Origin of the sequence: Anoxybacillus sp. CHMUD, assembly GCF_013096965.1 — a bacterium.
In the GTDB taxonomy this organism is placed as follows: domain Bacteria; phylum Bacillota; class Bacilli; order Bacillales; family Anoxybacillaceae; genus Anoxybacillus; species Anoxybacillus kestanbolensis_A.
The window spans coordinates 1-40,865 of record NZ_SDLG01000024.1 but is presented as its reverse complement, the minus strand read 5'-3'; the positions used below and the strand labels follow the sequence as shown (position 1 = coordinate 40,865).

Genomic DNA, 40,865 nt, shown 5'->3' with positions numbered 1-40,865 from the left:
AGAAAAGTATCAAAAAGAAAATTACATTTCAAGTTTTGCAGGTGCGGTTTATGAACTGATCCGTAAAGGCTTGAAAAAGCAATGAAATACATCCATACATTGAAACACAAGGCGGCTAGGGCTTACACCCCCTAGCCTAAAGGCATAGGGGTTTTACGCGCAATCATATAAAAAAAGAACCGGGGCGTCCGGTTCTTATTGTTGGAACGTTTCTTTCACGAAACGAACGACTTCTTCTGCAGTCGCAAGCGATAAAATGTGATCTTTCACTCGCTCCGCTTCTTGTTTAGAAAGCTTTTTTAATTGCGAGCGGACGCGTAAAATCGATGTCGCACTCATACTAAATTCGTCTAAGCCGAACGCTAATAAAATCGGCACAGCAAGTTCTTCGCCCGCCATTTCACCGCACATGCCAACCCACTTTCCTTCTTTATGCGCCGCTTCAATGACGTTATAAATGAGGCGCAAAATGGCAGGGTTGTACGGTTGATATAAATACGATACGCGCTCGTTCATGCGGTCAGCCGCCATCGTATATTGGATTAAGTCGTTCGTTCCGATGCTAAAGAAGTCTACTTCTTTTGCAAATTGATCCGCCAATACAGCGGCTGCTGGAATTTCGACCATCATGCCGACTTCGATATGATCGGATACCGCAACACCTTCAGCGACAAGCTTTTCTTTTTCTTCTAAAAGAACAGCTTTCGCTTGACGGAACTCGTCTAACGTCGCGATCATCGGGAACATCACTTTTAAATTACCGTAAACACTTGCGCGCAACAATGCACGAAGTTGCGTACGGAACATGTCTTGCATATTTAAGCAAAGACGAACCGCACGGAAACCTAAAAACGGGTTCATTTCTTTTGGAAGGTCTAAATACGGCAATTCTTTGTCGCCGCCAATGTCTAGCGTGCGAACGACGACCGGTTTTCCTTCCATTTTTTCTAGCACCGTTTTGTATGCTTCAAACTGTTCTTCTTCTGTCGGCAATTCGTTGCGTCCCATGTATAAAAATTCGGTACGGTATAAGCCGATGCCTTCTGCCCCGTTTGCTAGTACACCTTCGACATCGTTTGGCGTTCCGATGTTTGCCGCAAGCTCGACGTGATGACCGTCGCTTGTTGTCGTTTGTTCATGAACGAGTTTTGCCCATTCTGCTTTTTGGGCAGCAAAAGCAGCACGTTTTTGTTCGTACTCCGCGATCGTTTCTTCGGTTGGGTTAACGATCACTTCCCCGTCAATCCCGTCAATAATGACGATATCGCCGTTTTGAATTACCGCTGTCGCTTCTTTCGTTCCGACGACAGCTGGAATTTCCATCGAGCGCGCCATAATAGCAGAGTGCGATGTGCGACCGCCAATGTCTGTTGTAAAACCTTTCACATATTTTCGATTTAATTGCGCTGTGTCAGACGGCGTTAAATCTTCAGCTACAATGACGACTTCTTCCGTAATCATGCTTGGGTTTGAAATCGTAACGCCTAATAAATGAGCAAGCACGCGTTTTGTGACGTCGCGAATGTCAGCGGCACGCTCTTTCATATATTCGTTATCCATCGCTTCAAACATCGCAATAAACATTGATGCGACTTCATGAAGTGCAAATTCTGCATTCACACGTTCTTGTTCAATTTTTTGTTCGACCGCTTGCACGAGCTCTGGGTCGCTTAGTACGAGCAAATGGGCGGAGAAAATGGCCGCTTTATCTTCGCCGAGCTCTTTTAATGCATGCGCTCGAATCGCTTCAAGTTCTTCTTTCGATTTAGCGAGCGCTTGTTGAAAGCGGCGAACGTGTTCAGCTGGGTTTTCAATCGTTTGTTTTTCAACCATTAAATCGGGATGTTCTAAACGGTACGCCTTCGCAATGGCAATGCCATTCGATGCAGCAATCCCTTGTAATCGTTTCATTACTCCGCTAATCCTTCTTTTGCTAGCGTTTCTGTTAATGCGTTAATCGCGTCTGCTGCATCGCTACCTTCAGCTGAAATTGTAATTTGCGCACCTTGTGGAATACCTAAAGACATGACACCCATGATCGATTTTAAGTTGACTTTTTTGCCGTTGTACTCTAATTGAATGTCGCTATCGAATTTGCTCGCTGTTTGCACTAACATCGTTGCTGGACGGGCATGAATACCAGATTCTGCAGTTACTTTAAACGTTTTTTCCATTTTGCTCATCTCCTCACTTTATATTTTGAAAACATAGAGGGCGAAAACCCTCTATGTTTTTTTACCGAAAAATGACGCATTTTGCAAGTAAATTATTTTTGAACGACGACGACGTCTTCGCCTTTTGTTACTGTTCCTTGTTTCGTGATATTTACCGTTTCTCCTGCTTGCAAGTTTGTGAAAATAATTGGCGTCACAACAGATGGTGCATGTTGTTTCACATATGCAAGGTCGACTTTTAAAATCGGTTGTCCTTTTTTCACTTCTGTTCCTTCTGATACGAGCGCTTCAAATCCTTGACCGTTTAATTTTACTGTATCAATGCCGAAGTGGATAAGCACTTCACGACCTGTTTTTGATTGAATGCCGATCGCATGTTTTGTCGGGAAGACGTTAACGATCGTTCCATCGACTGGCGATACGACTGTCCCTTCTGTTGGCTCAACCGCAAATCCGTCACCCATCATTTTCGTTGAAAATACTTGATCTGGCACTTCGGAAAGCGGCACAACTTTTCCTGTTAATGGAGATGCGACTTGTTCTGTTTCTCCTGTCGCTTGTACAGATGGTTTCGCTTTTTCTACCGCTTTTGTCGGCACGCGACCTTCCATAATATCTTTAATTTGTGTTTTCAATATATCTGATTTTGGTCCGAAAATGGCTTGAATGTTGTTTCCAACTTCTAATACGCCAGCTGCTCCGAGCGCTTTTAGACGATCTTTATCGACTTGTTGAATATCGTTTACTGAAACGCGTAAACGTGTGATGCACGCATCTAAATGAGCGACATTTTCTTTTCCGCCAAGCGCAGCTAAAATTTCGTGCGGGAGTTCGCCTGCATCCGCTGTCGCTGTTGTGTCTGTCGTTTCTTTTTCACGACCTGGCGTCGCTAAATTCCATTTGCGAATCGCAAAGCGGAAGCCGAAGTAGTAAATGACCGCAAACACTAAACCGACCGGAATGACGAGCCACCATGCTGTACGTCCTGGCAACACACCGAATAATAAGAAGTCGATGACCCCGCCAGAGAACGTCATACCGATTTTGACGTCTAACATGTGCATGAGCATGAACGATAATCCAGCGAAAATTGTATGGATCGCAAATAATACTGGCGCAACGAATAAGAATGAAAATTCAATCGGTTCTGTAATTCCTGTTAAAAATGATGTTAATGCTGCAGATGCCATAATACCGGCAACGACTTTTTTGTTTTCTGGACGCGCTTCATGGTAAATGGCAAGCGCAGCTGCTGGTAAACCGAACATCATGAACGGGAATTTTCCTGTCATAAATGTCCCAGCTGTTAATTCAGCACCGTCTTTAATTTGTTCGAAGAAAATACGTTGGTCACCGCGCACAAGCTCGCCTGCTTTGTTGACGTATTGACCGAACTCAAACCAGAACGGCGAGTAGAAAATGTGGTGTAAACCGAACGGAATTAATGCGCGCTCGATGACACCGAAAATGAATGCCGCTAACGTACGGTTTGCATCGATCATGTTGTGCGAGAATGCGTTTAAGCCATGTTGGACAGGCGGCCATAACCATGTCATCACAATACCGAGAATTAATGCCGATGCGGCTGTCACAATTGGAACGAAACGTTTTCCTGCAAAGAAACCTAAGTAAGATGGCAATTCAATGTTAAAGTATTTGTTGTACATGTACGCTGCTAAAATACCGACGATAATCCCGCCGAATACCCCTGTTTGCAACGTCGGAATACCTAATACGTTTGCAAACGATGGATCTGTTCCGATTTGGTCTGATGTGACGCCTAAAATGACGCTCATCGTGACGTTCATCACTAAGTAGCCGATGATCGCTGCTAAACCAGCAACCCCTTCACCGCCAGCTAATCCGACGGCTACCCCTACCGCGAATAAAAGCGGTAAGTTCGCGAATACGATACCACCCGATTGCTCCATCACTTTCGCAACCATTTCGACCCAGCCTGTTTCTAACGCTGGAATTTTTTCAATTAACGCTGGGTTTTGCAATGCGTTACCGAACGCAAGCAAAATACCTGCTGCCGGCAAAATCGCAACCGGAAGCATAAGCGCTTTACCGACTTTTTGTAACGTACCGAACGCTTTTTTCATTATAGAACCCTCCTTCATTTTGTTAATGTTTGCAACAAACGGCACATTCATGTATGGAATGTAGATGAAGCGATAAGTTAGACGTCTAACGAATGTAAGCATTTGCAAAAGATGGAAAACAAAAAAGCATAAGCAAAGAACGACAGAAAAAGGGTACTATGCAACGACTTTTATCGTTGCACCACTTTTTTTGCCTTCTTTACTCATGCCTGATCGAATCAGTAACACGTAAAGATAAGTGCCCATTTATTCACTTTTACCAGTTAACCGTTGCAAGTGCAACGTTAAATATACCGCTTCTGCTTCATCTACCGAAAGCTGCAACGTTTGCTGCATAATTTTTATGAGCTTCCACGACAAATTATAACATAGTGGGTACGTCTCTTTCAATATATTCGACAATTTTTTTGGCTCTTCAATTTTTTCGCCTTTTTTCACCCGTTCAATCGCATAGCGCAAATGGCGAACAAATCGTAAATAATGAATGCTTTCACGGTCGATGCGAATGTTGAGCTGCTCTTCGACGACCGAAACTAACCGAGAAATAAGCTGCGAATGTTGATTTACTTCCGATAGTTGATGATTCGTTAGCGCACTATGAATGTGTAAAGCAATAAAGCCGATTTCCCCTTCCGGAAGCTCGATGTGTAACCGTTCATTCAACATGTTAACGACTTCTGTTGCTACGCCGTATTCAAGCGGATATAAACTTTTCGTTTCAACTAAAAATGGATTTTTAATGTCCATCCCTTGTTCTAATCGCTTGATTGCGAACAAAATATGATCTGTTAACGCAACGTGAATATGTTCGTTTAACGAGCTGTTCGTCCGCTTTTGAATGTGGCGAATGATATCGTTCATTAAGCCGATAAATTCTTCATCAACGTGTGGCAACAATTTTTTATATTGTTCTTGTTCACGCTCATTTTTTAAAATGAACCATTTTTCTACACCTTTTTGTTCAATGACGTCCCCTTTTTTCTTGCCAAATCCAATTCCTTTTCCGATTAATACGACTTCATCATACGTCGGATGGGAGGCAATGAGCACGTTGTTGTTTAACACTTTTTCAATGCGAAACGATTGTTCCACGTCTAGTTCGCCCCTTTAAAAACGTTTACATTACTTTCAATGTTACGAAACGAACAAAGCTACGTCAATGGAAATGCGATGTTTTTTGTCAAGACAGCTATGAATGTTTTTTGACAAAAAGGTGTTTCAGTTGCACAAATGCATGTATTCGATTAAACTTTTGTTCATCATAAAAATGGAAGGAGCTTGCCAAGCATGATTCGACTCATTGTTACTGATTTAGACGGTACGCTGCTCGGTTATGACCGTCGTGTAAAAGAAGAAGATCGTGAAGCAGTCGTGCGCGCGATTACAAACGGTATCGACTTTGCTGTCGCTTCTGGACGAATGGACAATGAAATTTTAGAAGTGTTGAAAGAAATCGGTCATGACGCTCATCGCATTAGCCAAAACGGCGCCTTTGTATACACGAACGACCATCGTCTCCTTCATCGTAGCGCGTTTGATCCAGCCGTTGCGCGCGCCATTTATGAACAAGCGCGCACACTTGAAGCGATTGTGCTCGTCTGCGATGAACATACAAGCTTTGTCGAAACAAAAACGGAACAAATGGAGCATATGCGATCGCGACTATTTTTCGATATTGTTGAAAAGAAACAGATGCTCGATGCGATCGGCCATGATCTTTCTCCATCAAAAATTACCGTTATTGCTGAAGAAGACGTCATCAATCGTTTTCAGTCGTTCGTTCATAAACAATGGGATCGATATGTCGATACGTTTATTTCTGAACCGCGCTGTTTAGATATTATGCCAAAACAAATTAGTAAAGGCGAGGCGCTTCGGTTGTTAATGAATCATCTCAACATTCAACCGGAAGACGTCGCTTGTTTTGGCGATTCATTTAACGACATTCCGATGTTTCGCCTGACCCCACATAGCTTTGTCATGTCACATGCGCCCGAACAAGTAAAAAGAGAAGCTCGTTACATCGTTTCTTCCGTCCATGAAGCGATTGAAACGGTGCTAACGATAAACGAAAAGATGCCTCAAACGTAAGAGGCATCTTTTTGCTTGCTGTTCCGTTAAAAAAGACGAACAGCTTTGACCGCACGCGGCGCCCAATAAGGTCTCATATTCGCGAAAGCAACACCTGTGCTTGTGGCAGCGTGCAATAACGTCTCGCTATCTACAACGATGGAAACATGGTTAATGACGCCATCGCCATCCGTATCAAAAAAGATTAAATCACCTTTGCGTACGCTCGCAAGCGGCACTTCTGTTCCAACCATCGCTTGTTCGCGCGATGTGCGCGGCAATGTTATACCGTTTTCGCTATATACGCGATACGTAAACGACGAGCAATCAAAAACGTCTGTGCGCGTCGTTGGTGCACCGAACAAATACGCCGCTCCGAGATATTTTTTTCCTGTTTCAATGATTGCATCTGCTCGTTCTTGCCATGAAAGCGGCACGTTAATCGTTTGTCCAACGCGAATAAAGTTCACGAACACTTGCGCAAGGAAGCCCCTGCCTTAAGGCACGGGGAGGAATTGCGCCTTACGCAATGTTCATTCCCTCCCTTCGATATGTGTATCCGTCGAATCGCTGAATGACTTGGACATATCTATAATTTATTCCTTGTGCGATACGCTTTCCGTCCTTGCCTTTAATGTCGAAACTTCCAGTCTTTCTACATGCGACTTCGCCAAACCAACCGCCTTGATATTTCCCTCTTGGGATAACAGCCTTAACCATGTCCCCTGTTTGAAAACCAAAGAAGAACTTTTGTCTTGCCAAAAATCCTCTTGGAAAGCCATACTTATCAAGATTTGTACGAGAGCGACTTCCGCGTCCTTTTGCCTTGATAAATAATGCTTCTTTTGTTTTGAAATGCAATTGGAGTGGCGTGCTTTCGCCTACACAACAAGCATCAAAATAGTGAATTTTCGGTAGTCCTAATCGTATTCGATTCATTTTCGTTCGTGCGCCTGTTCCACACTCTACTTCGCATCCGCTTTGTTTTAACACTTCATACACTTTCCATCGAGTGGCATTCACTACACTTGCGTCTTTTAGCGTTTTTTTGACCATTTCTTGAATATGTGGATACCCGAATTCTTCTGCTGTCTTACTTCCTTTGCGCTGATTACAGTCATGACAGGCAAGACATAGGTTATCCACTCGGTCTGTTCCACCTCTCGATTTTGGAATGATATGCTCGATTTCAAGCGGAACGCCTTCTTTTCCACAATAACAGCATTTTCGTCCAAACTTTTCGAGCAAATACTCCCGTACTTCATATCCTTGTAGCGTACCTTGTTGATACTCTACACCATTGATTTCAGGATTTCGCATGAGTTGCGTGTCAAACTTTGCGTTCTCGTACGATATATGCTCAATCGGACATATCTTCCTTAAACGCTCCACCCATGTTTGAATATTTTGCACACGACTCTCTAACGATGGTGGCAACCACCCGTCTTTTCTCCTACGATTAAGAAAACGTGGTTTTCTGTATCGAGTTTTTCGCTTTCTTCTTGCACGACGAAACGCCCGTCTTTTGTCTAATCGCTCTTTGATGTCTGTGCGATGGTCAAGTTGTGCAAGCCACAACACTTCTTCTCCTCGCACAATCGCAAGTCCTGTGTGTTTACTTCCGTAATCGATTTTGAGCCGATACGGTGTTTTCGGTCGAAAATTATCGACAATTTCTTTTAAAATAATCGTAAATGGATAGCGTTTGTAGATCGCTGCTTTTCCTTGCTTTAATAACTTTCTTGCGACCGCCTCATGACAAGGGGCGAGTGGACGCTTATTTGTATCTAATACAAAAACCATAGGGTTCTCCCCTTTCCTCTGCATAAAGCAGGTCATATTCTCCTCGACCATGTTATAGATGCTTGTTATGTGCAAGACACTAGCGCCACCCACCACGCTTGTTTAATCTTGCACGACAGAGGAACGGGCTGGAGAAGCACCCGAACGTGTCATGACATCTATAACGTAGGCTCTGTTTCAAGCCTTGGTCTGGTCAACATGGGGCTTACAAGCCCATGACTTTAGTCATTGGGTTGTTGACATTAAATTTTCTAGCAATCGTCGACAATGTGTCGCCTGGTTGGACGATATACGATTTACTTGCGCTATTTGTCGGCCCTGTTGATGCCGGTCTCGGCGATATAAGTTGGCTTGTTGCATTTGTTGTATTTGTTGTATTCGTTGTATTTGTTGTATTTGTTGTCGGTACTGTTAACGTTTGGCCAACGTAAATGCGGTTTACGTCTGTAATCGTCGGGTTTAGTTCAAGAAGGCGTGTAATGGCCGTATTATACTGGCGCGCGATCGTCGATAACGTATCGCCTCGCTGAATCGTATATGTTGTTGTTTGTGTCGTTGGCGCTGTTGGTTGTGTCACAGGTGCCGTTGGTTGCACGTTCGCATGAGGTAATTGCAATACTTGTCCAACATAAATGATGTCCGTCGTTAATTGATTTAACGTTTTTAATTCATTAACCGATGTGCGGAACGTTTGAGCAATTTTCCATAACGAATCGCCCGACTTAACTGTATATTGTGCCGCATCAACCGCTTTTTCCCCTAAAAATAACGTCGATAATACCGCTCCAGCTACAATCGTCTTTTTCATCGTGTGAAACCCCTTTTTTCTTTTTCTAAAGCATTTCCTTGCTCATATCATAACATGAAACTATTAATCTATTAACCGTATATTGTGAACCTCCCACGACTAAAGTCGCGGGCTTCTCACTTCGCAGTGAGAATTTCCTGCTTCATCGTCCTCGCAACCTACTAACTCCACAGGCGTATGATTCCGACAGTTCCTGCCGTACGATATTTATGCAAATAAACCTAATTCTTTTAAGCCTTGTTGTAGGATATTTTTTGCAGCGTTCTCGTCTCTTTGATGAATCGTACCACAATGATCGCAAACCCATTCTCTTATGGATAATAACTTTACTTTTTTGTTTACACACCCACACGCTGAACAAGTTTGCGATGATGCAAACCATCTGCTTATTTTATGATACGTTCTACCATACCACATCGACTTATATTCTATCTGTCTGCAAAATTCACCCCATGCTACATCCGATATTCTTTTAGCGAGACGTGAATGTTTGATCATGTTTTTCACAGCTAAATCTTCGCTAATGATTACTTGGTTTTCGTAAACAATTTTCGAAGATAGCTTATGTTGAAAATCTTTTCTAGTATTACTTATTTTTTCGTGTACTTTTGCCACCTTAACTCTTTGCTTGTTCCAATTTTTACTTCCTTTTTTCTTTTTTGCAAGTTGTCTTTGCAGCTTTGCCAATTTCTTTTCATACTTTGATATGGCTTTAGGGTCTTTTATGTGGTTGTTGTGATTGTCTATTAGAAATTCTTTTAGACCCAAATCAAAAGCATACACATGATTGTTTTTTGGTAATTGTTCTATTTCAGCATCAACTAATATGGATACAAAATACTTTCCACTCGGCACTTGAGAAATAGTGGCAGACTTTATTTGTCCATCAAACTTTCTATGCAACTTACATCTTACCCATTTAAGTTTTGGAAGTTTGATTTTGTTGTTATCAAAATCAACCTCTATATTGTTATTAGTGAAATTAGTCGTATAGCTGTATTTGTGTGATTTTTTTGTTTTAAAATTAGGAAAACCAGACTGTTTTTTTAAAAAATTATGAAAAGCACTGTCTAGATTGTAGATTGCATTAGTTAAGGCAAATTTATCTACTTCTTTAAGCCATACAAATTCGCTTTTTAACTCCCTATTACAATGATTATTACAATCCGTTTTAGACATTTGTTTCTTTTTTGTTTCATACAACTCTATCTTTTTAGCGAGATAATAATTATATACAAATCTTACACAACCAAATGTTTTAGCTAATTGTATTTTTTGTTCTTCATTAGGATATAAGCGATATTTGTATGCCCTTAACATAGATAAACTCACCTACCTTTCCTTTTGGGAGTGAATATAATTTCTTATTTGTTCTTCTATATTTTCGCTAACTGTTGCGACAAAATAAGATGGATTCCAAAGATGTCCTCCCCAAAGTTGTTTCTTTAACTCTGGGTATTGTTTAAATAACAACCTCGCACTTACACCTTTTAATGCCTTAATCATATCTGGTATATAATGCTGCGGACTACATTCTATGAGTAAGTGTATGTGGTCTAAATCTCCGTTGATTTCTTGTATCACAAACTCATTTTCTGCGGCAATCTTTTGCAATATTTCCACCAAACGCTGTTCTATTTTGTCAGTTAATATTTTGCGTCTATATTTCACACACCATACGATATGATATTGAATAGAATAGACATAACCTCGTCCGTAGTGTATTTGTGCCATATATTATCACCTAATTGTAGGGTAACATGTGCATGAGTGAAAATCAATTTTTTATCTGGTTTTATAGCCACATGATAAATAACATATGTTAGTGTCCTTACTCATGACTAAAGTCACGAGAATGCGGACGCAAACGCTTCAAACAACATGCCCGCGATGTTCGTATCGTGTACGTGGACGGGGCAAGACATCAAATTCCGACGAAACACGATGCAGAGCTCAACACGATCATCCGCTCATATTTTGCATAAGAAAAAGCTGACGGTTATTTTCCGCCAGCTTTTTCTTTTAAATCATCACGAACCGTTCCTTCCCAGCGCGACACGTTTGTGTAATACGCAGCGCGGCTAATGAGATGGGCCGCAACAGGAGATGTCATAAAAATAAACACGATGCCAAGTAAAAGCCGTGAGTTAAATTCACTGTTTTCAAGCAAAAAGTGAAAAAATGCACCGAGTAAAATGCACATCATGCCAAGCGTCGTGCTTTTGCTGATGGCATGGCTGCGCGTATATACATCCGGCAAACGAATCGCACCAACTGCCGACAAGAGCACGAGCACCGCTCCGAACAAAACAAGTGCTGCGACGAGCACATTACCGATCGCGATCACCACGTTCGATGACAACCCCTTTCTCTAAAAACTTCGCAAACGCGACCGTACCGACAAACGCTAAAATACCGATGAGCAAAATGACGTCTAAAAACGCGCTCGTATTTAACAGTATAGAAACGATCGCAACGATCCCAGCGAGCGTAATGCCCATCGCATCTAGAGCAATCACTCGATCAGCAGCGCTTGGACCTTTGACAACGCGGTATAAAAAACCAACCATCGCTAAAGAAAGGATGACGAGGGCGATGTTTAACATCATTTGCTCACCTCCATAATCGTTTTTTCAAACGATTGTTTAATGCTTTCAATCGCTTCGTGCACATCTGGGCTATTTAACGCGTGAATATATAGCGTACTTCCATCATCTGATACATCTAAAACGAGCGTGCCGGGTGTTAATGTAATGAGCATCGCTAACACCGTAATTTCCCACTCTTTTTTTAATTCCGTCGGCAAAGCAAAAATGGCAGGTTGAATCGTTAACGAACGTTGCATAACGACTTTCGCTACGGCGATGTTTGATAAAATGAGCTCTTTGAAAAAAATGAACAGCAATTTGATGATGACAAACACCGGAACGAGATAAAAGCGCGAATGGAAAAAGCGACGCAAGATGAAAATGATAAACAGCCCGATCATGTACCCGACAAGAAATGACGCTCCGTCAAACGAAACTGTTAAAAACATCCATACGAACGCTAAAATGACGTTTAATAAAATTTGAAATGCCATGTTCTCTACTCCTTTAACACCGCTTCAATGTACATACTCGGATCGACTAACACGTTTACTGCGTCGAGAACAAATGGACGAACAAATTCGATGCCGATGCCGTATGCAACAGATAAAACAAGTAAAAACAACACCGGAAACAATCGTCCGTCTACTTGCTTTTGTTCAAATCCTTTTTTCTCGCCCCAAAAACCGTTCATAAATATTTTCATAACCGAATATAGCACAAGCAAACTCGACAGTAAGATAACGATCGCTTCAAAGATGAGTTGCGCATCGAAGCTTGCTTTTACAATGAGCAACTTCCCGATAAATCCGCTAAGCGGCGGAATGCCCGCAAGCGACAATGCAGCGATGAAAAATGACCAACCAAGCAGCGGATAAGACGACATTAACCCCGAAAATGAACGAATGTTATTTGAACTAGTGATGGAAAAAACAATACCGACTAGTAAAAATAATGTTGCTTTCATGACCATATCTTGCAACATGTAAAAAATCGTTCCTTCTAAACTTTCTGGCGTCATCATCGCTACCCCAAAAATCATAACGCCGACTGCAGCGATAATATTGTAAATGACGATATAGCGCATATCGTTATACGCAACTGCTCCAATGACACCGATGACGATCGTGCCGAGCGCAAGCCAAGCGAGCAACGTATGCGTGTAGCCGACATCACTCGTAAATAAAAGCGTAAACGTGCGCAAAATCGAGTACACACCAACCTTTGTCAACAAACCTCCAAACAAGGCTAATATCGGGGTAGGCGGGGCGTAATAGGCTGCTGGAAGCCAAAAATATAGCGGAAAAATCGCTCCCTTTAAACCAAATACGATAATAAACAATACCGCAATAACCGTTAAAATAGGCGACATTCCTATTTCGCTTATACGCTCCGCTAAATGCGCCATATTTAACGTACCTGTTACTGCATATAAATACGCGACTCCAACGACAAATAGCGCCGAAGAAATAACGTTCACAAGCGTATATTTAATCGTTTCACGCAGCTGTATTTTCGTGCCTCCGAGCACAAACAGCACGTAAGACGACATAAGCATCACTTCAAAAAAGACGAACAAGTTGAACAAATCACCTGTCGTAAACGCCCCATTCACACCGACGATTAAAAATTGAAAAAATGAATAGTAATAAAACGTCTCTCTCTTATGCCCAATCGCATAAAACGAATACACTAAACAAGCAAGCGCGATGATGCTTGTTGTCAACACAAGCAAAGCGGACAGCGAATCGGACACGAGCGTAATACCAAATGGAGCTGGCCAATTGCCAAGATTCAACGTTTGAATACCGTCTATATGCACACGGTACAACAACGCGCCGCTTGCAACAATTAAACTACATGTCGATATGAAAGAAATCATCCGTTGCCAAAGCACGTGCTTCGGAAAGAAAATAAGAGTAATGGCTGTGACAAGCGGAATAACAATCGGCAAAAGCAGGAGGTTATTCATCTCCCTTCATCCCTTCTATATGATCTGTTCCAATTTCTTGGTACGAACGGTACGCCAACACTAAGAAAAACGCTGTTACTCCAAAACTGATGACGATTGCCGTTAAAATGAGTGCTTGCGGCAACGGATCGACGTATCGTGCCGCCTTCTCCCCTAAAAGCGGAGGCGCTCCAACTTTTAAACCCCCCATCGTTAACAATAAAAGATGGGCACCATGACTGAGCAAACCCGTCCCGATAATAATGCGGAGCAAACTTTTGCTGAGCAACAAGTATGTCGCAGCGGTAAATAAACAACCGATGACGACAATCATAATCAGTTCCATTAGTCACTCTCCCCTATCGTTTCGATAATAATCATCGTCACGCCAATAACGACAAAGTAAACTCCTAAATCAAACAGCACAGCTGTATGAAGAGAAGTATAATCAAGCAACGGCAAATGAACGTATTCGTACGCATGCGTTAAAAATGGGCGACCGAGAAACATGCTCATGACTCCTGTTCCAACTGCAAACAATAGTCCGATTGCGACTAGCCATTTATAATTGATCGGAATCATTTTACGAACCGTTTCAATATCGAAAGCAAGAAGTAATAACACGATCGCACCAGCAGTCATCAATCCCCCAATAAATCCACCGCCCGGATAATAGTGCCCAGCAAAAAACAGTCGGACGGAAAATAAAACGATGATTGGTACGACGACAGCTGTGATTGTTCGCAAAATGACATCATTTTGCCTCATTTTTCATCCTCCTTCGCTAGCCGCAATTTCACCATTGCGTAAATACCTAGAGCAGCAATCGCTAACACACATATTTCAAACAACGTATCAAAACCACGGAAATCAACTAAAATGACGTTAACCATATTTTTCCCGGCCGCTTTTTCATACGTATTGTCCACATAATATTGTGAAATCGAATCGAAATGCTTTCCTGCGTAAGCTAAAAAGGCAATGACGCTGACCGTCACCCCGACCGCAATGGAAATGAGTGCATGCCCTAAATGAAAGCGCACGCTCTCACGCTTTTTGCTAAACTTCGGCAAGTGATAAAAACAAAGTAAAAAGAGCGCAACGGAAATCGTTTCGATCACAAGCTGTGTCAACGCTAAATCAGGCGCGCGAAACAGAACGAAAAACAGCGCGACCCCGTAACCGACTGCCCCTAGTGAAACGATCGCTGTTAAACGCGATTTAGCAACAACTGTTGTCACTGTTGCAACGACCATGGCAACTGCCAATACGATTTCATACACTCGCACAGACGCCAAATGACTTAAATCGATATGCCATTGTTTTTTCAAACCGACCGTAAACAGAAGCAAAGCAACACTCGCCGTAAAAATGTACACTAAATACGTGCGCATCGAGCCGGTCATGATGCGCGACATGAGCGACTGTGATCCCCTTTCCATCCAGACGAACGATTGATCGTAAAAAAAGTTAAGCGACATCCGTTCGGATAAACGATAATATATTTTTTTCCATTTTGGAAACGTACGATATAGCACTAAACCAAACAATAATACGCCGATCGTCATAAACAACTCTGGCGTAAAGCCATGCCAATGAGAAATATACACATCAAGCGCTTCATTTGGTGCAAACAATCCATATAACACCGCATATACGGCCGGAGCTAATACGGAGTCGGACAATACGTTTGGCACAATGCCAATGACTACAACGAGCGACGCTAACACGATCGGTGCAACGAGCATGCCAAGCGGCGCTTCATGCGCTTCTTTTTCTAATAAATGTGGCTTGTACGTTCCAAAAAATGTTCGACTCACTAACAATACGCTGTATAAAAACGTAAAAATGCTCGCTACCCAAGCAACAACGGGTAAAATAACGGCCCATGCTTGTACGTCTTTTGCACGCAACATGGCGGTAAAAAACATTTCTTTACTTAAAAAACCGTTAAATGGTGGCAAGCCTGCCATCGAAAGCGAGCCGATCAATGCGATTGTAAACGTGATCGGCATGATCGTCATTAATCCGCCAAGCCGTCGAATGTCACGCGTCCCCGTTTCATGATCGACGATGCCGACAACCATAAATAAACTCCCTTTAAATGTCGCGTGGTTGAACAGATGGAAAATCGCTGCTAAAACTGCGACCATAAATAAATTTTCTTCCATCCAATCGTAATGAAACGCAAGCCCACCGACGCCTAAAAGCGATGTAATGAGCCCGAGCTGGCTGACAGTTGAGTAAGCTAAAATTGCTTTTAAATCGGTTTGTTTCGATGCTAAAAACGATGCCCAAAATAACGTTACAAGACCGACGAGCGCAACTGTCCAAACCCAAAGAGAAGATACGGCAAAAATAGGTGTCAAGCGCGCAATTAAATAAATGCCTGCTTTCACCATTGTCGCTGAATGCAAATATGCACTAACAGGCGTTGGTGCTTCCATCGCGTCAGGTAACCAAATATAAAATGGAAATTGGGCTGACTTCGTAAAAGCACCAAACAAAATAAGGAAAAGTGCAGGAATAAAGAGGGCATGTTCTGTTAACGAGACTTGCATGAGCTCACGAACGCTATACGTCCCACCTGCGATGGCAAGGGCAACAAATCCCCCGAGCATAAGCAATCCACCAAACATTGTAATAAACATCGATTTTTGCGCCCCGTAGCGCGAACGATCACGTTTATACCAATAAGCGATGAGCAAAAACGACGAAATGGACGTCAACTCCCAAAAGACGTATAACGCAATGAGGTGATCGGATAACACGACCCCAAGCATCGCGCCCATAAATAAAAGCAAGTAGACGTAAAAGTTGCCAAGCTGTTCTTTTCCTTTTTGTAAGTAGTAAATGGAATACAGTACAACGAGCGAACCGATTCCGGTAATCAATAGGGCAAACAACAAACTTAATCCATCGACATATGCGTCGAACGAAATGTCGAGCGACGGAATCCAAGGCATCGTTGCTCGAACAACTTCATATTTGCGCACTTCGTCCATGTAAGACAAAAAATAAATGAATAGCGCGATAGGGAGTGGAAGAACAAACCATCCGACATGAAGCGAACGAACAAATTTGTATAAAAGCGGAACAAGTATCGCCAACAAAAATGGCGACAACATCGTCATATGTAATGTTGACATAAAAAAATCAACCTCCTTCTGACATAGCAATCCTCTTTTTTATACGAACAATATGTATAAAAAGTTTCATTTTTTTTCAACATATATAGTAAAAAGTGAGCGAAGGTGAATTGTAATGGTTCTTTTCTTTATGTTAGCCATGATCGTCCATGACTATGAAGCTGAAGCAAAAAAAATAGAGCCTTCCATTTACGCAACCGTAAACGAAAGGCATGTCGAGCCGTTTCAACCGCGGCAATATATTCGTAAAATCGAAAAGCATGAGGAAAAAACAAAAAAATAAAAAGAAAACACCCATTTAGTTGGGTGCTTTCCATTGTTCGCCTAACGTGCGGATCGAGTCGATGACCGCATCTAATTTTCCTTCAATCCGATGCAGCAAATAAAATGTGACCGCAATCGGAAAACCGACATCGGAAAGAAGTGACAAATATGCTTCCATCTTCTCCCCTTCCTTCCTCGTTTTAGCTTATATACAACAAGGTGCCCCAGTTACGGGACACCTTGCACCATTTAGGCAAACGTCCATTGTGTCACAGTTGTGTCAATGAGGCGCACTCCTTTTTTCGCAATCAAGTCGCCTCCGCTTGATGAAAAGACGTTTGCTGCAATGATCACGTCCATCACGCTAGCCACTTGTGTTTCTGTCACATCGTCGCGCGGGGCATCAACGCTTAAGCGAACCGTCTTTCCTTCTTCATTCACAAACTGTAATTCAAGCGTTTTCATTCATTATCCCTCCTATTCACCTAATACATGCACATCGTTGCGATACACGTGAACGAGCGGAGCGCTTTGCAAAGAGGCAAGCGCTTGGGCCACAGAGACGAGCGAGCTTTCCGTTGCGTTTGGCTTAATCGTATACGTTTTGTTTTTATATAGCGGTTTGCCCGTTTCTGTCACACCGACTTCAAACGTTAAGCGAAGTTGAGAACGTTGAAGCATGTCTCTCCCCTCCTTTCACTTATTACTATCGCAACGACGAGCGTAAAAGGTTAGGGACTACATCCATTTTTCTGCCCATACTTGCACAGCTTCCATCACAATGCACAAATCTTTCCCTTTGTCCGTTAATTCATATTCAATGCGCACAGGCTTTTCAGGATATACGTGACGAACGACAATGCGCTCTTCTTCCAACTCTTTTAATCGTTCCGTTAACATTTTTTGACTAATTTCTGGAATACTCTCTGCTAATTCTTTAAAGCGAAGCGGTCCGCGAAATAAAACGTGAATAATAAGTCCGTTCCATCGCTTACCAAGCAACTGAAATGCCGCTTCGATTTTCGGACAGACGTGTGAATGTTCCATCAATCATCACCCTATGCATGAAATTTGACAAACTTATTGTAACTAAATTAACATAAATATTGTTACTGATAAAAAGTAAGTAAAGATATTTTTGTGTGTATAAAAGGAGGATATATATGCTTTCGGTTATTGAACAACGACAATCCGTTCGTTCGGTTATTGAACAACGACAATCCGTTCGAAAATATGATCCAACTGCAACAATTTCGAAAGAACAATTAACGAAACTGTTGCAGTTAGCAGGCAAGGCGCCTTCTGCTTGGAATTTGCAACATTGGCATTTCGTCGTCTTCTATGGAAAGGAAGCGCAACAAAAGCTCCTTCCGATCGCTTACAATCAACAACAAATCGTTGAGGCGTCTGCGGTCGTTGCGGTACTTGGCGATTTACAGGCGAATAAAAAAACAGATGCGGTGTATGATCCGCTCGTTGCACAAGGAAAAATGACAAAAGAAATCAAAGACACGCTTGCCAAACAAATTGAAAACGCCTATACAAACGCACAATATGCACGCGATGCAGCATTCTCAAACGCATCGTTAGCTGCGATGCAATTGATGCTTGCCGCCAAAGCAGAAGGGTTCGACACATGCGCCATCGGCGGTTTTGACCCACAAGCATTTATGAAAACATTCCATATTCCAGACCGATACGTTCCTGTCATGCTAATTACGATCGGAAAAGCGAGCGCACCTGCCCATCCGTCATCTCGTTTGCCAATCAACGAATTGACGACATGGGTGGAGTAAAAAAGACCCGTTTTAAGACGGGTCTTTACATGTTGGCAACATGATCTGAACCCGCGTCCCTTTGCCGACTTTGCTTTCTATTTGCATCGTGCCTTTATGTTCATGAATGATTTTCATGCTCGTCGTCAAACCAAGCCCCATCCCTTTTTCTTTTAACGTATAAAACGGTTCGCCGATATGTTTTAAACGCTCTTGTTCAATACCTTTTCCTGTATCTTCGACGATGACATACACGCAGTCAGCTTCATCTTTGGCGGAGATGGTGAGCGTTCCTCCTCTTGGCATCGCTTCTAATGCATTTTTCACGACGTTCACAAACACTTGGATGAGTTCATTTTTATCTCCGTATACGACGGCAGACGTGCGCGGCTCGTATTTTAGTTGTACGTTTTGTAAAATCGCTTCGTACGTAAACAACCCAACGACATATTCGAGCACATCGTGCAAAGCGAACGGTTTATACGCTTTCATTTGCGGTTTCGCAAGTACGAGCAACTGGCTGACGATTTGGTTGACACGTTCAATTTCATCTAACATAATTTGCACGAAACGTTCGTCTACTTCTTTCGTCTCTTTCATCATTTGTAAAAAGCCTTTAATGGACGTTAACGGATTGCGAATTTCATGGGCGATGCCCGCTGCCAACTCTCCAATAACCGACAGCTTTTCTTTTTTCAACAACAGCTGCTCAGCAACTTTTTGTTGTGTAATGTCGCGTCCGATGACGACAAGTCCTTTGCGTTTGCCGTTTTCATGAAATAGTGGCACTTTAATAACGTCAAACGTTTTCATTTCACCGTTTGGCATCGGAAACGATTCTTCTGCGCGCGTTACTGTTTTTGCTCGCCACGCTTCTTCATCGGAATCAATGCAATAAAGCAACGCTTCGCGAAAATGAGGAGTGTATTCCGCAAGCTCGGCATCGGTTTTTCCTTTGTAATCGACGTGCTCAAGCCCGTACAGTTTTAAACCGAAATCGTTAACCCTTAACCAGCGGCCTTGTCCATCTTTAAATGATACGAAATCAGGCATCGCATGGATGAGCGTTAACAATTCTTTCTCGCTTTCGCTCATTTGCTTTAACTGGCGATGTTTTTTTAAAGCGATATACATAAATACCGCAGATAAAATAACAAAAAGTGCACCTTTGAACGTCTGAACGTACGGTTTCATATGTGGTGGAATCGGTAACAGTTCTACGTAAAAGTCTGTCAATACAATCCAAACGATACTTACGACAACATACAGGGAAACAGCGTATTTCATCTAGCAACGAAACCTTCCTTACATTTCTCTCATCCATTGCGCGAGCTTCATCGCAAGTGGCAACACATGCTCTTCGTCTAATACGTTCGCAAGCGATTGTTGCAAGCGTAATTCAATATTTGCTAAATCGTCATAAGTGACATGGATCGACCATTCTAAATAAGGAATGGCGACAACGATATATTGTTCTTTTTTATTTTCGTAAATGTACACGTTTTGTTGCAAAGATGGTGAATCAATCATTGTTTTTCTTATTTTCATGTTGCTCAAGCCTTTCCATTTTTTATTATCATAACACAAAAAATTCCCATTGTTCAAAGCATTTTTTTAGGCAAATGCACCATTTTCCGCTCTTTCTCCCCCTCATTTTCTGTATTTCCCTAAGGGAAACGCTGCGTATGCCTAACATAAACGGGGCATTTTTTTCTATTTTCTCTTTCGCGCAACGCAGGTGTGTTTGATAAGCTACATGTAACCGCGGAATACGTGAAGGCGCGCCTTTGAGAAAGGGATATATATGTCGTTTGAAACGGTTGTTGAACAATATCGTCCACTTATTTTTTACATCATTCGCAAATTACATATTCGTCGTCATGTCGATGAATATGTGCAAATCGGTTTGATCGCGCTTTGGGAAGCATATGAACGATACGACGAAACGAAAGGTTCATTTTGTACGTTTGCGTTTAAAATGATTCGTTGGCGCATCGTATCACAGCTACGGAAAGAAACGAAACACGAATACGTTCCGTTGCTAGATGACTATGTGCTAAAAGAAAATGTCGATTTTTTGTCGGACATGTTCATTCAAGATGCGTTGTCTTATTTATCGCCACGCGAGCAAATTTGGCTCGTTCGCCATGTAATTGAAGGGAAAACATTCAAACAAATTGCCGCTGAAGAAGGCGTCACCGTCAATGCCGTCAAACAATGGCGCATGTCTGCTGTAAAAAAGTTAAAGCCATACGTCAACTGCGCGGCTGATCCATGTAGTAATACACGACATCGCCACCGCGCTGTGCTACGCCGCGAAAATGTTTAAAATCTTCTTGTTGGACGAGCACATGACGAAACGTTAAAAAATGTTCTTTTTTTACAAGCGCATGCGGAATATTTCGTGTGCGCAATTGTTCAATCAGTTGCTTTGCTTCTTGTTCAGTCACGTTCATCCCTCCTTTCTTTGTTTTAACGCGCTTCACTATACATGTCAATACGATGTGCGAATGCCTAATTTTGTCATACTGACACACGTCTATAAAAAATGCACATACAATGTTGGTGGATTCTAAATGAAAGAAAGGAAGATGGACAATGAATGACTGGAATATGTATGACCCGTTTCGCGCTGATCAACAAATGCCACAACAAACACAACAAATGCCACAAATGATGCCGGGCGATTGCGGTTGTGGTATGCCGATGGGACCGATGTGGCCAATGGGGCAAATGATGCCACAACAAATGCAACCGATGCCGATGCCGCAAATGATGCCACAACAAATGCAGCCGATGCCAATGCCGCAAATGATGCCACAACAAATGCAACCGATGCCGATGCCGCAAATGATGCCACAACAAATGCAGCCGATGCCAATGCCGCAAATGATGCCAGACGGTTGCGGTGCACCGATGTGGCCACCAATGCCAATGCCGTATGGGCCACAGCGTTAAAAATAGTTGAAAATGCCCTTTACGAACGAGGAAAAATCATGCAAAATAGAAAAAAGGTTTAAAAATTCAAAAGTAAAGGGGATTTTCAATGAAAAAAGCGCAAATTGGCGACGTCATTGAATTTAAAAATGGGTTGCGGGGGATCGTTGAAAAAGTAAACGAAAATTCCGTCATTGTCGATTTAACGTACATGGAAAACTATAAAGAACTCGACTTGCAAGAACGGACGGTCGTCAACCATAAAAATTACAAAATTGTTGAGTAATGAAAAGAGGGCTGCTTATTGTTGATGAGACAGCCCTCTTTGTTGTTCACATTGCCCTTTCATCTCGCTACATTCGTAAATATATACACCTTGCTTTTCCGAAAGCGCGGCACGATACATCGCTTCCGCCACTTGCTTAGCTGCAATCGGTTTATATTTTTCCCATTTGCCAACGAATGCAAATGAAAAACCGGAACATAGCCATTCCGCTGTTTTTTCGCCGAGGCGAAATTCTTGTCGCTCTCCTGTTAATAACGATGGTCGGAAAATGTGAAGCGAGCGAATCGTCAGTCGCTGCAACGCCTCTTCCGTTTCTCCTTTGACGCGGTTGTAAAAAAACATCGAATGCGGGTGCGCGCCGATCGCAGAAACGAATAAAAACGTTTTAACATGGCATTTTTCTGCTAGTTTTGCGGCACGTAACGTATATTCGTAATCGACTTTAATGAATTGCTGTTTTGTTTTTGCTTTTTTCATCGTCGTACCTAAACAGCTAAATACGTCGTCCACATGAAAATATTCTTCATATTGTTCAATTCGGTCAAAATCGACGATGACTTGTTGTAATTTTTCGTGTTTGCATGCCATCGGCTTTCGAACAAGCACCGTCACTCGTTCATAATGCTCTGAACGAAGCAATCGTTGGAGAAGTTCTCCTCCGACTAATCCGCTTGCCCCGATCACAAGAGCCGTTCTCTGTCTCAAATGAAGACCCCCCAAACGAAAAAAAGGTTCGTAACAATTTGTCATTATATACCCGTTTACGAAAAAAAACTAGCTATCTTTTGTGAATTTTTTAAGGCTGGCTTATAAGCCAGCCCCATTAACGATTATCGACTTTTTCTGGATATAAATCGTGGTTTAATAGGCGATATTCCGCCATTTGTTCATATTTCGTTCCCGGGCGTCCCCAGTTGCAATATGGGTCGATCGAAATGCCGCCGCGCGGTGTAAATTTGCCCCATACTTCAATGTAGCGCGGCTCCATGACGCGAATTAAATCGTTCATAATAATATTGACACAATCTTCATGGAAATCACCATGATTGCGGAAGCTAAATAAATATAACTTCAACGACTTACTTTCGACACATTTTTTATCAGGAATGTAACTAATGTAAATAGTGGCAAAATCTGGTTGTCCGGTTTTTGGCAACTGCTTTTTGTAGAGCAGGTGGACTATATCTTATTCTTACTCGACTGCGATATCGAATAAGAACCCTTGCGCTTCCACCACGATACTTTCATCGTGATGTACTCTACTCTCTTCCTTTATCACTACTTTCACTCGCTTCGTGATAAAGTGATTTCGATAGTCTCTGCACCTTCCTTAAAGAAAAAGGCTGTATACATCGCACTTTCTTCTTTAAGGCTTGGCTCAGGGTTGGAGAAATAGGGTTCTAATAAATGGATAAGACGATTCTCTTCTTGCATCCTCATATAGTAATTCTCTTGTCGATGGATATTGCGATGACATGAAGAACATAAACATTGGTAAATTTCACTAAAGTTTTCTTTATGAAATTTATGCATTTCTGAAATGACAGACAGTGTGTCTAAACAATTACGCTTATCTAAATAAAAGCAAATAGCATCAAAAATTTTTGTAAAAGATAGAAGATGATGTCCATTACAAGTAATGGATCTGATTCCACAGCACTCACAAGTATAGTCTTTTTCAATAACTATATATCTATTCCAAGTGTCAAGAACATACTCTTTCACGCTAAGACGATCAATGTGTTTATAGACCTGAGAACTGTAAAATCCTCCTTTCCAATTCGAATTATTTTTTCCTCTTTGTTTTTTGGATAGATTTTCTTTAAATTCCTCCGATCTTTTCACATCTTTATTTGAAGCAGAAATTTTATTTTTTATTTCTTGAGCCTTCTCTTTACCATAAATATCCTCGTAGCTTTTCCCTTTATACATAATCTCTGCTTTTCTTTTATTAGAAATCGAATATCTTTCCTTTTTCCTCTTCACTATGTTTTCAAAAACATCTAATCCGTACTCCGCAATAATCCTTTCTTTTTCCGAGTGCCTAGGTAGCCCGTGAATCTGCCTCCACCTTTCAAGACTAGACCAATCCATACCTAATTCAATGGACAGCTCATGAATACTCTTCCCAATGTAAATAAACTGCTCAGTAAACCATTCCTTATCTCTCCAAGGTGTACCGTACAATACAAACACCCTTTCACGAACAAATATTCCTATGCTTGTATTGTACATAAAAATTCAGATAATTCCAACCCTTTTTTCTCTTCCCCTGAATTCACAAGGTTTAGCCGACAGTGTCACCACTGAAGTGTGCCCTCATTGACACAAGCTCGTGAACTCCGGACAGTTAAATTTTACAAAGTAGTCGCGATCTGGATGTTTGTTGTCGAACACTTCTAAAATGTCAGGACTATATTCGAATACATATTTCGTTCCTTGGTTGCCAAGAAGTGTGACGCCTTGTAATTCCTCTTCTTTTCTCATGATTCCTTCCTCCTTTATTTATACGCCGCGGCGATTGCCCCATAATAACGTGTGTAGTTGTGGCAAGACGCGGACGTTGTTCATCTCTTTAGACTGTACTACTTTGTCAACGAGCCATTCAAGTTTTTGCAATAATTGAAGGCGAAGCGTAACGTCATCCGCTTCGTGTATGTGATCGTTTCCGACTTGTACGTAAAACGGGACGGTTGGATAGCGTTGATGCACATGTTTGGCGTATGCAAAATCTTCATCGTCAAACACGACAACTTTTAAGCTCACATGCCCGCGATGCGCTGTGAGTCGTTCCATTATCGTATCAAGCATTGTAAAATTTGTTTTCATATTTGAACTTGGCGGCTTTGGTGAAATCGTTAAATCGTCAATGTCATAAAACCAATCTTGCCATACGCTCCCTTGCGTTTCTAAGCCGATGCGCATGTTATGTTCTTTTAATAATGAAATAAGAGCACGAAGTCCTTTTAATAACGCTGGGTTGCCTCCAGAAATCGTCACGTGGTTAAAACGGTCACCACCAAGTTGTTTCAGCTGTTGCCAAATGTCTTCAGCCGTCATTTGCTTTACTTCGTCTTTTGCAGAACCGTCCCACGTAAACGATGAATCGCACCAGCGACAACGATAATCGCATCCGGCGGTGCGCACGAACATCGTTTTTTGTCCGATGACCATCCCTTCCCCTTGAATCGTTGGTCCGAACACTTCAATGACGGGAATGCGCTCCATTATTGTTTCCCTGCTTTCGGACGATATACGACATAGCTTGTCGGGGACTCCCGCACAAACACTTGGACACACGTCGGTTTGTTTGGCAACGTGTCTAAATGTTGTTGCACGATTTCAGCAATTTTGCGCGCTACGACTTCTGTCGTCGGAAAATGTTCCGCCTGCGTGTTGCTAAATACATCGGTATGATCGTTCATTAACGTATGGTCAAAACGATTGTGGATAAGTTTTTTTAACTGTTGAAAGTTAATTAAAAAACCGGAATCATCCAGCTCGTCACCGGCAACGGTAATGTTGATAAAATACGTATGTCCGTGCAAGTTCGCACATTGCCCGGCCGCTTCATGTGGAATAAAGTGCGCCGCCGCGATTTGCATATCTTTATTTAGCTCATAGCGAAACGGATGAATGACTTGCGGATAAATTTGTTGGATCATCGCACATTTGCTCCTTTCTTTTCATTCATATATTGGTCAAGACCGCGTTTGCGCAACACGCACGCTGGACATTCGCCGCACCCGTCAGCGATGATGCCGTTATAGCACGTGAGCGTCTTATTGCGCACGAACTCAAGCGCACCTAACTCATCTGCAAGCTTCCACGTTTCCGCTTTATTGAGCCACATAAGCGGCGTATGAATGACAAATTCGTAATCCATCGCTAAATTTAGCGTCACGTTTAACGATTTAATAAATACGTCGCGACAGTCCGGATAGCCGCTAAAATCCGTTTCGCACACCCCTGTCACGAGATGGCGTGCTCCTTTTTGTTTTGCCAGCACCGCCGCAAATGATAAAAACAATAAATTGCGTCCATCGACAAACGTGGACGGCAATTGTCCTTCTTTTTGCTCGATTGCTATATCGCTTCTTGTAAGCGCATTTGGTGCGAGCTGATTTAATAGCGACATATCAAGCACCGTATGGGGTACGTTCAGCTCTTTAGCAATCGAAGCGGCAACGTCAATTTCAAGTCGATGTCGTTGGTTATAGTCAAACGTCACCGCTTCCACTTCAGCAAAATGTTTTTTCGCCCAAAATAAACACGTTGTGCTATCTTGGCCACCGCTGAAAACAACAACTGCTTTTTCCTTTTTCATCTTTCGCTCTCCTTTCTAACATCGTAAGAAGAAAGAGCGTTCTAAAACAAAAACGCTATACCCCCTAAGGACATAGCGATCCCTAGTTTTTTTATAGAGGGTGTTCTAGAACCTCTCCTACGCCAGCAGCGTAGAATTCTTCTTCAATTGTACGCCTAACAATATACCATAAAACATATATTCATTCTATAAAAAAATTATGCTTTATTTGTGAACGGTTTTCAGGATATAATAACAACAAAAAAGTTAGGTGATTCAACATGACAAAACGTTCTACTTTTGACGCTGCACTTCAACAGCTGCGCGAAAAATTAATGACAATGGTATCTGCCTCTCAACAGGCGCTCCATGAATCAATTGAAGCGTTAAAAACGCAAAATATCGCAAAAGCGGATGAAATTATTGAAAACGATAAAAAAATTAACGAGCTTGAACGAGAAATTAACGAACTGGCGATTATGACGATTTTAAAACAACAACCAGTCGCATCTGACTTACGGCGGTTAATTGTCGCCCTCAAAATTTCATCGGATGTCGAACGTATTGGTGACATTGCGGTTAATATCGCCAAATCGGTGAAATTTATCGGCACAGAGCCACACGTGAAACCGATCGTTCACATTCCTGAAATGGCAGCAATCGTCAATGAAATGTTAGATCATGCGCTTCATGCGTTCCATAACGATGATATTGAAGAAGCGAAACGCATTGCGCTTGAAGATGATCGCGTAGATGAGTTGCAAGGAAAAATTATTCAAGAATTAATCAACTTAATGAGCGAAAAACCTGAGTTTACAAACCAAATTACGCAATTGTCGTTTGTGACGCGCAATTTAGAGCGCGCTGGCGACCATGTAACAAACATCGCTGAAAATATTTTATATAGCGTCAAGGGAATTCGTATTGATTTGAATTATTAAACATTTAGGTGCCTCATATTAGTTTGAGGCATCTTTTTTTATCGCTTTCTTTTTTATGCGATGATATAATGTTGTCGGGGGAGGTGAGTAAACATGGGTGATATGCTCAAACGTATTTTCGATGAGCTCGCATCGTTGCGCGAACACATGGCTACAAAAGACGATATCGCCAGCATCGAACAACGTATGGCTACAAAAGATGATATCGCCGCCATGGACAAGCGTATCGAACACATGGCTACAAAAGACGATATCGCCAGCATCGAACAACGTATGGCTACAAAAGATGATATCACTAGCATCGAACAACGTATGGCCACGAAAGATGACATCGCCAGCATCGAACAACGCATGGCTACAAAAGACGATATCGCCAGCATCGAACAACGTATGGCCACGAAAGACGATATCGCCAGCATCGAACAACGTATGGCTACGAAAGACGATATCGCCAGCATCGAACAACGTATGGCCACGAAAGATGACATCGCAGATCTTCCTCTCATTAAACAAGCTGTATTTGAAATACTAGAAGCAGTCAATGAAATCCCAACGATCAAGCAAAACCTCGCTGACATGTCCGAGAAACTTGAAGATGTCATCGCAACCCAAGCACGACACGAGCTCGCGATTCAGTCGCTTGCTGTTCGATCACTTGTACATGAAAACGAAATTCGTGCACTAAAAGCAAAATAACGATGCAAAAGGCTGTCACAAACTTCCTTGGGACAGCCTTTTCCATTTATTTTTCCTCTTTTGCTAGTTGTTCAAACGACTTCACTTTCCCGTTCGGTTCATTTTGCGCTTGCTTACGAACGGTCCATTGTCGCTCTTTTTGTCGTTTCGATTGAGTCATTGTGCCACCTCCCCTTTTTATCATTTGTTCCTTTTTCTTTTTTATGACTTTTTTATTGTTTGAAAATTGTGTATATTTTAGATGAGGAGAAAAGGGGGAGAGGAAATTGCTACAATCAAAACAAGCAAAAAAAGCGTTACAAAAAGTGCAACGGGTCGCGAAAGAAGTCAAACGAGCGACTCGATTCGATCAACCGCTCGCTCAACAGCTCGATTCGTTGCGCGCTATATTAGACCGTCATCTCGATCGCGATGAATATTTCGTCATCGTCGATGAAGACGGGCGCAGCCTCGTGCATACAAATCGATTACGCGAAGGCATTTTGTTTGATGACGAAGTAGGAAAAAAATCTGCAACGACCACTACTCCACTGTTGCAACTGTATAAACGAAATACAGGCGAAGTGCTCATCGACGCTGCTTGTCCGCTGTTCGAACAAAATGGAAAGCGCTTTAATTTACGAATGGGCCGTTTAATTCATCAGCCGTATATGGAAATGTGGCTTGGCGCCATCGTTTTATTGCCAGTCGCCGCTCTTTTTATCGTTGCCCTTCTCATGCGAATGCCACTAAAACAAACGTTTATGCTTGTTGTCGGGACAGGCATCGTTGGGTTTGTCGTTTCTTTTTCGTTTTATCGCATCATCATGAATCGACTGCGCGCTTGGTATCACGTCACGCGCGCTGTATCATCGGGACAGTTGCAGGAAGAAGTGAAAACGGTCGGCAAGCGCAATGCGTTTCATCAAATCGGCTATGAAATTAATAAAGTCATTCTCGGCTTGCGCATGATTTTACAACAAATCGCCAAAGCAACGCGTTCCGTTGAGCATGTAAGCGATGAACAAAAACAAGAAGCGAAACGCATTGCGGAAGCGTTCGATGAAGTATCCGCGACGATGGAAACGTTTCGTGAAGGTGCGCAAAAGCAAACAGCGTTCGTCGACGAAGCAAAACAGCGCATTCAAACGATGCTTCAATATATGCATACCGTCCAAACAGACATCGAACAAGTCGTGAAAAGCGCACAATCGACATTTGACGCCGCACAAACAGGATATCACGATATGCAAACGATCGAAAAACAAATGAAAGAAACGAAACAACAAATGAACGACACCGCCCAAGGCATTCAATCGGTCGCAAAAGAAGCGGACGCGTTAATCCAAAAAGTATCCGCCATTACCGCCATTGCGGAACAAACGAACATGTTGGCATTAAACGCTTCCATTGAAGCTGCCCGCGCAGGAGAGTCCGGAAAAGGATTTGCGGTTGTCGCTTCTGAAGTACGTAAACTCGCCGAGCATACGAACGCTTTCGCATCTGAAATTTTGTCGTCGCTTGCGAATACACATCATCAATTGTCAAACGTAGCAAACGCCGTGACGAAACAGGCGAATACAATCGATGAAACAACGATTTCACTAACAAAAATGACCGAAAGTCTCGCTCACTTTCAAACGATGTCGCATGAATTGCACGCCTTAATTCAACGAAATCGAACGCTTATGCAACAAACGACAAAAGAAGGCAACGAGCTACATGAAGCAATCACAGACATTTACACGATCGCCAACGACTTTACAAAAGTCGTTCACGAAACGACAAGCGGTCTTGAACAACAAGCGATGAGCGTCCATCAACTTGCGAAAGAAGCAGCCGTGTTGGCGAAAAACGTCAATCAGCTGAAACAAATTTTACATCGGTTTGGCGTGGATTGAACTACTCCCACTTTCACTTCGCTTAGAAGTGGGAGATTCCTACGAACTTCGCTCTACCGAGCGAATATTTAGTAGGCTATCCCCGTCGTTCCAACGGTTAATCGCAAGGCTTCCTTGCGAAGATTTAAACTTACGTTCACATCTCGGTCGTGATGAGTATGGCACACAGGACATTCCCATTCACGCAAAGCAAGATGTTTCACGTCTTTGTTTTGATAGCCACAGCACGAACAAAGCTGACTAGACGGAAAGTTTTTTGCTACGGTTACGATCTGTTTCCCATACCATCTAGCTTTGTATTCGATCATGGCTTTAAACGTTGACCAAGATACCTCTTGAATCGCTTTTGCAAGGTTATGATTTTTTAGCATATGGCTTACAGACAAATCTTCCATCCCGATGATGTCGTGGTTTTTGACAATCTCGGTGGAAATTTTGTGTAAGTAATCATGTCGTGCATTTGTCATTTTTTCGTGCAATCGTGCAACTTTTATTCGTTGCTTATTCCAATTCGAGCCACCTTTTTTTCGTCTGGAAAGAATACGTTGTGCTTTTGCTAGCTGTTCTTCCAGCTTGCGAAACCATTTCGGGTTGGCGTACTTTGTTCCATCTGAAAGAATAGCAAATTCTTTCAAGCCGACATCAATGCCAACGGCCGAATTAGTTTTAGGTAACTCTTGTACTTCTGTTTCAACAAGAATGGACACAAAGTATTTCCCACTCGGATTTCGTCTAATCGTAGCAGACAAGATGCGCCCTTCTACTTCACGACTTTTCGCAAAACGAACAAGGCCAAGTTTAGGTAGCTTGATATGCTTATCTAGCACAGCAATATTTCCATTTGTGTATCTAGTCGTATAGGATTGTACAGGATTCTTTTTAGACTTGAAACGCGGCTTGTCGTTTTGCTTCTTAAAGAAACGAGAATAAGCATCATCCAGATGCTTGAGTGAAGATTGAAGTGCGATACTATCCACTTCTTTTAACCAAGTGAATTGTTTCTTTAATTGCGTCAATTGAGAAGAACAAGCGTTGTAAGTTAATCCTTTACCTGTTTCTTGATAGGTTTCATTCCATTTTTCTAAAAAGTGGTTAAACACAAATCGACTACAACCAAAAGTTTTAGCAATCAGGATTTCTTGTTCTTTATTTGGATAGATACGAAATTTATATGCTTTGTTGATCAACATTGACTTTCACCTCCTTAATTATGTATTATTATAATATACATTGATTATATCATGTATTATTTTAACACACAATATGGAGGTTAAAAAAATGTCTCAAGTTTTGAATATGCGTTATCCAAAAGAATTATTGAAACGAATTGACGAGTTTAAAGAAAAGAAGGGTTTCACAACTCGCACCCAAACAATTATTTATCTTATTCAATATGCACTTGAACAGTTGGACAATAGAGATGGTAAGTAGTCACCCCTTGTTCAAAGACGATTCATCTCCCACCTACTCACTTTCGTTCCTTGAGGTGGGAGTATTCTCGCCTAAAGCAATAAAGAGAAAAGGCGAGCCTAATGTGCATTGGCTCGCTCTTTTTTTGTATGATACATATATGCCAAAATGCCGATCATTAAAATAAAAAGAAGTAAAAACGTATTCCCTGCTTCTAAACTAGCTGCAACGCTACACCCGAAACAAAAGAGAAGCGGCGTTTTCAGCCACTCTTCACCGCTAAATAACCACCATTCCAACAAACCGATCGTAAACGCCAATACGTACATCGTTCCGTCATGAAACAAAACATAACCGCCAAATGCAAGCGCGCCCATCCATAATGCGATCGCTGCTGGCAAGAAAAGAAACGCTTCGTGTTCACGTACACCGCGCTTCAACACATATATATGAACGATAAGTCCAAAGGAAAAAACAATAAGAGGCCATACACGTGCATCGTACCATTGAATGATGTGAAATGTCTCAAGTGTAAATACAATAAGCAAAGCTACAATAGCGATAACCGTTTGCCGCATGAGATCACCCCCTTACATTCAATGTACTACATTTCGTTTTTTCTAGCTAGGCATTTTTCGATAGAAAAGTAAGAAAATAAAGATGATACTAACATACCCAAACAAAGGGTACAATACGGTTAAAAGCGCATGATACCCGACTAAACTAAACGCATACATCATAAGTAAAAGCACGATGAGAACAAAGATCGGCGTTTGAGAAAAAAGCGCCAATTTCCGATGTAATCCGAATACGCCCGCGATAAACGAAGTGAAAATTTCACCATAAATAATGACGACATATAGCCCGTAAAACGATGTGAGCGAACGTTTCACGACTTCCGCCATCGGAATGCTGTAAGATGGCAAATTAGGAAGTAAAGAAAGCGCGAAATGACTGCTAAATAAAATAAACATAAGCAATATGCCGCCAAGCCATCCCCCAAGGCGAATCGCCCGTTCATCTTTTACTTCGGTTGCAAGCGGAACGAGCACAACTTGTGCCATCGCTAAATTAAACGCCACATACGCAAACGGGGAAAAAAACGCGGCAAGCGGTGGCTTCGTCCAGACGATGTCGCTTTCATTTATGAGCGCAATCGACAAACTAAAAATAATCATAAGCGGCACAACGACCATATTGACGCTTAAAATACCATTTAAACCGAACAACATCGTCACAAACGCAAGCAACATCGTAAACAAAAGCCCGACATGCGCTGGCATATGAAGCTGTTCTTCAAACACCGCCCCTGCTCCCGACAACATAACAGACGTCACGCTAAATAGCACAACAAACATAAACAAATTGACAACTGCGCTCATTTTTCCGAACAAATAGGCGTTGAATTGCTCATATGACCGCGCTTGAAGCCGATTTGCCATCACCATTAAACGCGTCCCGAAAAAAATAAATAGACCTCCGCTTCCTGCAATCATGACCGTCCCAATTGCTCCGTATTGCGTAAAAAACTGTACAATTTCTTTTCCTGTCGCAAATCCAGCCCCGACTACCGTTCCGACATATACAAACGCAATTTGAATCGCCCGCATCCACATACGCTCTCCCCCACTCGTCCATTTTTTCTATATATATATATGAAAAAAAACGGCGAATATTTTCCGCCGTTTTTCTTATTCCACTACTACATCAACTTTTGGCATATTGTGCATATTTTTCGCTGTCACATGTGCGACGACGGCATACGTCCCTTTCGTTTCAAACGTATAGCGCGCGACATATTTCCCATCACCGACATGTTTTCCTTCTAACATTTGCCGATTTTCTTCTCCATGCTTCCACACTTCAAACTTCACTTCCGATGCATCGGTCACTTTTTCGTCACCGTATGTCACAAAACATGCAAGCTCGACTTCTTCATTCACCGGAAGCTTTTCTTCTACCGCCATTTTGACGTCTAAATACGCCAGCTCTTCTTCTTCTGCTTTGTTTGCACAACCTGCCACAACAAGCAAAGCGAAGACAAACAACAACAACCACTTTTTCATTTTAATCCCCTTCCATGTTACAATAATTTCACAAAATCATCACAATCATTTGCTACAATGATGATACATATACACGATGGAGGATGCGTACGATGCAAGTTCGTTTCTTTTTTTGCTTATCATCGTCGTTTTATTGGCAAGCTGCACACCAGAGACGTACACCCCAATTCCCCGAAACAAATCGGTCGTTGGGGTCGTCAATATAAAGGAGCAAAGCTTATCCTTCGTTGATTATAACACAAAAAAAACGATGGCAACATGGAAGATGAAAAATCCGGTAACGAAAGCCATCCTCCTTCCTGATGGCGATACGGTCATGTTGTTTGGACAAGACATGGATGAAATGATGATGTACACGCTATCGACAGGGAAAGAGAAAAAACGTTGGCGCGTAAACAAAGGGGTTACCGATGTGCTCGTCACAAAACACGAATTGCTCGTTGTGAACGAAAAAGACGGAACGGTATCGGTCATGACGTTCGACGGAAAAGTAAAAGAGACGATCGCTACTCCCCCCTCCCCTTTTTCCATCGTCGCCGACGACAAACATCGGCAATGGATTGTCATTCATTTTAAAGACGGAGCAATCTCATTCATTGATCAGGCGACAAAACGAGTGAAACGAACGGTCGATACGCTCGATTTTGCGGTCAGCGGCTTAGTTGTTGCTGAAACGGATGAACTATGGGTCGGTGGACATGGGAGCGGAGCGTATATTCAGCAAGAAGCGTATGTTCATTCGCTTGTCGACGGACGGTTGCTTGCGCGTGTGAAGGCAGAAACGATGCCGATTCAATTTTCGCAAACGAGCGAAGCGGTATATGTACTTTGTCACGGTTCAAAATCGTCAAACTGCACGGCGGCTCGATTCGTTTTGAAAGCGAACGAGGGAAAGGAACGACAGTATACGTGCAATTGCCGCTATACGATGCGATATAGTACAACAGACTTATCCCATGATTAGGAGGACACGGCGCGATGAAATTACATGCTATTCCTAAAAATAATGGAAAATGAACTCCCTAACCTCAATAAAAAATTAGCACAATGGACTTATGCAGGAATTGGCGGATATGGAAATCAAAAGATTCATTGGGCAAATTATATCATTGTTTTCAAAAATGATACCAAGACACTTGAAATGGAAAAAATAGATGTTTATATTACAAAGATATTACAAAATGTAGAAGGACAAATGGGTACTTCTTTTCAATGGACCTATCCATCTAAGAAAAAAGGAAAATCCATACAGCTAAAAGGAAAGATTACTTAATTTTTCGATGAATAAATATATTACGTGTGTGCACATCGTTAAGAAGAAACAAGGTGCCCCACTTGCTTTTGGGACACCTTTTTTCTGTTTTATTTGCCTTTTTCAGCATGAACGACGATGCGATCGTCTTTTACATCGATGTGGATCGTGCGCACATCATGCTCATCAAGCAGCACGTCGGCAATTTGATCTTCGACATGTTCTTGCATGACGCGGCGGAGCGGACGAGCACCGAACGTTGGATGATAGCCGAGTTCAGCTAATTTTTCTTTCGCTTTGTCGCTAATCGTCATCGTGATATGTTGTTCATCAAGCGTGCGTTGCAATTCCGCAAGCATAAGGTCAACGATTTGCAACATATGCGTTTTTTCAAGCGGTTTAAATTCAATGATCGCATCGAGACGGTTTAAAAATTCCGGCTTAAAGTATAGGCTGAGGCGTTGAAGCAAGTCGCCTTGGCCGTTCGTACCGGCGTTTGATGTCATGATGATGACCGTATCTTTAAAGCTGACGGTGCGACCTTGGCTATCTGTTAAACGACCGTCTTCTAAAATTTGCAAGAACATATGTTGTACATCTGGGTGCGCTTTTTCCATTTCGTCAAGCAAGATGATGCTGTAAGGATTGCGGCGCACTTTTTCCGTCAATTGCCCAGCTTCCTCATGACCGACATAGCCAGGAGGTGCACCGATCAGTTTGGCGACCGCATGTTTTTCCATATATTCGCTCATATCTAAACGAATCATCGCATCTTTTGAGCCGAATAATTGTTCTGCAAGCGTCTTCGATAATTCTGTTTTACCGACGCCAGTCGGACCGACGAATAAGAACGAACCGATCGGACGGTTTTTCGCTTTCAAGCCAGCGCGGCTTCTACGAATGGCTTTCGCGATTTTTCTCACCGCTTCTTCTTGCCCGATCACTTTTTTCGCTAAGTTTTCTTCTAAATGTTTCATTTTCGTTTGTTCCTCAGCTTGTAATTTGCCGACTGGAATGCCTGTTTTTTCTTCAATGATTTGTTGAATATGGGCGACATCGACGATCGGTTGTTCAGCTTGTCCGTTTTGTTGCAATTGTTTTTCAAGCTGTAATTCTTCGGTGCGTAATTTTGCTGCAAGTTCGTAGTTTTCTTCTTGGGCGGCTTTTTCTTTTTCTTTTTTGATTTGCTCGAGACGTTGTTCGATCGCTTCTTTATTTGTCGGTGTCGCTTTTAAGCTTACTTTTGAGCCCGCTTCGTCTAGTAAGTCAATCGCTTTGTCAGGGAGGAAGCGATCTTGAATGTAGCGATGTGACAATGTGACGCAGGCGTGAATCGCTTCATCTGTATATTTCACTTGATGGAATTGTTCGTATTTTGGCTGAATGCCTTTTAACATGTTAATCGCCTGTTCGATCGTCGGTTCATGAACGATGACCGGTTGGAAACGGCGTTCAAGCGCAGCGTCTTTTTCGATTTGACGATATTCTTTTAACGTTGTTGCGCCGATGATTTGTAATTCGCCGCGAGCAAGCGTCGGTTTTAAAATGTTGCTTGCATCCATCGAGCCTTCTGCCGAACCCGCTCCGACGAGTAAATGAATTTCGTCGATGAATAAGATGACGTTTTTCCGTTGTTGCAATTCGGCAATTAATTGTTTCATCCGCTCTTCAAATTGACCGCGAATGCCTGTATTGGCAACGAGCGATGCAACGTCAAGCACGTACACTTCTTTATTTAACAATTTCGTCGGAACAGACCCTTCGGCAATTTTAAGCGCTAATCCTTCTACGATCGCCGTTTTACCGACACCTGGTTCACCGATTAATACCGGGTTGTTTTTGTTGCGGCGATTTAAAATTTCGATGACGCGTTCAATTTCTTTTTCGCGTCCGATAACCGGATCGATAAGTCCTGCTTTCGCAAGTTGTGTTAAGTTGCGACCGAATTGATCAAGCAATCCGTTTCGCTTCGGTTGTTCTTGGTGTATTTGTTGCTCGATATGGGAATGTTCTGTAAGCGGTGCGAAAAAGTCGGAGAACCATTGGTCGAGACGATCGAAGTGGAATCCTGCTGGCACTTTTAATTGTTGTTTTTGCTTTGCATAGCACGCATCGCAAAGGTGTAATTGTTGTTTTTCATTGTTTACTTGTACGTGTAAAAAGACGTTTGCTTTATTTTGTTTACATGCTTGGCACATCATAGGCACCAACCTCCTTTTGACTTTGACTATATTTGATCTTTCTGTCTTTATTATAATTTGACCTTCTTTGACTTTCAAGACCTTTTTTAAAAAAAATAAAAAAACATGATAGAAAAATGCCCTATCATGTTTTCGTCAACCCATTCATCAAAAACTGAATCGTCCGCTCGATCTCTTGTTCATCATCCCACGGATAATCCGGCATGACGATAAAGCGCGTTAATAAAAAACCGGCAATTGTCGTGATCGTTAGCCGAATAATTGTTTCCGGCTATTCCGTTCCCTTCTTGTAAATATGTGCTAAAAATTTTTTCGTTGACGAAAGGAAAAGATTTTTGTACGATAGTAACGTCAATTGCATACGAAATCTTTCTCGTCAACTAAGATGAGATAGAGGTCGCGGCAAATAAGAGTAGTTTCATGGAGACGCAGAGACGTCGATGAAGTGAGATGAAAGGATTTGTCGCCGAAGTTTATAGCGTGCTCTGGCGCTATAAGCTGGGTCTGTTGCCGAATAGGCGCAGGACTGTCATCGCGCATGCGGTGGAGAGCTATCGATCTTAAGTTTGATGCGGATGTGTCATATATTGTGCACCCGTTGAAAACTTAGGGTGCACTTTTTTATTTTTCGTATGACAACAGCCCTCCGCCCGCCTGCGTCGCCATAATCATGAATGAAAGGATGACGAACATGAAACAACAACAACTCGGGTTTTGGTTATTGACAGCGCTCGTTGTCGGCAATATGGTCGGATCGGGCATTTTTATGCTTCCGCGCTCGCTTGCTGAGGCGGCAAGCCCCGCCGGCGTGCTGCTCGGATGGCTAATCACAGGGGCTGGCGTGCTCACGATCGCCATCATTTTTGGCAATTTAGCTATTCGTAAACCGGAATTAAACGGCGGACCGCAAATTTACGCGAAGGAACTGTTTCCGAAAGGTTCAAAAGCATCCATTTTATCCGGTTTTATGGCTTCTTGGGGCTATTGGATCGGCAACGTCGCTGGAAACGTTGCGATCATTACGACGTTTGCTAGTTATTTATCGACGTTTTTCCCTATTTTAACGAGCGGACATGTCGTGTTTTCCATCGGTTCATTTACGTTAAAACTTGGACATTTGCTGACGTTTCTCGTTTGTACGTCGCTTTTATGGGTGATGCATACAATTATTTTACAAGGGGTAGAAAGTGCTGGGAAATTAAACTTTTTAGCAACAGCAACGAAAGTGCTCGGCTTTTTCCTTTTTATTATCATCGGATTGTTTGCATTTGAAAAAAGTTATGTTGATCCGTTTATTGCCCCGCGCTACGATGAAGCTGGCCATACTCTCGGTCTTCTTTCGCAAATCAACAACGTTGCGTTAAGTACGCTTTGGGCATTTATCGGCATTGAATCAGCGATCGTATTCGCCTCACGGGCGCGTAAACAAAGCGACGTAAAGCGCGCAACAATCGCCGGTTTATTGATCGCCTTAGCCATTTACATCGGCATTAGCGTGCTCGTCATGGGCATGTTAAAGCAAGATGTGCTCATTCAATCGGAAAAGCCGCTCGTTGATGCGATCGGCACAGTGTTAGGCCCGATCGGATCGCAGCTTTTGGCAGGACTTGGTTTAATTAGTTTAATCGGCTCAACGCTCGGCTGGATTTTTTTAAGTGCCGAAGTGCCGTATCAAGCGGCAAAACAAGGATTATTTATTCGTGCCTTTTTACAAGAAAACAACAAAGGCATGCCGCGCTTTTCTTTACTTGTTTCAAACATGATTTCGCAACTATTTATTTTTTCAACAATTTCAAACTCGATGGCGGCCGCGTTTGATTTTGTCATTTACATTGCGACGTTATCATATCTCGTTCCGTATGTCATTGCCTCGACGTTCCAGTTTAAGCTCGTCTGGACAGGCGAAACGTATGTGACGATGAAAGAGCGAATGACAGACGGTGTGATCGCTCTACTTGCGACGATGTATTCCATTTGGCTCGTCAAAGCAGGAACGGCCGATATGAAAACATTTTTGCTCGGCGTCGCCTTGCTTGCAAGCAGCTTGTTGTTTTATCCGCTACTTCTTAAACAACAAAGCGAACATAAAACGAAACAAAAACAGTCGGCATAACAAAACCCCCGTCCATTTGGCGGGGGTTCATAGTCTCACCATCTTTATTCTTTATATTTTTTTCTTGCCTCTTCAAATATTCGGTTTAGTTTTTCTATTTGTTTATTATTTGCTTGCTTACTACTGTTCAAATGACCGTCGTATTCGATTTGATTACTAGCTAACGGCACCTTTCCATAATATACACCTTTGATTGTATACTCATCATGTGTCGTACTTTTTCTTAAAAACAAAAGATAGCTTTTATTATCCTTCATCAACTGATACCCTGCTGAACCATACAATGTATTTGTTTCTTTATCAAACGCGCCATTTTCGATAACTTTGATAACATCCCCTTTATCTAACTCGTATCCTTTCTCATTTTTGAAAACTTTTTTGATTTCGATGTCACTGATTGTATAAAAACCCGTCACCATATCGCCGTCTTTATCAAAATGACTCTCTCCTTTTTTCTTCGTACCAATTAAAATAACTTCACTATCATTCTCCATTTCTCCTAAATAATCATACTCATCTATAATCTTTGATTCACTATGAACGTATTTTGTATGTACATTACTCGATCGAGACTCTATATTGTTACAAGCAGATAAAACTAAAATCGAAAATAAAAGAAAAGCAATCTTTTTCATTAAGCTACTCCCTTTCCGCTAATAGATAGCATTTATTCCATTCCAATCATCATTTTGCGGATACTCATCATTTAGAAAACCTTTCGAAAGCATGATAGCACGAACATCGTCTTCATGATCTAATCCTAAAGCATGCCCGATCTCATGAGCTGTTGTTTCTCTCGTTTGAACCCAAGATAACTTTTGAAAACCCGGTAAATAAATTCTCAACTGCGACTTATCGTATGTACAGTCCCAACAAGCAGTCGCTTGTCCTAGCCAGTTCACATTATAGTTGATGCAATCGGCAACGACAGAACCCATGTCCCTCGTACTAGCCCACCATTTGTAGTTAGCTTGGGAATCATCGTACGTTCTAGTCGTACCAATAAGGGAAGAACTATCAAACGCTTCTGAACCATAAACCGCTCTCGCTTCATAACCAGCTTGGATAACCGACGAATCAATCCAATATTTTAATGAGTTTGGGTTCCTATATTTCCCACCAAATAACTCATAAGCATACGTATTGCTACTAAAAATGAAATATAACATGATAATACACAAAAAAATAAATCGTCCCAAATTAGGAACCTGTCTTTTTCCTCCCGTAAACATTTTACCCATACCAAACCCGCTCCCCCTGACAATTTGTTGTTGTTTTAAATGATCATACCATTTTCTTTTTTTTTTTTGTAAACCGATTTTTGATTGGAACATATTTCCATACTCTACAACATAACAAAGCCCCCGTCCATTTGGCGGGGGTATTACGAATTTCTACGACGATGCTTTTTCAAAGTTAGAGACGAAAGTGTCGTACCCCTTCCCCTTCTCAATCTCCCTCCTATTTTGCTAAATGAATCTATCCTTTCTTCAAAAAACAGCCTATGATGTGATGCTAAAAATAGTGTAAGATAGTCCTGAAAATTACGTTCCTTTAATTCGCTATTACTTTCCCATTCATAATATTTAATGGATGTAAAAAAATTATAGATGTCCTTATTTCTTAAAATTTCGATGGCTAAATCGTTTCTTTTTTTCTTTCCTTTTAATTTTCTTGCAACGAGTTCTTGTTCATTCAATCCATCTGGAACAACCTCATTTTTAATAATTTGTCGCACAACACCTAGCAACAAATCTGTTAACTCAATACCAATCTCCTCACGTTTTTGTTTTAATGAACACTCTATTACACTAAATTGTTCACCACGATACATTGACTGAATGTTTAACTGTTCTATATACATGCACCTTAAAACCATGACTTCTGTATGAACACCTTTTTTCATGGCTATACTGCTCCTAAATATTTCTATACAAAAGGAGCGGAATTGGCATGAAACGTTTGAAAATCACAAATGATCACGGTTGGACACCTCGAACACTTCGGAAACAAGAACGGAAAATCAAAGATGCTTCTCTTCGCGTTCGGGTGACCGCTGTTCGTCTTGTCATGGAAGGTCACCTCGGTAA

At 42.0% G+C, this 40,865-nt stretch carries 50 protein-coding genes, 3 pseudogenes and 2 riboswitches; of the genes and pseudogenes, 13 read left to right on the top strand and 40 right to left on the bottom strand.

Annotated elements, in window-relative coordinates; translation table 11 throughout:
* Positions 1–195 precede the first annotated feature (195 nt).
* From ptsP to glcT, 4 genes are all read right to left on the bottom strand, one after another.
* Positions 196–1,911 (bottom strand): phosphoenolpyruvate--protein phosphotransferase, encoded by a 1,716-nt coding sequence (gene ptsP, locus ETB99_RS13045; protein WP_171700785.1) that lies wholly within the window; start codon positions 1,909–1,911, stop codon positions 196–198.
* On the bottom strand, positions 1,911–2,183 hold the full coding sequence (locus ETB99_RS13040) for a phosphocarrier protein HPr (protein WP_305792555.1): 273 nt from the start codon (positions 2,181–2,183) through the stop codon (positions 1,911–1,913). Before ETB99_RS13040 ends, ptsP begins: the two co-directional genes overlap by 1 nt.
* 83 nt (positions 2,184–2,266) lie before the next feature.
* On the bottom strand, positions 2,267–4,282 hold the full coding sequence (ptsG, locus tag ETB99_RS13035; protein ID WP_171700786.1) for a glucose-specific PTS transporter subunit IIBC: 2,016 nt from the start codon (positions 4,280–4,282) through the stop codon (positions 2,267–2,269).
* Between the two features lie 243 nt (positions 4,283–4,525).
* Positions 4,526–5,371, bottom strand: a complete 846-nt coding sequence (glcT, locus tag ETB99_RS13030; protein ID WP_171700784.1) for a glucose PTS transporter transcription antiterminator GlcT — start codon at positions 5,369–5,371, stop codon at positions 4,526–4,528.
* Between the two features lie 195 nt (positions 5,372–5,566).
* Here glcT and ETB99_RS13025 point away from each other — a divergent pair, with 195 nt between their 5' ends.
* The gene (locus ETB99_RS13025) at positions 5,567–6,370 is read left to right on the top strand and encodes an HAD family hydrolase (protein ID WP_171700783.1); all 804 of its coding nucleotides are present in this window, start codon (positions 5,567–5,569) and stop codon (positions 6,368–6,370) included.
* A 26-nt stretch (positions 6,371–6,396) separates the two neighbouring features.
* Here the strand turns inward: ETB99_RS13025 and ETB99_RS13020 are convergent, their stop codons facing one another.
* The 12 genes from ETB99_RS13020 to ETB99_RS12965 form a co-directional block, all read right to left on the bottom strand.
* Positions 6,397–6,825, bottom strand: coding sequence for a C40 family peptidase (locus tag ETB99_RS13020; protein ID WP_483860846.1), 429 nt, complete (start codon positions 6,823–6,825; stop codon positions 6,397–6,399).
* 46 nt (positions 6,826–6,871) lie between these two features.
* On the bottom strand, positions 6,872–8,152 hold the full coding sequence (iscB, locus tag ETB99_RS13015; protein ID WP_091702133.1) for an RNA-guided endonuclease IscB: 1,281 nt from the start codon (positions 8,150–8,152) through the stop codon (positions 6,872–6,874).
* 205 nt (positions 8,153–8,357) lie between these two features.
* On the bottom strand, positions 8,358–8,960 hold the full coding sequence (locus ETB99_RS13010) for a LysM peptidoglycan-binding domain-containing protein (RefSeq protein ID WP_253263639.1): 603 nt from the start codon (positions 8,958–8,960) through the stop codon (positions 8,358–8,360).
* Positions 8,961–9,167: 207 nt separating this feature from the next.
* Complete coding sequence (gene tnpB, locus ETB99_RS13005; protein WP_171700782.1) at positions 9,168–10,280, bottom strand: IS200/IS605 family element RNA-guided endonuclease TnpB; 1,113 nt, start codon at positions 10,278–10,280, stop codon at positions 9,168–9,170.
* A 12-nt stretch (positions 10,281–10,292) separates the two neighbouring features.
* Positions 10,293–10,694 (bottom strand): IS200/IS605 family transposase, encoded by a 402-nt coding sequence (gene tnpA / locus ETB99_RS13000; RefSeq protein WP_171700781.1) that lies wholly within the window; start codon positions 10,692–10,694, stop codon positions 10,293–10,295.
* Positions 10,695–10,959: 265 nt separating this feature from the next.
* Positions 10,960–11,310: a monovalent cation/H(+) antiporter subunit G gene (gene mnhG, locus ETB99_RS12995; RefSeq protein WP_309138152.1), complete on the bottom strand. Its 351-nt coding sequence runs from the start codon at positions 11,308–11,310 to the stop codon at positions 10,960–10,962.
* A complete protein-coding gene (locus ETB99_RS12990) occupies positions 11,291–11,569 on the bottom strand; it encodes a Na(+)/H(+) antiporter subunit F1 (protein ID WP_171700779.1) in 279 nt (92 codons plus the stop codon). The genes mnhG and ETB99_RS12990 overlap by 20 nt, the downstream gene beginning before the upstream one ends.
* Complete coding sequence (locus ETB99_RS12985; protein ID WP_171700778.1) at positions 11,566–12,042, bottom strand: Na+/H+ antiporter subunit E; 477 nt, start codon at positions 12,040–12,042, stop codon at positions 11,566–11,568. The genes ETB99_RS12990 and ETB99_RS12985 overlap by 4 nt, the downstream gene beginning before the upstream one ends.
* A gap of 5 nt (positions 12,043–12,047) precedes the next feature.
* A complete protein-coding gene (locus ETB99_RS12980) occupies positions 12,048–13,520 on the bottom strand; it encodes a Na+/H+ antiporter subunit D (RefSeq protein WP_171700777.1) in 1,473 nt (490 codons plus the stop codon).
* Positions 13,513–13,845 carry a Na(+)/H(+) antiporter subunit C gene (locus ETB99_RS12975; RefSeq protein ID WP_004891396.1) on the bottom strand — a complete coding sequence of 111 codons (333 nt, stop codon included), beginning with the start codon at positions 13,843–13,845 and terminating at the stop codon, positions 13,513–13,515. The genes ETB99_RS12980 and ETB99_RS12975 overlap by 8 nt, the downstream gene beginning before the upstream one ends.
* Positions 13,845–14,267 (bottom strand): Na(+)/H(+) antiporter subunit B, encoded by a 423-nt coding sequence (locus tag ETB99_RS12970; RefSeq protein ID WP_171700776.1) that lies wholly within the window; start codon positions 14,265–14,267, stop codon positions 13,845–13,847. The genes ETB99_RS12975 and ETB99_RS12970 overlap by 1 nt, the downstream gene beginning before the upstream one ends.
* Positions 14,264–16,648 (bottom strand): Na+/H+ antiporter subunit A, encoded by a 2,385-nt coding sequence (locus ETB99_RS12965; RefSeq protein ID WP_171700775.1) that lies wholly within the window; start codon positions 16,646–16,648, stop codon positions 14,264–14,266. Before ETB99_RS12965 ends, ETB99_RS12970 begins: the two co-directional genes overlap by 4 nt.
* A gap of 115 nt (positions 16,649–16,763) precedes the next feature.
* On the opposite strand from ETB99_RS12965, the gene ETB99_RS12960 reads away from it, so the two are divergent.
* The gene (locus tag ETB99_RS12960; protein WP_171700774.1) at positions 16,764–16,931 is read left to right on the top strand and encodes a hypothetical protein; all 168 of its coding nucleotides are present in this window, start codon (positions 16,764–16,766) and stop codon (positions 16,929–16,931) included.
* 15 nt (positions 16,932–16,946) lie between these two features.
* On the opposite strand, the gene ETB99_RS12955 is transcribed toward ETB99_RS12960, so the two are convergent.
* From ETB99_RS12955 to ETB99_RS12940, 4 genes are all read right to left on the bottom strand, one after another.
* Positions 16,947–17,090: a YvrJ family protein gene (locus tag ETB99_RS12955; RefSeq protein ID WP_009361115.1), complete on the bottom strand. Its 144-nt coding sequence runs from the start codon at positions 17,088–17,090 to the stop codon at positions 16,947–16,949.
* A gap of 71 nt (positions 17,091–17,161) precedes the next feature.
* Positions 17,162–17,377: a DUF2922 domain-containing protein gene (locus ETB99_RS12950; RefSeq protein ID WP_171700773.1), complete on the bottom strand. Its 216-nt coding sequence runs from the start codon at positions 17,375–17,377 to the stop codon at positions 17,162–17,164.
* Positions 17,378–17,389: 12 nt separating this feature from the next.
* Positions 17,390–17,593 carry a DUF1659 domain-containing protein gene (locus ETB99_RS12945; RefSeq protein WP_004891408.1) on the bottom strand — a complete coding sequence of 68 codons (204 nt, stop codon included), beginning with the start codon at positions 17,591–17,593 and terminating at the stop codon, positions 17,390–17,392.
* A 57-nt stretch (positions 17,594–17,650) separates the two neighbouring features.
* Positions 17,651–17,959, bottom strand: a complete 309-nt coding sequence (locus ETB99_RS12940) for a winged helix-turn-helix transcriptional regulator (protein WP_129000009.1) — start codon at positions 17,957–17,959, stop codon at positions 17,651–17,653.
* 116 nt (positions 17,960–18,075) lie between these two features.
* On the opposite strand from ETB99_RS12940, the gene ETB99_RS12935 reads away from it, so the two are divergent.
* Positions 18,076–18,708: a nitroreductase family protein gene (locus tag ETB99_RS12935; protein ID WP_077429827.1), complete on the top strand. Its 633-nt coding sequence runs from the start codon at positions 18,076–18,078 to the stop codon at positions 18,706–18,708.
* A gap of 12 nt (positions 18,709–18,720) precedes the next feature.
* Here the strand turns inward: ETB99_RS12935 and ETB99_RS12930 are convergent, their stop codons facing one another.
* Both ETB99_RS12930 and ETB99_RS12925 read right to left on the bottom strand, forming a co-directional pair.
* Positions 18,721–19,974 carry an ATP-binding protein gene (locus ETB99_RS12930; protein ID WP_171700772.1) on the bottom strand — a complete coding sequence of 418 codons (1,254 nt, stop codon included), beginning with the start codon at positions 19,972–19,974 and terminating at the stop codon, positions 18,721–18,723.
* Positions 19,975–19,992: 18 nt separating this feature from the next.
* Positions 19,993–20,235 (bottom strand): YueH family protein, encoded by a 243-nt coding sequence (locus ETB99_RS12925; RefSeq protein ID WP_006321639.1) that lies wholly within the window; start codon positions 20,233–20,235, stop codon positions 19,993–19,995.
* A gap of 256 nt (positions 20,236–20,491) precedes the next feature.
* Between ETB99_RS12925 and ETB99_RS12920 the strand changes: the two genes are divergently transcribed.
* A complete protein-coding gene (locus ETB99_RS12920; protein WP_077429829.1) occupies positions 20,492–21,016 on the top strand; it encodes a sigma-70 family RNA polymerase sigma factor in 525 nt (174 codons plus the stop codon).
* Here ETB99_RS12920 and ETB99_RS12915 read toward each other — a convergent pair.
* Positions 20,943–21,143: a hypothetical protein gene (locus ETB99_RS12915; RefSeq protein ID WP_077429830.1), complete on the bottom strand. Its 201-nt coding sequence runs from the start codon at positions 21,141–21,143 to the stop codon at positions 20,943–20,945. The two genes, ETB99_RS12920 and ETB99_RS12915, sit on opposite strands and share 74 nt — an antisense overlap.
* Before the next feature lie 142 nt (positions 21,144–21,285).
* Between ETB99_RS12915 and ETB99_RS12910 the strand changes: the two genes are divergently transcribed.
* Together ETB99_RS12910 and ETB99_RS12905 are read left to right on the top strand one after the other, a co-directional pair.
* Positions 21,286–21,645, top strand: a complete 360-nt coding sequence (locus ETB99_RS12910; RefSeq protein WP_171700771.1) for a hypothetical protein — start codon at positions 21,286–21,288, stop codon at positions 21,643–21,645.
* 88 nt (positions 21,646–21,733) lie between these two features.
* Complete coding sequence (locus tag ETB99_RS12905; RefSeq protein WP_003396733.1) at positions 21,734–21,910, top strand: YkvS family protein; 177 nt, start codon at positions 21,734–21,736, stop codon at positions 21,908–21,910.
* 15 nt (positions 21,911–21,925) lie between these two features.
* Here ETB99_RS12905 and ETB99_RS12900 read toward each other — a convergent pair whose 3' ends face one another.
* From ETB99_RS12900 to queC, 7 genes and pseudogenes are all read right to left on the bottom strand, one after another.
* Positions 21,926–22,660, bottom strand: coding sequence for an oxidoreductase (locus ETB99_RS12900; protein WP_198936696.1), 735 nt, complete (start codon positions 22,658–22,660; stop codon positions 21,926–21,928).
* A gap of 73 nt (positions 22,661–22,733) precedes the next feature.
* Positions 22,734–23,063 (bottom strand): annotated as a pseudogene (queF, locus tag ETB99_RS12895) (preQ(1) synthase); the annotation flags it as partial.
* 131 nt (positions 23,064–23,194) lie between these two features.
* Positions 23,195–24,097 carry a hypothetical protein gene (locus tag ETB99_RS12890; RefSeq protein WP_003396739.1) on the bottom strand — a complete coding sequence of 301 codons (903 nt, stop codon included), beginning with the start codon at positions 24,095–24,097 and terminating at the stop codon, positions 23,195–23,197.
* 138 nt (positions 24,098–24,235) lie between these two features.
* A pseudogene (locus ETB99_RS12885) lies at positions 24,236–24,397 on the bottom strand (preQ(1) synthase); the annotation flags it as partial.
* Between the two features lie 18 nt (positions 24,398–24,415).
* Positions 24,416–25,138, bottom strand: a complete 723-nt coding sequence (gene queE / locus ETB99_RS12880) for a 7-carboxy-7-deazaguanine synthase QueE (protein ID WP_171700770.1) — start codon at positions 25,136–25,138, stop codon at positions 24,416–24,418.
* Positions 25,138–25,575 carry a 6-carboxytetrahydropterin synthase QueD gene (gene queD, locus ETB99_RS12875; RefSeq protein ID WP_077429832.1) on the bottom strand — a complete coding sequence of 146 codons (438 nt, stop codon included), beginning with the start codon at positions 25,573–25,575 and terminating at the stop codon, positions 25,138–25,140. Before queD ends, queE begins: the two co-directional genes overlap by 1 nt.
* On the bottom strand, positions 25,572–26,237 hold the full coding sequence (gene queC, locus ETB99_RS12870) for a 7-cyano-7-deazaguanine synthase QueC (protein WP_006321632.1): 666 nt from the start codon (positions 26,235–26,237) through the stop codon (positions 25,572–25,574). Before queC ends, queD begins: the two co-directional genes overlap by 4 nt.
* Positions 26,238–26,313: 76 nt before the next feature.
* Positions 26,314–26,358, bottom strand: a riboswitch (PreQ1 riboswitch).
* 139 nt (positions 26,359–26,497) lie between these two features.
* On the opposite strand from queC, the gene phoU reads away from it, so the two are divergent.
* Both phoU and ETB99_RS12860 read left to right on the top strand, forming a co-directional pair.
* Entirely contained in the window at positions 26,498–27,157 is a 660-nt protein-coding gene (gene phoU, locus ETB99_RS12865) for a phosphate signaling complex protein PhoU (protein ID WP_077429834.1), read from the top strand.
* Between the two features lie 93 nt (positions 27,158–27,250).
* Positions 27,251–27,853 carry a hypothetical protein gene (locus ETB99_RS12860; protein ID WP_171700769.1) on the top strand — a complete coding sequence of 201 codons (603 nt, stop codon included), beginning with the start codon at positions 27,251–27,253 and terminating at the stop codon, positions 27,851–27,853.
* A gap of 46 nt (positions 27,854–27,899) precedes the next feature.
* Here ETB99_RS12860 and ETB99_RS15110 read toward each other — a convergent pair whose 3' ends face one another.
* A complete protein-coding gene (locus ETB99_RS15110; protein WP_226373835.1) occupies positions 27,900–28,013 on the bottom strand; it encodes a DUF6254 family protein in 114 nt (37 codons plus the stop codon).
* Positions 28,014–28,119: 106 nt separating this feature from the next.
* On the opposite strand from ETB99_RS15110, the gene ETB99_RS12855 reads away from it, so the two are divergent.
* On the top strand, positions 28,120–29,733 hold the full coding sequence (locus ETB99_RS12855; RefSeq protein ID WP_171700768.1) for a methyl-accepting chemotaxis protein: 1,614 nt from the start codon (positions 28,120–28,122) through the stop codon (positions 29,731–29,733).
* A gap of 68 nt (positions 29,734–29,801) precedes the next feature.
* Here the strand turns inward: ETB99_RS12855 and tnpB (ETB99_RS12850) are convergent, their stop codons facing one another.
* Positions 29,802–30,923: an IS200/IS605 family element RNA-guided endonuclease TnpB gene (gene tnpB / locus ETB99_RS12850; RefSeq protein ID WP_171700767.1), complete on the bottom strand. Its 1,122-nt coding sequence runs from the start codon at positions 30,921–30,923 to the stop codon at positions 29,802–29,804.
* Between the two features lie 88 nt (positions 30,924–31,011).
* Between tnpB (ETB99_RS12850) and ETB99_RS12845 the strand changes: the two genes are divergently transcribed.
* On the top strand, positions 31,012–31,164 hold the full coding sequence (locus ETB99_RS12845; protein ID WP_171700766.1) for a ribbon-helix-helix domain-containing protein: 153 nt from the start codon (positions 31,012–31,014) through the stop codon (positions 31,162–31,164).
* A 98-nt stretch (positions 31,165–31,262) separates the two neighbouring features.
* On the opposite strand, the gene ETB99_RS12840 is transcribed toward ETB99_RS12845, so the two are convergent.
* From ETB99_RS12840 to ETB99_RS12830, 3 genes are all read right to left on the bottom strand, one after another.
* Complete coding sequence (locus tag ETB99_RS12840; protein ID WP_129000000.1) at positions 31,263–31,721, bottom strand: hypothetical protein; 459 nt, start codon at positions 31,719–31,721, stop codon at positions 31,263–31,265.
* A 42-nt stretch (positions 31,722–31,763) separates the two neighbouring features.
* Positions 31,764–32,759, bottom strand: coding sequence for a YkvI family membrane protein (locus tag ETB99_RS12835; RefSeq protein ID WP_006321627.1), 996 nt, complete (start codon positions 32,757–32,759; stop codon positions 31,764–31,766).
* 75 nt (positions 32,760–32,834) lie between these two features.
* Positions 32,835–33,209: a FixH family protein gene (locus ETB99_RS12830; RefSeq protein WP_077429838.1), complete on the bottom strand. Its 375-nt coding sequence runs from the start codon at positions 33,207–33,209 to the stop codon at positions 32,835–32,837.
* A gap of 76 nt (positions 33,210–33,285) precedes the next feature.
* Between ETB99_RS12830 and ETB99_RS12825 the strand changes: the two genes are divergently transcribed.
* On the top strand, positions 33,286–34,173 hold the full coding sequence (locus ETB99_RS12825) for a YncE family protein (protein ID WP_253263638.1): 888 nt from the start codon (positions 33,286–33,288) through the stop codon (positions 34,171–34,173).
* Between the two features lie 24 nt (positions 34,174–34,197).
* Positions 34,198–34,482 carry an MspI family type II restriction endonuclease gene (locus tag ETB99_RS12820; RefSeq protein ID WP_171700765.1) on the top strand — a complete coding sequence of 95 codons (285 nt, stop codon included), beginning with the start codon at positions 34,198–34,200 and terminating at the stop codon, positions 34,480–34,482.
* 89 nt (positions 34,483–34,571) lie between these two features.
* Here ETB99_RS12820 and ETB99_RS12815 read toward each other — a convergent pair whose 3' ends face one another.
* Together ETB99_RS12815 and ETB99_RS15105 are read right to left on the bottom strand one after the other, a co-directional pair.
* Positions 34,572–36,662, bottom strand: a complete 2,091-nt coding sequence (locus ETB99_RS12815) for an ATP-dependent Clp protease ATP-binding subunit (RefSeq protein ID WP_171700764.1) — start codon at positions 36,660–36,662, stop codon at positions 34,572–34,574.
* 124 nt (positions 36,663–36,786) lie between these two features.
* Positions 36,787–36,933, bottom strand: a pseudogene (locus ETB99_RS15105) (TetR/AcrR family transcriptional regulator); the annotation flags it as partial.
* Between the two features lie 112 nt (positions 36,934–37,045).
* Positions 37,046–37,224: riboswitch (Lysine riboswitch) on the top strand.
* A 129-nt stretch (positions 37,225–37,353) separates the two neighbouring features.
* On the opposite strand from ETB99_RS15105, the gene ETB99_RS12810 reads away from it, so the two are divergent.
* Positions 37,354–38,775 carry an amino acid permease gene (locus ETB99_RS12810; RefSeq protein WP_171700763.1) on the top strand — a complete coding sequence of 474 codons (1,422 nt, stop codon included), beginning with the start codon at positions 37,354–37,356 and terminating at the stop codon, positions 38,773–38,775.
* 44 nt (positions 38,776–38,819) lie between these two features.
* On the opposite strand, the gene ETB99_RS12805 is transcribed toward ETB99_RS12810, so the two are convergent.
* The 3 genes from ETB99_RS12805 to ETB99_RS12795 are packed head-to-tail and all read right to left on the bottom strand — an operon-like array spanning position 38,820 to position 40,681.
* Positions 38,820–39,410, bottom strand: coding sequence for a membrane lipoprotein lipid attachment site-containing protein (locus ETB99_RS12805; protein WP_171700762.1), 591 nt, complete (start codon positions 39,408–39,410; stop codon positions 38,820–38,822).
* Positions 39,411–39,428: 18 nt separating this feature from the next.
* Positions 39,429–40,109 carry a matrixin family metalloprotease gene (locus ETB99_RS12800; RefSeq protein WP_171700761.1) on the bottom strand — a complete coding sequence of 227 codons (681 nt, stop codon included), beginning with the start codon at positions 40,107–40,109 and terminating at the stop codon, positions 39,429–39,431.
* A gap of 50 nt (positions 40,110–40,159) precedes the next feature.
* The gene (locus tag ETB99_RS12795; RefSeq protein ID WP_171700760.1) at positions 40,160–40,681 is read right to left on the bottom strand and encodes a hypothetical protein; all 522 of its coding nucleotides are present in this window, start codon (positions 40,679–40,681) and stop codon (positions 40,160–40,162) included.
* Between the last annotated feature and the right edge of the window lie 184 nt (positions 40,682–40,865).

What these genes read in the sequence shown, in the direction of transcription:
- ETB99_RS12810 (WP_171700763.1), top strand. Translation starts at nt 37,354, where the DNA reads ATGAAACAACAACAACTCGGGTTTTGGTTATTGACAGCGCTCGTTGTC.
- ETB99_RS12830 (WP_077429838.1), bottom strand. Translation starts at nt 33,209, where the DNA reads ATGAAAAAGTGGTTGTTGTTGTTTGTCTTCGCTTTGCTTGTTGTGGCA.
- tnpA (WP_171700781.1), bottom strand. Translation starts at nt 10,694, where the DNA reads ATGGCACAAATACACTACGGACGAGGTTATGTCTATTCTATTCAATAT.
- ETB99_RS12900 (WP_198936696.1), bottom strand. Translation starts at nt 22,660, where the DNA reads ATGACAAATTGTTACGAACCTTTTTTTCGTTTGGGGGGTCTTCATTTG.
- queC (WP_006321632.1), bottom strand. Translation starts at nt 26,237, where the DNA reads ATGAAAAAGGAAAAAGCAGTTGTTGTTTTCAGCGGTGGCCAAGATAGC.
- ETB99_RS12820 (WP_171700765.1), top strand. Translation starts at nt 34,198, where the DNA reads ATGCTATTCCTAAAAATAATGGAAAATGAACTCCCTAACCTCAATAAA.
- ETB99_RS12945 (WP_004891408.1), bottom strand. Translation starts at nt 17,593, where the DNA reads ATGCTTCAACGTTCTCAACTTCGCTTAACGTTTGAAGTCGGTGTGACA.
- ETB99_RS13040 (WP_305792555.1), bottom strand. Translation starts at nt 2,183, where the DNA reads ATGAGCAAAATGGAAAAAACGTTTAAAGTAACTGCAGAATCTGGTATT.
- ETB99_RS12990 (WP_171700779.1), bottom strand. Translation starts at nt 11,569, where the DNA reads ATGATGTTAAACATCGCCCTCGTCATCCTTTCTTTAGCGATGGTTGGT.
- ETB99_RS13025 (WP_171700783.1), top strand. Translation starts at nt 5,567, where the DNA reads ATGATTCGACTCATTGTTACTGATTTAGACGGTACGCTGCTCGGTTAT.
- ETB99_RS12955 (WP_009361115.1), bottom strand. Translation starts at nt 17,090, where the DNA reads ATGGAAGCATATTTGTCACTTCTTTCCGATGTCGGTTTTCCGATTGCG.
- ETB99_RS12800 (WP_171700761.1), bottom strand. Translation starts at nt 40,109, where the DNA reads ATGTTCCAATCAAAAATCGGTTTACAAAAAAAAAAAAGAAAATGGTAT.
- ETB99_RS12975 (WP_004891396.1), bottom strand. Translation starts at nt 13,845, where the DNA reads ATGGAACTGATTATGATTGTCGTCATCGGTTGTTTATTTACCGCTGCG.
- ETB99_RS12795 (WP_171700760.1), bottom strand. Translation starts at nt 40,681, where the DNA reads ATGAAAAAAGGTGTTCATACAGAAGTCATGGTTTTAAGGTGCATGTAT.
- ETB99_RS12950 (WP_171700773.1), bottom strand. Translation starts at nt 17,377, where the DNA reads ATGAAAACGCTTGAATTACAGTTTGTGAATGAAGAAGGAAAGACGGTT.
- ETB99_RS12915 (WP_077429830.1), bottom strand. Translation starts at nt 21,143, where the DNA reads ATGAACGTGACTGAACAAGAAGCAAAGCAACTGATTGAACAATTGCGC.
- ETB99_RS12940 (WP_129000009.1), bottom strand. Translation starts at nt 17,959, where the DNA reads ATGGAACATTCACACGTCTGTCCGAAAATCGAAGCGGCATTTCAGTTG.
- iscB (WP_091702133.1), bottom strand. Translation starts at nt 8,152, where the DNA reads ATGGTTTTTGTATTAGATACAAATAAGCGTCCACTCGCCCCTTGTCAT.
- ETB99_RS12980 (WP_171700777.1), bottom strand. Translation starts at nt 13,520, where the DNA reads ATGAATAACCTCCTGCTTTTGCCGATTGTTATTCCGCTTGTCACAGCC.
- ETB99_RS12815 (WP_171700764.1), bottom strand. Translation starts at nt 36,662, where the DNA reads ATGATGTGCCAAGCATGTAAACAAAATAAAGCAAACGTCTTTTTACAC.
- ETB99_RS12920 (WP_077429829.1), top strand. Translation starts at nt 20,492, where the DNA reads ATGTCGTTTGAAACGGTTGTTGAACAATATCGTCCACTTATTTTTTAC.
- ptsP (WP_171700785.1), bottom strand. Translation starts at nt 1,911, where the DNA reads ATGAAACGATTACAAGGGATTGCTGCATCGAATGGCATTGCCATTGCG.
- ETB99_RS12905 (WP_003396733.1), top strand. Translation starts at nt 21,734, where the DNA reads ATGAAAAAAGCGCAAATTGGCGACGTCATTGAATTTAAAAATGGGTTG.
- ETB99_RS12860 (WP_171700769.1), top strand. Translation starts at nt 27,251, where the DNA reads ATGGGTGATATGCTCAAACGTATTTTCGATGAGCTCGCATCGTTGCGC.
- ETB99_RS13010 (WP_253263639.1), bottom strand. Translation starts at nt 8,960, where the DNA reads ATGAAAAAGACGATTGTAGCTGGAGCGGTATTATCGACGTTATTTTTA.
- ETB99_RS12835 (WP_006321627.1), bottom strand. Translation starts at nt 32,759, where the DNA reads ATGTGGATGCGGGCGATTCAAATTGCGTTTGTATATGTCGGAACGGTA.
- ETB99_RS12925 (WP_006321639.1), bottom strand. Translation starts at nt 20,235, where the DNA reads ATGAAAATAAGAAAAACAATGATTGATTCACCATCTTTGCAACAAAAC.
- ETB99_RS12930 (WP_171700772.1), bottom strand. Translation starts at nt 19,974, where the DNA reads ATGAAATACGCTGTTTCCCTGTATGTTGTCGTAAGTATCGTTTGGATT.
- ETB99_RS12825 (WP_253263638.1), top strand. Translation starts at nt 33,286, where the DNA reads ATGGAGGATGCGTACGATGCAAGTTCGTTTCTTTTTTTGCTTATCATC.
- ETB99_RS12970 (WP_171700776.1), bottom strand. Translation starts at nt 14,267, where the DNA reads ATGAGGCAAAATGATGTCATTTTGCGAACAATCACAGCTGTCGTCGTA.
- ETB99_RS12805 (WP_171700762.1), bottom strand. Translation starts at nt 39,410, where the DNA reads ATGAAAAAGATTGCTTTTCTTTTATTTTCGATTTTAGTTTTATCTGCT.
- ETB99_RS12985 (WP_171700778.1), bottom strand. Translation starts at nt 12,042, where the DNA reads ATGGCATTTCAAATTTTATTAAACGTCATTTTAGCGTTCGTATGGATG.
- tnpB (WP_171700782.1), bottom strand. Translation starts at nt 10,280, where the DNA reads ATGTTAAGGGCATACAAATATCGCTTATATCCTAATGAAGAACAAAAA.
- phoU (WP_077429834.1), top strand. Translation starts at nt 26,498, where the DNA reads ATGACAAAACGTTCTACTTTTGACGCTGCACTTCAACAGCTGCGCGAA.
- ETB99_RS12935 (WP_077429827.1), top strand. Translation starts at nt 18,076, where the DNA reads ATGCTTTCGGTTATTGAACAACGACAATCCGTTCGTTCGGTTATTGAA.
- ETB99_RS12960 (WP_171700774.1), top strand. Translation starts at nt 16,764, where the DNA reads ATGGTTCTTTTCTTTATGTTAGCCATGATCGTCCATGACTATGAAGCT.
- queD (WP_077429832.1), bottom strand. Translation starts at nt 25,575, where the DNA reads ATGATCCAACAAATTTATCCGCAAGTCATTCATCCGTTTCGCTATGAG.
- ETB99_RS15110 (WP_226373835.1), bottom strand. Translation starts at nt 28,013, where the DNA reads ATGACTCAATCGAAACGACAAAAAGAGCGACAATGGACCGTTCGTAAG.
- ETB99_RS12845 (WP_171700766.1), top strand. Translation starts at nt 31,012, where the DNA reads ATGTCTCAAGTTTTGAATATGCGTTATCCAAAAGAATTATTGAAACGA.
- ETB99_RS12965 (WP_171700775.1), bottom strand. Translation starts at nt 16,648, where the DNA reads ATGTCAACATTACATATGACGATGTTGTCGCCATTTTTGTTGGCGATA.
- tnpB (WP_171700767.1), bottom strand. Translation starts at nt 30,923, where the DNA reads ATGTTGATCAACAAAGCATATAAATTTCGTATCTATCCAAATAAAGAA.
- queE (WP_171700770.1), bottom strand. Translation starts at nt 25,138, where the DNA reads ATGGAGCGCATTCCCGTCATTGAAGTGTTCGGACCAACGATTCAAGGG.
- ETB99_RS12910 (WP_171700771.1), top strand. Translation starts at nt 21,286, where the DNA reads ATGAATGACTGGAATATGTATGACCCGTTTCGCGCTGATCAACAAATG.
- ETB99_RS12840 (WP_129000000.1), bottom strand. Translation starts at nt 31,721, where the DNA reads ATGCGGCAAACGGTTATCGCTATTGTAGCTTTGCTTATTGTATTTACA.